The sequence below is a fragment of the Streptomyces sp. NPDC024555 genome (assembly GCF_055559335.1).
On record NZ_JBVHKV010000010.1, the window covers coordinates 55,459 to 113,129 of the forward strand.

Genomic DNA, 57,671 nt, shown 5'->3' on the forward strand with positions numbered 1-57,671 from the left:
GGCGCCTCCCGCGCCTGCGTCCGCTACCGGCCGCTGGGCACCGTCCTGGCGGTGATGCCCTGGAACTTCCCGCTCTGGCAGGTCGTCCGCTTCGCGGCCCCCGCGCTGATGGCCGGGAACACCGGACTCCTCAAGCACGCCTCCAACGTGCCGCAGACCGCGCTCTACCTGGGAGACCTCTTCCGCCGGGCCGGATTCCCCGCCGGCTGCTTCCAGACCCTCCTGATCGGCTCCGGCGCCGTCGAGGACGTCCTGCGCGACCCGCGGATCGCCGCCGCCACCCTCACCGGCAGCGAACCGGCCGGCCGCGCCGTGGCCGCCGTCGCGGGCGACGAGGTCAAGCACACCGTCCTGGAACTCGGCGGCAGCGACCCCTTCCTGGTCCTGCCCTCGGCCGACGTCGCCAGGGCGGCCCGGACCGCCGTCACCGCCCGGGTCCAGAACAACGGCCAGTCCTGCATCGCCGCCAAGCGCTTCGTCGTCCACTCCGAGGTGTACGAGGAGTTCGCCGAACGGTTCACCGTGGGCATGCGCGACCTCGTCGTCGGAGACCCCATGGAGGAGTCCACCGACATCGGCCCGCTGGCCAGCCGCCAGGGCCGCGACGACCTCGCGGAACTCGTCGACGACGCGGTGCGCCTGGGCGCCCGCGCCCTCTGCGGCGGGGGCGTGCCCGAGGGGCTGAGCGGAGGACTGGAGCACGGCTGGTTCTACGCCCCCACCGTCCTGGCCGGCATCACCCCCGCCATGCGCGTCCACCGCGAGGAGACCTTCGGACCCGTCGCCACGCTCTACCGCGCCGAGAGCCTGGACGAGGCACTGGAGATCGCCAACGACACGCCGTTCGGCCTCAGTTCCAACGTCTGGACCAGGGACGCCGAGGAGCAGCGGCGCTGCGTCCGCGACCTGGAGGCCGGCGGGGTGTTCTTCAACGGCATGACCGCGTCCCACCCCGCGCTGCCCTTCGGCGGGGTGAAGCGCTCCGGCTACGGACGCGAGCTGGCCGGCCACGGCATCCGGGAGTTCTGCAACGCCACCACCGTCTGGTACGGCCCCGAACCGCACTGAGCGCCCCGCCCCGACCGCCCCGAGAGGTGACCATGAGCGACGCCCCGCCGCCCACCCCCCTGACCGACGAGGAGGCGGCCGCGCTCGACGCCCACTGGCGGGCGGCCAACTACCTCGCCGTCGGACAGATCTACCTGATGGACAATCCGCTGCTCACCCGGCCGCTGGTCCCCACGGACATCAAACCGCGGCTGCTGGGCCACTGGGGCACCTCACCCGGCCTCAACCTGGTGTACACCCACCTCAACCGCCTCGTACGCGCGCGCTCCGCCGACGCCCTGTGCGTCTGGGGCCCCGGCCACGGCGGCCCCGCCGTCCTCGCCAACTCCTGGCTGGAGGGCAGCTACTCGGAGACGTACCCCGACGTCGGCAGGGACGCGGCCGGGATGGGCCGGCTCTTCACCCAGTTCTCCTTCCCCGGCGGCGTCCCGAGCCATGTCGCCCCGGAGACCCCGGGCTCCATCCACGAGGGCGGCGAACTCGGCTACGCCCTCGCCCACGCCTACGGTGCCGCGCTCGACCACCCCGATCTGCTGGTCACCTGCGTCATCGGCGACGGCGAGGCGGAGACCGGCCCGCTGGCCACCTCCTGGCACGCCAACAAGTTCCTCGACCCCGTCCACGACGGGGCGGTCCTGCCGGTCCTCCACCTCAACGGCTACAAGATCGCCAACCCGACGGTGCTCGCCCGCATCCCCGAACCCGAACTGGACGCGCTGCTGCGCGGCTACGGCCACGACCCGCTGTACGTCGAGGGCGACGACCCGCTCACCGTCCACCGGGCCATGGCCGGGGCCATGGACACCGCGTACGACCGCATCCGGGAGATCCAGCGGGCCGCCCGCGACGGCGGGGCGGCCGGCCGGCCGCGGTGGCCCGTGATCGTCCTGCGCACCCCCAAGGGTTGGACCGGCCCCGCCGAGGTCGACGGCGTCCCGGTCGAGGGCACCTGGCGGGCCCACCAGGTCCCGCTGCCCGGGGTCCGGGACAACCCGGAGCACCTGCGGCAGCTGGAGGAGTGGATGCGCTCCTACCGGCCGGAGGAGCTCTTCGACGCCGCCGGACGCCCCACCGCCCAGGTGCTCGCCTGTGTTCCCGAGGGCGCGGCCCGGCTGGGCTCGACCCCGTACGCCAACGGCGGGCTGCTCCTGCGTGATCTGCCGGTGCCCCCGCTGGAGGACCACGCCGTCGAGGTGACCGCGCCCGGCAAGGTCCTGCACGAACCGACCCGGGTCCTCGGCGGACTGCTGGAGGCCGTGATGGCGGCCACGGCGGACCGGCGCGACTTCCGGGTCGTCGGCCCCGACGAGACCGCGTCCAACCGGCTGGACGCGCTGTACGGGGCGACCGGAAAGGCCTGGGAGGCCGCCGTCCTGCCGACCGACGAGCATCTGGCCCCCGGCGGCCGGGTCATGGAGGTCCTCTCCGAGCACCTGTGCCAGGGCTGGCTGGAGGGCTATCTCCTGACCGGCCGGCACGGCCTCTTCTCCTGCTACGAGGCCTTCGCGCACATCGTCGACTCCATGGTCAACCAGCACATCAAGTGGCTGCGGACCTCCCGCCGGCTGCCGTGGCGCCGCCCGATCGCCTCCCTCAACTACCTGCTGACCTCGCACGTCTGGCGCCAGGACCACAACGGCTTCTCGCACCAGGACCCCGGATTCGTCGACCACATCCTCAACAAGAGCCCCGAGGTCGTGCGCGTCTATCTGCCCCCGGACACGAACACCCTGCTCTCCGCGGCCGACCACGCGCTGCGCAGCCGGGACTACGTCAACGTCATCGTGGCGGGCAAGCAGCCGAGCTTCGACTGGCTCACCCTGGACCAGGCCCGTGCCCACTGCGCCCGAGGCGCCGGGGTCTGGGAATGGGCGGGGACCGAGGACGGCGCCCGCGAACCCGATGTCGTGCTCGCCTGCGCCGGCGACGTCCCCACGCTGGAGACGCTGGCCGCGGCCGATCTGCTCCGCCGCCATCTGCCCGAACTGGCGGTACGGGTGGTCAACGTCGTCGACATGGCCCGGCTGATGCCGCACGGGGAGCATCCGCACGGGATGCCGGACTCCGAGTACGACGCCCTGTTCACCCGGGACAAGCCGGTCATCTTCGCGTACCACGGCTATCCGTGGCTGATCCACCGGCTGGCCTACCGCCGGGCCGGCCACCCCCATCTCCACGTCCGCGGCTACAAGGAGGAGGGCACCACCACCACGCCCTTCGACATGGTGGTCCGCAACGACCTCGACCGCTACCGGCTCGTCATGGACGTGATCGACCGCGTTCCCGGGCTCGGCGTCCGGGCCGTGGCGGTGCGTCAGGCGATGGCGGACACCCGCACCCGCCACCACGACTGGATCCGCGTCCACGGCACCGATCTGCCCGAGGTGGCGGACTGGACCTGGCGGGGCTGAGGGCGAACGGCGAGGGCCCGGACGGAGGAATCCGTCCGGGCCCTCGCCGTCGGCGCGCGGTCAGTAGCGCAGCGCCGCCGCGATGCGCCCGTGCTCCTTGAGCGCGTCGTCGGCGACGAAGACCACGTCGGCACCGCTGTCCAGCGCCGCCTCCACGAGTTCGTCGACGATGTCCTCGCGGTAGCGGTGGTCGGCGGGGTCGGCCGCGGCGTCGTCGACCGGCACCAGGTGCTCCTCGTCGACCCGGACGGTCTGCTGGTAGTTCTCCTCCACCGCGACCAGACCGGCGCGGCCCTCGCGGACGGCCGCCCACACCTCGTCCAGACCGCCGGCGAAGGCGCGCCGGCCGCGCGCCTCGTCCAGCTTGCCGTCGATCTCCGCGGCGAACCGCTTCCGCCGGGCCTCCAGCGCGGGGCGCAGCTCCGTGAGCAGACCGCTGGGCGTGGTCTCGGCCGGGGCGCCCTTGGTGACGCGGCCCGCCGCGTCCCCGCCCGTCTCGCCCACCTCGTCGAAGAGCGCGAGGGCCGGGGCGAGACCCACCAGGTAGAGGGGGCGCGGATCGCCGGCCAGCACACCGCGCAGCGCCTCGTCCACGGTGCGCAGGAACTGCCGGGTCTCCTCGTCGCTGAAGGTGCTCGGGGTGTCCCCGATGCGCTCCTCGCGCTGCGGGTTGGGCTCCTCGCGCGGGGCCGTCATCGGGAAGCCGCCCAGGTGCTCCTCGTGCGCGGTGTCGGCGGTTCCGCTGTAGAGGGCGGCGTGGTCGGCGGCGACGGTGAGCGCCCAGAAGGGCCGGGCCTGGGCCTTCGCGGCGACCAGGTTGCGGGTCAGATAGGTGTCGCTGAGCACCACCCGTTCGGGTGCGGTGCGCGGCAACTGCCAGATCTGGTACTCGTCGGCCGTGACGAGCAGGACGAGCGCGTCCAGCGCCCGCCGGGGGTCGATCTCGGCGACGGCCCGGTCCAGCTGGGCGCGGACCGCGGCGCCCGCCTCGCGGCTGACGGCGGGGTCGGCCTCCAGCCGGGCGGCGGCCTCGGAGACCAGGTTGCGCAGCCGTACGGCGTCCTGGGCGTTGTCCGGGGCCTTGCGGTGGGTCGGCATGGTCAGGGACAGCGCCGGATAGGTCTTGGCCGCGCGGAGTTCTCGCAGCAGACCGGCGGTCAGGGCGTCCGTATCCATCAGTTCCCTCCCGGGACTTGCGCGCACTGCCGTGCGGGACGGGTGATTCGACGGGTCAATTCATACCTTTTGATCCTAATATGGGCGAGTTGGTCTTCCGCCCTCATGAGCAGACGGAGCGTCCGTGTACCAGACCAGTCCCGTCCGACGCGCCCCCGGCCGCCGCGCGGCCCGCACCCTGACCACCGCCGTGCTCGCGGCCGCGCTCGGCGCCACCGCCGCCGCCTGCGGCGACTCCGACACCTCCTCGCAGGGCACGGCCCGCAGCATCCGCACGGTCTCGGCGGCGCCCGCCGAATCGCCCTCGGCCAGTGAGAGCCAGCGCACCCAGCAGGACTTCGCCGCCTCCGTCTCCGCCGACGTGGAGCGCAACCGCCAGCGGGCGGTGGCCCTGCTCAAGGGGGTCGGGGGCAAGGGCGACGCCGTCGACGACGTATCGGTCAACGGGCTGCCCGTCGCCGCGTCGGAGCAGTTCCGCAGCGCGCTCGTCCGGGTCACCAACTCCAGTGACGAGGCCGCCTTCTACGCCGTGCGGGTGGAGTTCGTGGACGCCTCCGGCACGGTCCTGGACTCCGTGGTCCTCGGCTTCGACGACGTCCGCCCGGCCACCACCGTGAGCCAGCACGCCAACAGCCGCAAGGCCGCCGGAGTGAAGTCGTTCCCCCGGATCGCCCAGGCCGAGCGCGGCTGACGGTGAGTCCCGCCACCGGCGCGGTCACGGACGCGCTCGGCGAACTGCACGCCCGGTACGCGGACGTCGGCGACGGCGAACTCGCGGACTACATCCCGCAACTGGCCCTCGCCGACCCGGACGACTTCGGCCTGGCCCTGGTCAGCATGGACGGCCACCGCTACAGCGCCGGCGACGCCGACGTGCCGTTCACGGCCCAGTCCGTGTCCAAGCCGTTCGTCTACGCCCTGGCGCTGTCCCTGCTCGGCCTCGACGAGGTCTCCCGGTGGGTCAACGCCGAACCGAGCGGCGAGGCGTTCAACGGGATCAGCCTCGAACGCGCCACCGGCCGCCCGGCCAACGCCATGGTCAACGCGGGCGCGATCGTCACCACCGCCCTGATCCCCCACACCCCCGGCACGCCCCGGTTCACCCGCATCCTGGACTGCCTGAGCCGTTTCGCCGGCCGGAGCCTCGACGTCGACGAGCAGGTGTACGCCTCCGAGTCCTTCACCGGCGACCGCAACCGCGCCCTCGCCTACCTCATCCGCAGCACCGGCCCGCTGCCCGTGGACCCGGTCGCGGCCGTGGAGACGTACTTCCGCCAGTGCGCGGTCCGGGTCACTGCCCTGGACCTCGCCGCGATGGCGGCCACCCTCGCGCACGGCGGGGTCAATCCGCTCACCGGCGAGCAGGTGGTGAGCGAGGCCGTCGCCGCCCAGGTCCTCGCCGTCATGGCGACCTGCGGGATGTACGACTCCTCGGGCGCCTGGCTGCTGCGTGTCGGCCTGCCGGCCAAGAGCGGCGTGTCGGGCGGGCTGATCGCCGCCGGACCCGCCCGGTTCGGTGTCGCGGCGTACAGTCCGCCCCTGGACACGACCGGAACCTCCGTGCGCGGCCGCCTCGCGATCGGGGAACTCTCCCGGCGGCTCGGTCTGCACCTGATGTACAACCCCGCGCTCGCCGGCTCCACCGTCACCCTGGTCACCACCGCCGACGACCTGCCGACGGCCCCGGCCGCCGGGCACGAGCGCGCCGCCCACGAGGACGTCGCCGTCGTGGCCGCCCAGGGGGCCCTCGACTTCACCGCCGCCGAGCACGTGCTCCACGCCCTGGACGAGGCGGGACCGGAGGGGACCGGCGCCGTGCTCGACCTGGTGCGGGTGACCGGCATCGGCGGGGTGGCGCGTGCCATGCTCCGCGACGGACTGGCCCGGCTGACCGCCGACGGGCTGCGGACCGCGGTGGCCGATCCGGACGGTCTGCTGCGCCGCCCCGGCCACGAGGACGGCGACCCGCGCACCTTCGCCACCCGCGAGGAGGCGGTGGACTGGTGCCTGGGGCGGGGCGCCGGCTGAACCCGGCGCCCCGCCCGGCCGGGCTCACCAGATGGCTTCCACCCACTCCGGGTGGTCGATGAACGGGTTGCGGTTGTGCTGGTAGCTCTCGAATATCACGTCGTTGCGGCGCTTCTCGAAGGAGTCCGGCGGGTCCTCCTGGCTCCAGGCCTTCAGCACGGAGAGCCGGCCGATGTGCGGCGAGGAGCCGTTGTTCACGAGCTCGTTCGGTTCGAGGTCGGCGAAGGCGTCGTCGCCGTCGTAGCGGACGGCCATGTAGAGGATCATCCGGGCCACGTCGCCCTTGACCGCGTCGCGCGGTTCGAAGGAGTCGCTGTCCGTGTAGTTGCCGGGTGCGTCGCTCAGCTCGGTGCCGCCGTTGTCGAAGTCCTTGTTGCCGCGCTTGGAATTGACGACCACGTCCGCCGGGCGCAGATGGTGCAGATCCGTGCCGGGGCCGGTGGCGGTGCCGAAGTCGCCGTGGGACTTGGCCCAGACGTGCTCGCGGTTCCACTGGCCGACGCTGCCGCCGTTGTCGTTCTTGGACTGGGAGCGCCCGGTGTACAGCAGGATCACGTTCGACGGGTTGGCCGGGTCCTCGTCGGTGTTCTTGAGCGCGTCCCAGACCTGGCTGTAGCTGACCGTGGACTGGTCGCGGACGATCGTGTGCAGGGCGCTCTTGAGGGCGCTGCCGGTCTTGCCGAGCGCGTCCTGGTAGTAGGTGTCGTCCAGGGCGGAGAGCGGGGTGGCCGCGGCCGGCGCGGACGGCGGTGTCGCGGCCGGGGCGGCGGCCGCGGTCCCGGCGAGCACCGCGAAGGCCGCGAGAGCGGTCAGCAGCGGGCGCCGGGGCGAAAGGTGACGACGGGACATGTGGGGTGTCCTCTCCGGAAAAACGACCACCGCGGCGCCGTCACAGGGTGGGGGACGGTTCCGCGGTGGTCGCGCAGCTGGGTGGTCAGCCGGAGCCTTCCACACGCACCGTGACGCAGGTGTGAACGCTCCGTATCTATCATGTGCAGGTCAAGTGAGGGTGTGGTCCCGGTCCTCCGGCCCTCGGATGCGAGCCCGTCGGGGCGGAGCGAGAATTGGCGCAAGGACGAGGAGGGCGGCATGAGTGACGATCCCGAATCCGTGACCCCGGACGGTCTGCTGCACACCGGTGCCAGCGACCACCCGACGGCGGAGGACGTGGTGCTCGCGTCCGGACGCGACCTGACACCCGGCAATCTGGCCTGGGCGGAACGCCGGCTCGCCGAGGAGGGCCGCGCGGCGATGGACAAGCTGCTGCCGTAGACCGCGTACGGCACCGGACCGCGTCCCGACGGCCGCAGCCGGCCGGGGGCGCGGTCCGCGCGGACCGCACGTGTACGGGCAGGGCTCCGCGCTCGGCTAGCCTGAACGCGCTATGAACCGTTTGACGACGTCAACGGGCGGATACGACCTCGCCCGATTCCCCGAGCACCCGCGCGACCCGTTCCGGGCCTGGGACGCCGCCGACGCCTATCTCCTGCGCCATCTGGAGGGGGAGGGCGAGGGCGGTCCCGTCGACCTGTCCGGCAGCGTGGTGATCGTCGGCGACCGCTGGGGCGCGCTCACCACGGCGCTGGCCGCGCACCGCCCCGTACAGATCGGCGACTCCTACCTGGCCCGGCGGGCCACCACGGCCAATCTGGAGCGCAACGGGACCGATCCCGCGACCGTGCGCCGGCTGTCCGTGCGGGACATCCCGCCGGCCCGCATCGACGTGCTGCTGGTGCGGGTGCCCAAGAGCCTCGCGCTCCTGGAGGACGAACTGCACCGGCTGGCCCCGGCCGTCCACGCCGGGACCGTCGTCGTCGGCACCGGCATGGTGAAGGAGATCCACACCTCCACCCTCGCCCTGTTCGAGCGGATCATCGGCCCCACCCGCACCTCGCTCGCCGTCTCCAAGGCCCGGCTGATCCACTGCACCCCGGACCCCGCGACCGACCCCGGGCCCAGCCCCTGGCCGCTCCGCTACACGCTGCCCGGGGACGCCGGGGCCGTCGCCGGACGCACCGTCGTCAACCATGCCGGGATCTTCTGCGCCGACCGGCTCGACATCGGCACCCGCTTCTTCCTCAAGCACCTCCCGGACCGCACCGGACCCGACCGGGTCGTCGACCTCGGCTGCGGCAACGGGGTCCTCGGCCTGGCCGCCGCGCTCTCCAACCCCGAGGCCACGGTGACCTTCGTGGACGAGTCCTACGGGGCCGTCGCCTCCGCCGAGGCGACCTTCGGGGCCAACACCGGTTCCGACGCGCGGGCCCGCTTCGTCGTCGGAGACGGGCTCACCGACGCCGAGCCCGGCAGCGCCGACCTGGTGCTGAACAATCCGCCCTTCCACTCCCACCAGGCCACCACCGACGCGACGGCCCGCGCGATGTTCGAGGGAGCGCGCACCGCGCTGCGCCCCGGCGGGGAGCTGTGGGTGGTGGGCAACCGCCACCTCGGCTACCACACCCGGCTGCGCCGGATCTTCGGCAACTGCACGACGGTGGCGGGCGATCCGAAGTTCGTCGTGCTGCGGGCCGTCAGACGCTGACCGGGCCGGGGCGCACCCCTCGGCCGTGCCCCTTCCGGATTCTTGCAACACGTTCTACTGTGTGCGCCGCCGCAGACGGTCGACGCGAAGCGAGACTCCTGGAGGGGCCGTGCACCTCGAATACACGCCGGAACAGCAGCGGCTGCGCGCCGAACTGCATACCTACTTCGCCGCCCTGGTCCCCGACAACGCCTACGCCCGCTACGCCGACCCGGCGGCGCAGAAGCGCTTCTACCGCGAGACGATCCGCCGGCTCGGCGCCGACGGCTGGCTCGGCGTCGGCTGGCCCACCGAGTACGGCGGGCGGGGCCTGTCCCCGATGGAACAGTTCATCTTCTTCGACGAGGCGGCCCAGGCGGGCGTCCCCCTGCCCCTGATGGCGCTCAACACCGTCGGCCCGACGATCATGCGGTTCGGCACCGACGAGCAGAAGGCCCGCTTCCTGCCGGGGATCCTCTCCGGCGAGATCGACTTCGCGATCGGCTACAGCGAGCCCGACGCCGGCACCGACCTCGCCGCCCTCAGGACGCGCGCGGTGCGCGAGGGGGACACGTACGTCGTCGACGGGCAGAAGATCTGGACGACCAACGGCGACACCGCGGACTGGGTCTGGCTCGCCGCCCGCACCGACCCGGACGCCCCGCCGCACAAGGGCATCACCATGCTCCTCGTCCCGACCTCCGACCCCGGCTACTCCTGCACCCTGATCAACACCCTCGCCTCGCACGACACCACGGCGAGCTACTACGAGAACATCCGCGTCCCCGTCTCCCACCGCGTCGGCGAGGAGAACCAGGGCTGGCGCCTGATCACCAACCAGCTCAACCACGAACGCGTCACCCTGGCCGCCCACGGCACCATGGCCATCCGCGCCCTGCACAACGTCCGCCGCTGGGCCGCCGAAACCCGCCTCGCCGACGGCCGCCGCGTCATCGACCTCGGCTGGGTCCGCGCCCGACTGGCGCGCACCCACACCCGGCTCGACGCCATGAAACTGCTCAACTGGCAGATGGTCGGCGCCGTCCAGAACCACACCCTCACCCCCCAGGACGCCTCCGCCGTCAAGGTCTACGGCTCCGAGGCCCGCCGCGACGCCTACGCCTGGCTCATGGAGGTCGTCGCCGCGGCCGGCCCCCTCAAGGAGGGCTCCGCCGGCGCCGTCCTGCACGGCGAACTCGAACGCGGCTACCGCTCCGCCGTCATCTTCACCTTCGGCGGCGGCAACAACGAGATCCAGCGGGAGATCATCTCCTGGATCGGACTGGGGATGCCGAGGGTGCGGCGCTGAGCGGACGCGCCGGTGGGACGGGGACCCGCCGGCGCGCCGCACCCCTTCTAGTCGATGCGGTCGACCCAGACGTTGGCCACGTAGGACGCGCCCCACGGGTTGGCGGCGGTGGAGGTCTGGCCGACCGCGGCCCAGTTACCGAGGACGATGCGCTGGGGGAGTCTGGGGTCGAGGGGGTTGAGCACGGCGTGGATGCGGTGCAGGCCGGTGCCGCTGGTGCAGAGGCTGGAGACGGAACCGCTCGTGGACGAGACGGTGCAGTCGCCGGGGGCCGCCTGGGCGGCGGGGGCCAGGGCGAGCGTCATGCCCGCGGCGGCGGCCGCGAAGGCGGCGAGGCCGGCGACGCGGCGCCGGTGGGTGGGGGGCTTCGTGAACATGGGAACTCCTTCGTCCGTTGACGATGCGTAAGAGCGGGAGGCGCATGTACGAGGAGTGCGCGGCCCCCGGGGTGCCGGGGGCGGTGCGCACACCGAAGTGCGACAAGACAGGAGAAGTCGAGTGATGTCCTGCTTGATCGCGAGTCGAATCCTGCCCAGGGGCGGCGCTTCCGGCAAGGGCTTCGGCAGATTTGGTACAGACCAATTGTCGGGGCGCGCGGATCGCACGGACGAGCGAACCTTTAGGGACGAGGCGGGTGCGCCGGTACGCTGCTCGGCGGGAGGGACGAGTACATGACCGACGCCGACCCCGGCCTCTTCGGCCCCTCATCGGTCACCTGGCAGATGCACGGTGACCCGATGATGTGGGTCGCGGGCGTGCGCGCCCTGTACCTCCAGGCGCTCCACCCCCGCGCCGTGCGCGGCGTCATGCAGAACTCCGACTTCCGCAAGGACGCCTGGGGGCGGCTGATGCGGACGGCCGGATTCGTCGGAACCGTCACCTACGGGACCACCGAAGCCGCCGAGAAGGCCGGTGCCCGGGTCCGCAGGATCCACCGCCTGCTGAAGGCCACCGACCCGGCGACCGGGGAGACCTACGGGGTCGACGAACCGGACCTGCTGCTGTGGGTGCACTGCGCCGAGGTCGACTCCTACCTCCGGGTCGAGCGCCGCTCCGGCTTCCTGCTCACCGACGCCCAGGCCGACCGGTACGTCGACGAGCACCGCCACAGCGCCCGCCTCGTCGGACTCGACCCGGCCGGCCTCCCGGCGAGCGTCGCGCAACTGGAGGCCTACTTCGCCCGCGTACGGCCGCGGCTGGCCGGATCGCCGGAGGCCGCGGAGGTCGACGCCTTCCTGAGCCGGCCGCCCGTACACCCGCTGCTCGTCCCCGCGCGCGCCGTGCTCTGGCGGTGGGTCGCCGCCCTCGCCTACCAGTCGCTGCCGCCGTTCGCGCACGAGCTGTACGGCCGCCCGGCGCCGCGCCCCGCGGTGGTCGACCGCAGGCTGCGCGCCACCGGGGCCGTGCTCCGCGCGATCCCCGCCCGGCTGCGCTGGAGACTGCCGCCCGGACATATCGTGAACGCCATGGCGCGGCTCGGACCCGGCAGCCGCCCCACCCCGTACACACGGAAAAGGCAGGCGGCCATACTGGACGGGCCGGGGAGGGCGCAGGGACAGCAGGCGGAGTGACGGGGGCGACAGCGGGGATGGCGGAAACCAGGCTGATCCAGAGCCGGTACCGACTGCTCGATCTGATCGGGCGCGGAGGCATGGGCGAGGTGTGGCGTGCCCGCGACGAGTCGCTCGGCCGCCAGGTCGCCGTCAAATGCCTGAAGCCCATGGGCCCGCAGCACGACCAGGACTTCACCCGGATCCTGCGCGAGCGCTTCCGCCGCGAGGCCCGCGTCGCCGCCGCCCTCCAGCACCGGGGCGTCACCGTCGTCCACGACTTCGGCGAGTACGAGGGCGTGCTCTACCTGGTGATGGAACTGCTCGAAGGCCGCAACCTCAGCCAGCTGCTGGAGGACAACGAACAGCACCCGCTGCCCGTGGACGACGTCGTCGACATCGCGGAGCAGGTCGCCGACGCCCTCGGCTACACCCACCAGCAGGGCATCGTCCACCGCGACCTCAAGCCCGCCAACATCATGCGGCTCACCGACGGCACCGTGAAGATCTGCGACTTCGGCATCGCCCGGCTCGGCCACGACATCTCCGTCACCTCCCGCCTCACCGGCGCCGGCATCGCCATGGGCACCCCGCACTACATGTCGCCGGAGCAGATCAGCGGCGGCCAGGTCGACCACCGCAGCGATCTGTACTCCCTGGGCTGCGTGCTCTACGAGATCGCCACCGGGGCGCCCCCCTTCGACCTCGACGACGCCTGGGGCGTGCTCGTCGGCCACCGCGACACCGCACCCGAGCCGCTGCGCTCCCACCGCTCCGAACTGCCCGGCTTCTTCGACCGGGTGGTCCTGGAACTGCTCGCCAAGACCCCCGAGCAGCGCCCCGCCGACGCCCGCGACCTGCGCCGCCGCATCGCGGTCGGCCGCACCGGCGGCCACCCCCGGCCGGACACCACCGGACGGGTGCTGCTCGCCCCGCCGGTCCCCGTCGCCGATCCCCGGCTGCCCGCCTGGACACAGGGCATGACCACCGGCCACAAGGCGACCGGCACCGCGGCCGTCCCGCCGGAGCGGATCGACCACTCCAACGGACTGACCGGTGCCTGGACCCTCGGCGCCGGAGCCGCCCGCCCGGCCGGCACCGAACGGCCCACCCCGGGGCCCGATCTGCTGTCCACCCTCGCCAACCGCCACAGCGCCGGCCTCAACCTCGGCCGGCTCGGGCACTGGGAGGAGGCCGGAGAGGTCCACCGCGCGGTCGCCGCCGAACGTGCCAGCGCCCTGGGCTCCGAGCACCCCGACACCCTCTCCAGCCGCTACGAGGTCGGGTTCACCCTCAGCCGCACCGGCCGCGCCGCCGAGGCGCTGCGCGAGTTCGGCCAGGTCGCCCAGGGCCGCGAACGCCGGTTCGGCCCCGACCATCCCGAGACCCTGGCGGCCCGTCAGGAGATGGCGTACGTCCTGGGCCAGCTCGGCCGGCACTTCGAGGCCCATCAGCTGTACGCCGCCGTGCTGGCCTCCCGCGAGCGCTCCATGGGCCCGGACCACCCCGACACCCTGCGCTGCCGCCACAATCTGGCGTTCAACCTCAGCAGGCTCGGCCGGCTGGAGGAGTCGTACCGGATGGCCGCCGAGGTGGCCGCGGCGCGCGCCCGGCTGCTCGGCGCCACCCACCCCGACACCCTCGTCACCCGCTACGAGGTCGGCTACACCCTGGGCCGGCTGGAGCGCTGGACGGAGGCGCTGCAGATCTACCGCGAGGTGGTCAGGGACCGGACCCAGGCCCTGGGCGCCGATCACCCCGACACCCTCGCCGCCCGCTACGAGGTCGGCATCAGCCTCGGCCGGCTCGGCCGCAGCGCCGAGGCGCTGGAGCTCTACCGGGGACTCGTCGAGGACCGCACCCGGCTCGGCGGGCCCGACGATCCGGAGACGCTGCGCGCCCGCCACGGACTGGGCGTCAACCTCGGCCGGCTGGCCCGCTGGGAGGAGGCCCTGGCGGAGGCGCGCGAGGTCTGCGCGGTCCGCGAACGCGTCCTGGGCGCCGACCACCCCGACACCCTGGTCAGCCGCCGCGAGGTCGCCGTCGGCCTCGGCTGGCTGGGCCGCTGGGCGGACGCCCTCCTCGCCTACCGCCAGGTCGCCGAGGCCCGCACCCGGATCCTGGGCGCCGACCACCCCGACACCCTCGCCGGCCGCAACGACGAGGCCCACTGCCTGGAACGGCTGGGCCGGGGCCCCGAGGCCGTCGAGCTCTACCGTCAGGTCGCGGCCCTCCGACAGCGCCGCGGCATCCCCTCCGGCTGACCGCGACACCCCGCCGGCGCCCCCTGGTCCGGGCCGCCCGTCCGTGTTACCAAGGGGCATGACCGTACGCGACAGCTATGACGCGGTGATCGTCGGCGGCGGCCACAACGGCCTGGTCGCCGCGGCCTATCTGGCCCGCGCCGGACAGTCCGTCCTCGTCCTCGAACGGCTCGCCACCACCGGTGGCGCGGCCGTCTCCACCCGGCCCTTCGCCGGGCTCGACGCCCGGCTCTCGCGCTACTCCTACCTGGTCTCGCTGCTGCCCGCGACGATCGTCCGCGACCTCGGCCTGGACTTCGCCGTCCGCCGGCGCACCGTCTCCTCGTACACCCCCGCCGTCCGCGGCGGACGGGCCACCGGGCTGCTCGTCGGCGCCGGACGCACCCGGGACTCCTTCGCCGCCCTCACCGGCTCCGACCGGGAGTACGAGGCATGGCGGCGGTTCTACGCGCGCACCGGCCGCGTGGCCGCACGCGTCTTCCCGACGCTCACCGAACCGCTGCCCACCCGCGAGGCGCTGCGCGAACGGATCGGTGACGAGGAGGCCTGGCGCATGCTGTTCGAGGACCCCGTCGGCGCCGCCGTCGAGGAGCACTTCTCCGACGACCTGGTGCGCGGGGTCGTCCTCACCGACGCGCTGATCGGCACCTTCGCCGACGCCCACGACCCCTCGCTCGTCCAGAACCGCTGCTTCCTCTACCACGTGATCGGCGGCGGGACCGGGGACTGGGACGTGCCCGTCGGCGGCATGGGCGCGCTCACCGACGCGCTCGCCGCCACCGCGCTGGCGGCCGGGGCGCACCTGCGCACCGGACACGAGGCCACCCGCCTGGCCACCGACGGGACGCACGCCGAGGTGACCGTGCGCACCGACGACAGGGAGTTCACCGTCGGCGCGCGCCGCGTCCTGGTCAACGCCTCGCCGCAGGCGCTGGCCGCCCTCCTCGGCGAGCAGCCGTCGGCCCCGCCTCCCGAGGGCGCCCAGCTGAAGGTGAACATGCTGCTCACCCGGCTGCCCCGGCTGAAGGACCGCAACGTCGACCCGCACGAGGCGTTCGCCGGGACCTTCCACATCGCGGAGGGCTACGGACAACTGGCCACCGCCCACCGCGAGGCGACGGAGGGCCGGCTGCTCGCCTCCCCGCCCTCCGAGATCTACTGCCACTCGCTGACGGACCCCTCGATCCTCGGCCCGGACCTCGCCGCACGCGGCCACCACACACTGACCCTCTTCGGCCTGCACACCCCGGCCCGGCTCTTCGCCGCCGACAACGAGGGGACCCGCGCCACCCTGCTCGCCGCCACCCTCGCCGAACTCGACGCCCATCTCGACGAGCCGATCGCCGACTGTCTGGCGACGGACGCGGACGGCGCCCCCTGCATCGAGGCGAAGACCCCGCTGGACCTGGAGCGCGAACTCCGGCTGCCCGGCGGCCACATCTTCCACCGGGACCTGGCCTTCCCGTACGCCGCGCCCGGCACCGGCCGCTGGGGCGTGGAGACCGCGCACCCCAACGTCCTGCTCTGCGGCGCGGGCGCGGTGCGCGGCGGCGGGGTCAGCGGGATCCCCGGCCACAACGCCGCGATGGCGGCCCTGGGCCGGTGACCCCGCCGCTCCCGCTACCGGCCGAACACCCCGCGCAGGGCGGCGATCTTGCGCGGCAGGTCGTACTCCGCGCCGCCCTCGTGCCCGTTGTACGGGAAGACCTCGATCCCGGCCGGTCCGGCGTACCGGTGGTAGGCGGCGTAGACCGTGGACGAGGGGCAGATCCGGTCCATCAGCCCGACCGAGAACCAGGCAGGGGCGGTCGCCCGCGCCGCGAAGTTGACCCCGTCGAAGTACGACAGCGTCTCCATCGCCTCGTCGATCCGGAAGCGGTGGCCCGACAGCCAGCGGGCGATCTCCGCGTACGGCCCGGCGTCGGTGATCTGCGAGGCGCGCCGGTAGTGGCAGAGGAACGGCACGTCGGCCACGGCGGCGGCGACGTCGTCGCGCAGCCCCGCCACGGCCAGGGCCAGCCCGCCGCCCTGGCTGCCGCCGAGCACCGCGACCCGTGAGGCGTCCACCGCCGTGTGCGCCTTCGCGGCGTCCACGGCGCGGACCGCGTCCGTGATCAGCCGGCGGTAGTAGTGCCGGCCGGGGTCCTCGATGCCCCGGGTGAGGAATCCGGGGGAGGAGGAGCCGTTGCCCTCGGGGGCGAGGTCCGGGGTGTCGGCGGTGTTCTTGCCGCCGCCGCCCTGGCCCCGGTTGTCCATCACCAGATGGGCGTAGCCGAGCGCGCTCCAGGTGAGCCAGGAGTACGGGATGCCGCGCCCGCCGTTGTAGCCGATGTACTGCACGACCGCGGGGAGCGGTTCCACACGCTGCCGGGGGAGCATCAGCCATGCCTTGACGGGCTGGCCTCCCCAGCCGCGGAAGGTCACGTCGAGCACGTCGACGGTCGTGAGACCCGCCTCGTACGGCACGAACGAGGCGTCCAGCGCGTGCCGGTCCGTCTCGGTCAGCGTCTTGCTCCAGAACGCGTCGAAGTCGGCCGGCTCCTCGGGTTCCGGCCGGTACGCGGTCAGCCGGTCCAGGGGCATGTCGAACAGCAAGGCTCTAGCTCCACTTCAGGGTGAGGGTGAGGGTCGCTCCGCGGCGTCCGGCCGTGTCGGCGGTGATCCGGGTGCCGGTGGCGGTCGGGGCCACGGTGACGCCCGGATCGGCGCGGACCACGCGCAGCCCGCGCCGGGCCAGGTCCAGCACGACCGCCGGCCGCAGCTGGGTGGGGTCGGACAGCGCCACGTGCACCGTCCTCCCGGCCGGCCGGACGAGCACCGAGGCCGGTCCGTCCGAGGCCAGCTCCCGGACGGCGCCGGCCGTCCAGAAGTTCGCGGCGAGCAGGCCGTCCGCGCCGCGGCGCACCGCGTGCACCGCCGTGGAAGCGGCCTCCAGCACCACCGGCGGTGCGGCCGACCAGCGCCGGGTCAGCGCGGCGGACGCCGTCGGGGCCTGGAGCCAGAAGTAGCGGCCCGCGTCGGGCGCGGTGCCGTGGTCCTGCCACAGCGTCAGATACGGGCGGGTGACGGGGGTGTCCGTGCCGTACTTGAGGTTGATCTCGCGCCAGGTCGCGGTCCGCTCCTCGCGCAGCCCGTGCACGGTGGCGGTCTCCGGGAAGACGTAGCCGCCGGTCCCCTCCAGATGCAGCCAGCGGACCCCGTCCAGCCGCTGCGACCAGCCGGTGTCCGCCGGGACCGGGCGGCCGTCGACGGTCAGCGCCGCCGCCGGATCGCGGAGCTTGCGGTTCTCCACCACCGTCTCCGCCCGGCCCTCGCCGGAGGCGATCCCGGAGCCCACGCAGGCGATCACGTCGTCCAGGCAGAACCAGCTCTTGAACCCGTGCAGCGAGCTGCCGAACGCCCGCAGCTCCATTCCGTACGCCCCGAGCGTCGTGCCCGGCAGCGCGGTGCCGCCCGCCCAGTCCGCGGTGCTGGTGGTGCGCTGGCCGGCCGCGTCGGCGGGGCGGCCGGCCAGGACCGTGGTGCCGGGCAGCCGCGTGGGGTCGACGGTGGGCCAGTAGTCCTCGCTGTAGTGGCCGAGGTCGTCGGTGTACAGGAGCACCATGCCGTCGGACAGGTGCCAGCCGTGCAGGTTCTCGTTCTGGATGGACTCGTAGCCGTAGATCCGCGAGGAGTACGCCGAGATCCCCAGCGCGAACGAGGGCCGGTGGTGGGCCGCCTTGTCCATCCCCGGGTGCTGCTTGTGCGCGACCAGCGGGCCGCGCGCGGGCACCGGGGAGGCGAGGAGCCGCTGGGCCGCGACGAGCGAGGCGAGATCGGTGACGCCGAGGAAGTCGCGGTAGGTGTCCTCGGTGATCCACTGCTTGACCAGGGCGGTGAACCGTTCGGCGGTCTCCCCGGGGAATCCGGGGATCAGCCGGATCACCGCCTCGATCACGGTCTGCGCCGAGGCGTGCCCCTGTTTGCTGGGCCGGGCGATCTCGCGCCCGCAGACCGACGCCATCACGTCGCCGCGCACCAGCAGCGGGTCGAAGCCCTCGTCGACCCAGAGCCGGACGTTGTCCAGATCGGGATCGGTCACCGTCCACGCGGTACCGGCGAGCAGGTTCAGCAGCCGGGACAGGGTGTTCAGCAGCTCCTTGCCGTAGCCGCCGTTGTAGGGGTGCTTGTAGTGCTGGAGGAAGGACCCGTCGGAGGAGAAGCCCTCGCCCGTGCCCCCGGCCGCGGCGCTCGCGTCGTTGAAGGCGAGGACGCTGTTGGCGCCGGAACCCTCGACGTCCGAAAGAGCGTCACGGACCCGGGCGAGATCCTCGCCGCTGCCGCGCAGCACCGCGTTCACCGCGACGACGGTGGAGATCCACACCCGGTTGGCGCCGGTCGCGATCTGCCGGTCGGCGCGCCAGAGATTGGGGTCGGGGGTGTAGCTCCGCACGGCCGCGTTGATCCGGGCGAGCCGTTCCTCGCCCAGCGTGTCGTGGAGCAGTACGGCCGCGTCGTTGAGCGCGAGCGCGGAGCCGATCTCCCAGTCCCAGTCGTTGTCGAACCGGGTGTGGTCGGGCCCGTAGCGGTGGTCGAGCATCCAGTCGAGCCCCGCCAGCAGCAGATCGCGCAGCGCCTCGTCGCCGTACTGCGGGGTGCCGGGCACGGCCCAGGCGGTCGCCGTCGTCGCCAGGCGCTTGAACGAGGTGGTGACGTGGTTGGAGAGCACGGTGCTGGTCAGATCGGGGAAGAGCCCGTCGGCCGCGGACGGGTCGAGGCCCTTCGCGGCCGTCGTGGCCGCCCGGCCGATCCGGGCCACGGCCGAGGCGATCCGCGGGTCCGCGAGGTCGAGACCGGGGCCTCCGGTGAGCAGGGTGTGCCAGCGGGTGCGCAGCGCGGCGGCGTCGGCGGCCGGGTCCGCGGCGTGCGCGCTGCCGGCCGCCCCGGTGAGCGGCAGGGCCGCCGCCGCGCCGAGCGCCGCCGCTCCGGCGAGTACGGTGCGGCGGGTGGTGCCCCTGGTGGTGCCTGGGTTCATGGCGCTGCCCCTCACAGAAGGTGTCGTCGGTCGACGGCCGCGGCGAGCGCCGCGTGGCCGGATGGATCGGGGTGCAGCCCGTCCCCGCTGTCGTACGCGGGCAGCAGCCGCTCGGGGCGGTCCGGGTCGCGCAGCGCGGCGTCGAAGTCGGCGACCGCGTCGAAGACCCGGCCGGTCCGTAGGGCCGCGTTGATCCGCTGCCGTACGGTCTCCAGCTCGGGGGTCCAGCGGGTCCAGCCGCCGAACGGGGCGACGGTCGCGCCGACCGCGCGGAGTCCGGCGCCCCGGGCGCGCAGGACGAGCTGCCGGTAGCCGGCCAGGACGAGGGCCGGGTCGGTCTGGCTCGGCGGCTGCTGGAGGTCGTTGACCCCGAGGTGGACCAGGACGGTCCGCAGTCCGGGCCGGGAGAGGACGTCGCGGTCGAAGCGGGCCTGTCCGCCCGGCCCGAACCGGGCGTCGTCCAGCAGGACCCGGTTGCCGCTGATCCCGAGGTTGGCGACGGCCGCCCCGGGCAGCCGCCGGGCCAGCTGGTCGGGCCAGCGCAGATCGGCGTCGTCCGGGGTGCCGACGCCCTCCGCGATGGAGTCGCCGAGCACCGCGACCACGGGGCCGTGCGCACCGGTCACCTCGACGCCCGTCAGCAGGAACACCGAGGTGGTGCGGACCCCGTCGACCTCGTGCGAGGCATGGGTGTTGCGGTGGAACGACAAGGGGCCGGTGGGTCCGGGCAGTTCGGTGCGCACGGTGAGCAGGGAGCCCTCGGCCACCTGCAGGCCGGGGACGGCGTCGCTGGTCAGGGAGGCGCCCGCGGCGATCAGTGCCTGGCGCCGCCCGCCGAAGGTGACGGGCCGTCCGGCCGCGGTGACCGGGCCGATCAGCACGGGGACGGTCCCGAAGGCGTGCCCGTAGCGCAGCCGGACCCGGCCGCCGGCCGAGAGCCGGACCCGGGCGGTGAACACGCCGTCGGTCAGTCCCTCGCTCGCCACGGTGTCGGTGGGGGTCGGGGCGGTCTGCGCGGTCGCCCAGGACGTGGTCCAGCGCGAGCGCGCGGCCCCGCCGCCGGGCGCGTCGGCGGCGCGGGCGGCCGGGACCGAGGCCGCGGCCGCGGCGAGCGAGGCGGCCGCCGTCAGTACCCCGCGTCGCGCGGGTCCCCGTCCGCTCATCGGGGGCACGCACCCGTCGGGTCGTAGGAGCCGCCGTAGGTGCCCACCGCGTCGCCGCCGGTGTTGCCGCTCATCGTGTTGGTGCAGACCGGGCCCTGCGGGGTGCGCATGAACTTGATGCCGCCGCCGGCGTTCCCGGTGATGGTGTTGCCGTAGACGCTGGTGTCGATGCCGTCGGTCTCGGTGTCGCCGCCGAGCCGGACGCCCGCCCCGGTGTTGTCGTGGATCGTGTTGTACCGGAAGATGTTGCCGCTGCCGCGCGCGTCCAGCCCGCCGGAGCTGGGGTCCTTCTGGCCGCTGCAGTCGTTGTACTCGACGTAGTTGTGCGTCGCGTTCTCCTTGATGTCCACGCACTCGTTGCCGTGGGTGGCGATCGTGTTGTGGTGGATGCGGTTGTTCCTGCTGACGTCCGGCGCGGCGTCCGGGGCGCCGTTCGCGCCCTGCTGCTCGGGGGCGGTGCCGAGGTAGATGCCCTCGCCGTTCTTCCCGCCGCCGCCGAACCGGAAGTCGGCGACCCCGCAGTCGGTGATGGTGTTGTCCGAGATCTCGGCGCCGGTCACCAGATAGCGCACCCGCAGGCACTCGTCGGCGGCGTTCCGCAGCGTCATCCCGGTGATCCGCAGGGCGTTCACCCCGTTCCCGGGAGTCGTGCTCATGACATATATGAGTTTGAGGCGGTACCCGGACACGTCGGTGGACGCGCCGTGCAGCCCGTCCACGGTGAAGCCGCTCAGGGTCGTCGCGTCGTGCCGCACCTGGATGATCCGGGCGTCACCCGCCCCCTTCACCACGGCGTTCGCCGGACCGGTGATCGTGACCCCGGCCCGTACGGTCACGACGTCCTGCCTGTACGTGCCCGCCGCGAGGTTCACCACCGCGCCCGCCGGGGCCAGATCGACCGCCTTCTGGATCGTGGCGAACGGCGCGCCCGCCGACGTACCGGAGTTGGCGTCGCTGCCGCCCGGTGCCACGTAGTACGCGGTGGCCGATGCGGCGGCCGAGGCCGGCGGGGGGAAGGCGAGCGGGGCGCCGGCGGCGAGCGCGGCGACGAGGACGGTGCGCAGTGCGTGGCTCATGGGGTGTACCTCCTGGGATCGGCGAAGGACAGAGCGAGCAGTACGGGAACGCTCGGGCCCAGCAGCAGCGGCCCGAGCGGGACGACGAGGGAGAGGAGCACGGCGGAGACCACCGCGCCGAGCAGCGCGGTGCCCCGGGCGGCCGAGCCGAAGCCGAGGGCCAGCGCGCCCCGGGTCCAGCCGCCCACCGAGCCCTCCGGCGCCCGGCCGGCCTCGGCCGCCAGCGCCACGTGATGGATGACCAGCACGGCCGCGATGCCTGCCTGGGCGGCGAGCAGCGGAAAGGTCCACGGCTCCGGACGGCCCAGCAGATGGACGATGTTGGCGGCCAGGACGGCACCGGCCGCCGTCGAGGCGAGCCCGTGCCGCCACAGCGCGCGCCAGTAGCGGGGGAAGGCCGCGAAGGTGCGGACGAAACAACGGCTGTCCCCCTCGGCCCGCCACCGCTGGAGCCCGTACGCCATCGCGGCGAGCGCGGGCAGCCAGGTCACCACGCCCAGCGCCAGCACCGTGAACGCCGCCCCGGCCGCCGCGGGGTAGGCCACGAACTCCAGCCGCCGCAGCAGCAGCGCGGGCCGTCCGGAGGTGAGGGATGCCGCCATGGGTCAGCCGACCTTTCCTGTGTACGGTTCCGCCGTGTCGAGGAGTACCGCGCCGTCGCGCTCCAGCCGGGTCGCCGCCACCACGTACGGGGCGCCGCCGTCGAGCAGGACGGCGGCCGCGTCGGCGTTCACGCGGCCGGTCCGGATCCGCCGGGCGACGGGGGAGAGCAGCACGGTCTCCGCACCGGTGCTCACGCCCTCGCCCTCGGCGCACACCACCCGCACGGCGTCCGGATCCGTTCCCGGTACCAGCGCCGTGAGGAAGCTGCCGGTCCGTGCGCGTTCCGTGGTCGCGCGCAGGGTGTACAGGGTGCGGGTCAGCCGCAGTCCGGGGGTGCTGGACGTCGGGTTGGCCTCCACCTCGGTGGCTTCACCGGTGATCCGCGCACCGGCCGGCACGAACTGCCGCAGCCGGGCCGTGGCCGCGCCCGAGCGGATCAGCCGTGCGCCGTCCGCCTCCGCCTCGGCGGGCCGGTCGGTCTGGAGCAGGAACGTCCACTCCCGGGGGGCGTCCGCCTCCGCCAGATCCAGCAGCACCAGGCATCCCGACGGGGTGAACACCAGGGTCCGGTCCAGTCTGCGCACCCCCAGCGCCGGGTCGTACATCGCGGCGATCTCGGCCGTGGAGTGCGCCCAGCCGCAGTCGGCGGACAGGAGCACATCGCGCTGGCGGGCCTGCCGCTCGAAGGGGATGTCCCGGTACACGTGGTACCGGTCCTCGTCCGCGTACCCCTGGCCGTCCACCAGCAGCAGATTGTGGTGCGCGGCCCGCTTGCGGTTGCTGTACCCCTCGTCCACGGCCAGGAAGGCACCCTGCGACACATAGACGAAGGAACCCGAATCGGGGTGGTGGTGACCCTGGTTGAGGGTGTCCCAGCCCTTCTCCGCACGGTGCTTCCGTGACGTCTCCCACGCCCGGTGACCGCCGCCGGGGCTGGCCTTGAACGACACCAGCGTGGCGTCGTCGTCCCAGCCCGTGCGCGCGGCCAGCAGCCCCAGGTCCGGGAAGAACGCCCGGGTCTCGGTGGGCCGGGCGGCCGGAACCGACGGGTCGTACCAGAGGTATTCGAGGTACGCCTCCGGCAGGATGCCCGGCCGCACCCCGCTCTCGGCCGCCTCCCGCTCCAGCAGCGGGCCCGAGGCCAGATCGCCCATCCACTGGGCCTCCGGAAGGCCGTACTGGGCGGCGAGCCGGTAGTACAGCCCCGCGCTGTGGCCGCTGCGACGGTCGTGGCAGTCGCCGTGGTCGACGTTGAACGCGAAGCCCGGCGCGGTCTGGTGCAGCCGGTAGCGGAAGGTACGGGACATGAACCCGCCCCGGTCCCACCAGTCGACGCCCTCCGCCTCCTGGAGCAGGTCCAGATGGGCGGCGAGGAACGGCACCCCGTACCGCCAGTAGACGACGCCCTCGGCGTGCGAGCCGTCCTCGGGCATCAGGTCCAGAACGGTGCCCAGATTGTCCTTGGCCCGCTCGGTCCACTCCTCCTTGCCGAGGACGTAGCCGGCCGTCGCCAGACCCGCGTAACAGATCCAGTTGTGGTTCTGCCAGTACGACGACGACCACCAGCCGCCCTCGCTCGCCACCGCGAACTCGTACATCCGCCGCCCCTGGAGCAGCAGTTTGTACCGCAGCAGCGCGGCCACGTCCTCCGGCAGGTCCTCGCCCAGCCAGTGCAGCGCCAGGGAGAGGTGGTGCAGCAGCCAGCCGGCGTCCAGGTCGTGGTCCGGCATATGGGCCCGGCCCCAGTGCGGCAGCCGCGCCGCCGCCTCGATCCAGCGGACGCTCTCCGCCAGATGGGCCGGATCGCCGAAGACCCGGTGGGCCAGCGCCGGATTGGAGGCGGCCGGACCCAGCCAGGTGATGCTCGCCAGGGGGTGCGAGCCGGGCGGGGTCAGCCCGCGCAGCCGGCCGGCCTCCTCGTGGAGCCGTCGTTCCCGCGCGGGACGCGGGCCGGGCGGCGGGGTCGCCGAGAGCAGCAACAGTCAGTCCTCCGGGACGAAGTGTGCGGTCGAGCCGTCGGCCAGCCGGACCGTCAGCCCGGTGCCGTCGGCCGTCACCCCGGTCACGGCGGGCCCGGCCGACGCGGCCTGGTACACCGAGGCGAAGGTGACGCGGTCCGTGTCGGCGGTGAGGTCCACCCGGGTCCGGGTGCGCTGCGGATCGTCGGCCGTGCCCGGACCCGGACGGCTCACCGGACGCACCGCCGCACCGGCCAGGGCGGTGTGCCAGCCGTGCAGGGTCTCGTCGCCGTACCAGGTCGTCCGGGCCGCACCCCCCGACTGCGCCGCCACGTCCAGGGCCGTGCCCGGCCGCAGCTGCGCGGTGATCCGGCGCGGCGCGTCGGCCGTCACGGTCAGCAGGTCCACCAGATAGCCCTCGCCCGCCACGATCCGGCGGACCCCGCGCACCCCCGCGTACGCCTCCGTCACCTCGGCGGTGACGGACCGTTCGTCCGCGGCCAGCAGCCGGCCCGCGCACTCGGCCTGCTCCAGACCGTCCACCCGGAACGCGGGATGGGCGTCCGTCGAGGCGTACAGATCACGGAACTCGGCGTGCGCGTACGGCACCTGACCCGGGTCGGGCTGCCAGGGCGTCGTGTCGCCGTAGAGACAGAGCGACAATTTGTCCCGGTGGCCGTGCGATCCGCCGTGCGGGCCGAAGTCCAGCAGGGCGTGGATGCCCGCGACCCGCAGCACGGCGTAGCCCGCGACCGCGAACAGGGTGAGCGGACCCGGCGCCGGGCGCTTCGGCAGCGGAGGGCCGGCGAACCAGCCACCCAGCTTCCGGTCCAGACCGTCGTCCGCGCCGCCCAGCTCGGCCCGTGCCCGCCCGGCCACCGCGTCCAGCGCCCGGGACGGCACCAACTGCTGGGCCAGAGCCACGAGTTCCAGCCACTCCAGGGCGAGCGGCGCCCGCAGGTACGGGCCGTCGTGCAGGGCGGGCAGGATGCCGCCCGGCGTGGCGATCGCCGCCAGCGCGTCCGTCATCCCGGCCAGCACCCCCGCCACATCCGCGGGCAGCTCCGCCGGATCCGTGCCGCGCAGCGCCAGCAGCGCCGCCCGCAGGACGAACCCGTGGTAGTAGGTGCTGCCCTCCCACTCCCAGCCGTCCTCGGCGACCGCGACCCGCAGATGCGCGTACAGACCGCTGTCGCCCTCCAGCCACTCCTTGCGCCCGTCCCACTCCCGGCCCTGCACCGCGGCGGCGGCGCGCCCGGTGGCGGCGCCCGCGGCGTTCAGCCAGGCCGTGTAGTTGGAGGCGAGCTGCCCCTGGCCGGTCAGGACCGCACGGGCGTCGAGCGCGGCCCGCTCCAGCGAGTCGAGCAGCGGCAGCACCTGCTGCAGGTCCCCGGTGCCCTCCTCGGCGAGCGTCAGGACGGTGTGCCCGATGTTCACCGCCCAGATCGCGTCGGTCAGCGCCTGGTGGAAGAGCCGGCCGCGCAGCATCCAGCCCTGCGCCTCGCCGTGCCGCTCCACCGCCAGCTCCTCGTACAGCGCGGTGTACTCCACCAGCCGGGCCACCGCCTCGGCCCGCTCGCCCCGGTGGGCGAGCACCCGCAGATGCCGCGCCCACGCCTGGTGCGAGAGCACCAGCCAGGCGCCGCGCACCGCCTCGTCGTCGACCCGGCAGCCGTACGCGCACCGCGCACCGCCCGCGGGGAACTCCCCGGCGAGCAGATCTCCGTGGTCCAGCTCCACCCCGTGCGCGGGGCAGACGTACGCGTGCCACCAGCCGCCGCGCTCCCGCGCGATCCGCCTCAGCGCGGCCATACGCCACCGTCGATGTCGAGGGTGATCCCGGTGAGGAAGCCGGAGGCGGGCGAGGCCAGGTGCACGACGGCCGAGGCGACGTCCTCGGGCGTCCCGGCCCGGCCCACCGGGATGCCGGCCTCCATGGCGAGCTGTGCCTCGGGGGCGGTGAAGGTGTCGTGGAAGGCGGTGCCCTTGATGAAGCCGGGGGCCACGGTGTTGACCGTGATGCCGGTGCCGCCCAGCTCCTTGGCCAGGCCCTTGGTGAAACCGCGGACCCCGGCCTTGGCTGCGGCGTACGCGACCGAACCGGGCCCGCCGCCGTTGTGCGCGGCCAGCGACGACATGGTGACGACGCGCCCGGCGGCGGACTCCTTGAGGTGCGGCAGCGCCGCCCGCACGGTGCGGAACGTCGAGGTGAGGTTGGTGTCGACGACCCGGCCGAAGTGCTCGTCGGACATCTCGGCGATCGTCGTCCGGGCGATCAGATGGCCGGCGTTGCAGACGAGGACGTCCAGTCCGCCGAGGAAGCCGGCGGCCTCCTCGACCATGCGGTCGACCTCGGCGGTCACGGTCGCATCGGCCCGGAAGGCCTTGGCACGGCGGCCCAGGGCCTCGATCGCGGAGACCGTGTGCGCGGCCTCGTCGGCGGAGGAGTGGTAGTGGACGGCGACATCGGCGCCGGCCTCGGCGAGGGCGACGGCGACGGCGCGGCCGATGCCGTGTCCGGCGCCCGTCACCAGGGCGCGGGAGCCGTTCAGATCAGCGGACATGGGGGGTAACCCTTTCGGTATCCGGCCGCGTGCGGCGGCCGGCCCCGGTCACTTGAGACCGGCGGTGGCGAAGCCCTGCACGAAGTAGCGCTGGCCGATGAGGAAGAGCACGACCATGGGCAGGGTGGCGAGCGTGGTGCCCGCCATGAGGAAGTGCCACTGGGGGCCGTTCTCCGTCTTGAAGACGGAGAGCCCGACCTGGATGACCCGGAGATGGTCCGAGCGGGTCACCAGGAGCGGCCACAGGAAGTTGTTCCAGGACGATTCGAAGGTCAGCAGGGCCACGGTGGTGAGCGCGGGCTTGACCTGCGGCGTCATGATCCGGGCGTAGATCCGGAACTCGCCGAGCCCGTCGAGCCGGGCGGCCTCCTCCAGCTCCACCGGAAGGTCCAGGTAGAACTGCCGGAAGAGGAAGACGGCGAACGGGGTGACCGCCCCGGGCACGATCAGCGCCCACCAGGAGTCGAGCCAGCCGCTGCCGCCCTGGCCGAACAGGTCGTTCCCGCCGGCCAGCGGCATGAAGCGGACGATCAGGAACTCCGGCAGCACCTTGGTGTACGTCGGGATCATCAGCGCCGCGATGAACAGATAGAAGATGACCTCGCTGCCCCGGAACCTGATCCGGGCCAGCGCGTATCCGGCCATCGAGGCGATCACCACGTTCAGCACGGTGTGGCTGACCGCGATGACGAGGCTGTTGCGGGCGTACGTGGCGAAGGGCGCGGCCTTCAGCGCCTCGGCGTAGTTGCCGAACTCCCAGTGCTCCGGCAGCAGACCGGCGTCCTGCGAGGCGATCTCCACCGGCGTCTTCAGCGAGGTCAGCACCATCCAGACGAACGGCACCACCATCAGCAGCGAGACCACGCTCAGCGTCACGTAGAGCGCGATCCGGCCGGGCCGGACCGGCCTGCGCGGGGCCGCCGGACGCGGCGGGCGCACGGGCGCGGAACCGCGCAGCTCAGTTGTGGCCACGGGTGCCTCCCATCATCCGCCGGTTGACCAGGGTGAAGCCCATCAGCAGGACGAACAGCACCAGGGACTGGGCGCAGGCGTAGCCGACGCGGAACTCCCGGAAGGCGGACTTGTAGATCTCGTACGTCATCATCGTGGTGCTGTTGGCGGGTCCGCCGTCGGTGAGGATGTAGATCTGGTCGAAGGACTGGAACGCGCTGATCATCGAGGTGATGAGCACGAAGAACGTCGCGGGCTTCAGCAGCGGCAGCGTGATCGAGAAGAACTGCCGCACCCGGGACGCCCCGTCCACCGACGCCGCCTCGTACAGCTCCTTCGGCAGGGACTGGAGGGCGGCCAAGTAGATGAGCATCTTCATGCCGATGCCCTGCCAGATGCCGACGAGGATCACCGAGGGCATGGCCCAGGTCGTCGAGGAGAGCCAGGCCGGCCCGTTGACCCCGACCAGCGAGAGCAGCGTGTTGAACAGCCCGTTGCCCGGGTTGTAGATCCACAGCCAGACCAGGGCGATCGCCACCGTGGCGGTGACCTGCGGCAGGAAGACCGCGGTGCGGAAGATGCCCCGCGCCTTCAGCCCGGTGTGCAGCGCGAGCGCCGTCAGCAGTCCGAGCAGCATGCCGAACGGCACGGTGAAGAAGGTGTAGATCACGGTGTTCACGACGGACTTGCGGAACACCGCGTCGTGCATCAGCTCGGTGAAGTTGTCGAACCCCACGAACCGCGGCGGCGTCAGCACGTCGTACGTCGTGAACGCCAGGGCCACCGAGGCCACGACCGGCAGGCCGATCCAGAGGGCGGCGTGCAGCAGGGCCGGGGCCACCATCAGCATGCCGGCCCGCCGCCTGCGGCGGCCCGGTCCGGCCGGGGCGCGGCCGGTGCGCCGCCGGGCGGGCCCGACGGGCTCAGGAGGGGAGGGCGGCCGCGCGGGCCGCGCCTTCAGTACGGATGTCGCTCCCACGGCGGTGCCTCACATCCGCCCGATGGCGGCTTCGGCGAGACGGCCGAGCTCCGCGATGGCGTCCTTCGCGGACTGGCCGCCCACGACCGCCGGCTCCAGGGTCGGCTTGATCTTCTCGCGGATCTCCATCCAGGCCGGGGTGCCGCCCTCCGAGCAGGCGTGGGCCATGTTCTGGAGGGAGAAGTCGACGAACTTGTTCTCCTTGACGTAGCCGCTGTCGTTCAGGTCCTTGAGTCCGGGCACCGAGCCGCGCTGCTTCGCCGCGCCGAGGATCGAGTCCGGCGTCGCCAGGTACTCGACGAGCGCACGGGCCGCGGCCGGGTGCTTGGACCGGGCGGACTGGGTGACGAGCGTGCCGCCCTGGAGCATCGCCGGCCGGCGGTTGGCCAGCACGAACGCGCCGAGCTTGTCCTCCTTCAGCAGCTCCGGGTTCTGGGTGCGGACCTGCTCCCACAGGGCGCTGGTCGTCATCATCATCGACGCCCTGCCGGTCTGGACGTTCGAGGGCGCCCCGGCGTCCGTCTTCTTGGCGTAGCTCGCCGAGCCGTCCTTGATCAGGTCCTTGAAGAACTGGAGCGCCTCGACGCCCCGGTCGTCGGTGAACATGACCTTCTTGCCGTCCTCGCTGAACAGCTGACCGCCGTTGGCGAAGAGGAAGGTCTCCCAGCACTGGCGCAGATCGATGGAGAACGGGTCGAAACCGACCCGCCCGCCCGTGGTGAGCTGCTTGGCCACGGCCCGCAGTTCGGGCCAGTTCGCGGGCGTCTTCCTGATGCCGGCCTCGGCGAAGTGGTCCTTGCGGTAGACGACGATCCGGGTGTCCAGCACCACCGGCAGGGCGTACAGCTCGCCGCCGTAGCGCGAGGGCTCCAGCACCCGCTCCTCGTAGTCGTGCGCGGTGGCGAACTTCTCCGGCAGCGGGGCGATCGCCTTCTTGGCGGCGAACGGGGGGATCCAGCCCACGCCCATCATCAGCACGTCGGGCAGCAGCCCGCCGGCCAGACCGGTGGTCATCTTCTCGTTGAGCTGCGCGTACGTGGTGTAGTCCACGTTGACCTTGACGTCCGGGTACTTCTTCCGGAAGCCGCCGAGGACCTGCTTCTCCAGCAGCGTCTTGCCGTTCGCCCCCTCGTAGATCGGGGTGAGGAGCGTGATCTCGCCCTCGGCGGGACCGTCGGCGGAACCGGCCGCCGTGGAGGAGCCGGTCCCGCAGCCGGCCAGCGCGGCCGCGGCGGTACCGGCACCGAGGGCAGCGAGCAGCGACCGTCGTGTGAGTTCCATGGGGCACCCCTTTTGAGGTGGAGGAAGTGGATCGATCCAGCGATGGCGACCCGGCCATGGCTGGGAAGTGCTGGTAAATCGATGCACTGAGACTAGGAACGCCTCAAGAGGCGCGTCAACAGCTGATGCACAAGAATTTTCGGGCACGTTAACGGGTGTACCGGTGAAGAGGATTCAGTAAATCGGTACACTAGACTGGCCGAACACGTTCCGAACCGGAGGTGGCATGAGCGGGGTAACGATCCATCAGGTCGCGGAGGCCGCGGGGGTGTCCGCGAGCACCGTGTCCAACGTCCTCAACGGACGCACCGACCGCATGCAGGCGGCCACCCTGGCACGCGTGGAACAGGTGATAGAGCAGCTGAGCTACCGCCCCAACCGTGCCGCGCGGATGCTGCGCACCGGCCGGATCAAGGTGATCGGCCTCATCGTGCCGTCCGTCGCCAACCCCTTCTGGGGAGCGCTCGCCCGCGAGCTGGAGGCCATCGCACTGGCCGAGGGCTACCACGTGCTGCTCTGCAACAGCGAGCGCGATCCGGCCAGGGAGCTGAAGTACGGCGAGGAGCTGCTGGCGGACGGGGTGAGCGGGGTGGTCCTCTGCTCCTCGCTGCCCTCGCTCGACCATGTCGCCCCGCTGCTCGGCCGGGGCCTGAAGATGGTCGCCTTCGACCGCACCGCGCAGGCGGGCGATCCCGCCTCGCTGGCCTCCATCAGCGTGGACAACGCGATGGGTGCCGAGCTGGCCACCCGCCATCTGCTGGAACTGGGCCACCGCCGGCTGGCCTTCGTCTCCGGTTCGGTCAACAGCGTCAACCGCCGCGAGCGGCTGCGCGGATTCCGCGCCGCCCTGGAGTCGGCGGGGCTGGACCCGGCCGATGCGATCGTCTGGCCCGGCGCGGACACCGCGGAGTTCGGCGACAAGGACGCGGCCGAGCTGGGACGCAGAGCGGCCGTCGAACTGCTGGGCGGCCCCCGCCCGCCCACCGCGTTCGTCGCGATCAACGACATGTGCGCCATCGGGATCTGCCGGGGCGCGCGGGACGCGGGCCGCAGCGCCGGACAGGACGTGTCGGTGGTCGGCTTCGACGACATCCTGCTCGCCGACCTCTTCGAACCGCCGCTCACCACGGTCCGCCAGCCGCTGCCGGAGATGGCCGCCGAGACCTTCCAGCAGTTGCGCGCCCGGATCGACTCCGCCCCGGCCGCCGGGCGTTCACTGCTGATCAGGCCGCGTCTGGTGGTCCGGGAATCGACGGCCCCCGCCCCCGCCGCCGCCTCCGGGTGACCCCGCCGAGCGGCGCGCACACGACGCGAGGACACCGCCACAGGACGGTGCCCTCGCGCTGACGGGCCCGGTGCGGGGCCCGCCGGGGTCAGGACGCGGTGCAGGCGCCGATCGCGGGCGCCGAGGTGTTGCCGTTCGTCATGACGGTGAACCCGAAGGAGGTCGAGGCCCCGGCCGCCAGACTGCCGTTGCCGTTGGGGCGCATCGTCATCACATTGCCGCTGCCGTCCCAGGACGGCGAGCCGTTCCAGGTGGTGGAGACCTTCTGCGGCGAGGAGACCGTCACCGTGACGGTCCAGGTGCTGATCGCCTTGCTGCCGGCCGTGATCGTCACCTGTCCGTTGAAGCGGTCGCCCCAGGTGTTCGTCCTGGTGTACGTGGCGGTGCAGGAGCCGGTCCCGCCGCCGCCGTCACCGCCGCCGCCACTGGTGCCGCCGAGGGCGGTGAGCACAGCGGTGTACGCCTGCTTCTTGCCGTAGTTGTCGTCGAAGAGCAGCGGGGTGCCGCTGCTGCGCCACGAGTACTTGTCGGGAATGCCCCAGACGGTGATGCCCGCGCACCGCGACACGGCGAGACAGGCGTTCACCACCCTGGTGTAGCTGGCCGCCTGCGCCGAACCCGAGCCCTCGATGTCCAGTTCGGTGATCTGCACGTCCACGCCGAGGTCGGCGAAGCGCTGCAGATTGGCCTGGTAGTCGGAGGGGACGGGGGAGTTGGCGTTGAAGTGCGACTGGAAGCCGACGCAGTCGATCGGGACCCCGCGCTGCTTGAAGTCCTTGACCATGGCGTAGACCGCGTTGCTCTTCGCGTTCTGGCCGTCGGTGTTGTAGTCGTTGTAACAGAGCTTGGCCGCGGGGTCGGCCGCGCGGGCGGTGCGGAAGGCCTCCTCGATGAAGCCGTCGCCCAGCTTGTCCTGGAACGGGGAGCTGCGCCGGGCGCCGCTCCCGCCGTCCTGGAAGGCCTCGTTGACGACGTCCCAGGCGTAGATCTTGCCCTTGTAGTGGCCCATCACCTGGTTGATGTGGTTGTTCATCGCCGAGCGCAGATCGGTGGCGTTCAGTCCGCCGACCCAGCCGGGCAGCTGGGAGTGCCAGACCAGGGTGTGGCCGCGGAGCTTCATGCCCTTGCCCTGAGCGTGGCTGACGATCTGGTCGGCGGAGCCGAAGTTGAAGCTGCCCCGGGAGGACTCGACGGCGTCCCACTTCATCTCGTTCTCCGGGGTCACCATGGTGAACTCGGTGTCCAGAGTGGAGGCGTACGCGGCTTCGCCGAGATGGTTCGCCGCGACGGCGGCTCCGAAGTAGCGGCCCTTGGCGGCCGCGGAGGCCCCGAGGGTCGTCGCGGCCTGGGCGGTGCCCGCGAGCGAGAGGACTCCTGCCGCGGTGAGCAGCCCGGCGGTGGCGAGCACACCGGCTCGCCGTAGCAGTGAACTTCTCCGGGGACGGGCGGCGGTGCCGCCGTGCGAGGGGGTGACGATCACTTTCCAACACCTTCTTCCGGTCGCCGGACGGCAGGGGAGGGCCGCCCGCAGGGATGGGGGCTGAACGGTGACGCAGGGAGCGAGGGAGAGTATGCGCGCGGCCGGACGGCTCGTCAACGCCGGATTTCCGAAATATTTCGAGAAGGTAAACGGGTTCCCTGTCACCTGAATGCCCTGTGACCTGCACAGATGTGGCCGACCGATCACATGGGCGGGATCTGTGGGGGGACGCATGGGTACATTCGGCTCTGTCGGCTACGAAAGCATTCCGAATGTGGGGGCGACACTTCGCGACGTCCCCGACGGCAATCTCGCGAAGCCTGGCCATGCGTATCTCATTGACCAGGAGGTTTCCGCGCAATCGCGCGTAATCGCGTGGCTGCTGAATCGAAAGTGGAGCCCATGGGGAGCGAAATGTTTCGACGGAAAAAAGAATCTTGAAATGACTGAGCGGGGGGACGCGCCGACGCGTCCCCCCGCTCGCGGTCCCTACCGTCCGAGTGCCTGCCGCACGCTGCGTCCGTGGTACCGGCCCAGGCGGTACAGCTCCCAGCAGGAGAGCGCCGTCACCGACACCGGCGCCCCGAGCAGGAAGACCACCCGGGCGACGACGGGAACCTCGACGTTCTCGTTGCCGACGATGTCGAGCACGGCCATCACCCACACCAGAAGGGTCGCGAGGACGGGCGGCAGGACCTCGTGGATGTCGGCCGTCCGGAACACGTGCATCAGGCTGAGGCCGATGCCGTACAGCGCGAACCCCAGCGACCAGGCGCACATGACGACCAGGACGACCATGCCGGGAACCCCGATGGCGTCACGGAACCCGCTCGTCGCCGCGTCCGGCGCGACGGCCAGCGGGAACGTCGCCATCGAGCCCATCAGCGCCGCCACCGCCCCGAACGACTTCAGCGACCGCCGCAGATAGAGCCCCCGCAGCGCACCGCGCGCGGCGCACGCGAACAGGGCGATCACGAACGGGAAGGCGCACACGAGGACGAGGGTGCTGATCCAGCTCTGGTCGAACTTGTCGCTCGCGACGCTCTCGGCGCCCCGCGCGGAGTCCACCGGCTTGTACGACATGACGAGCACCAGCCAGGCCGCGATGCCGAGGCCCGTCCGCCACATCTGGATCCTCCGGACCGTCGGATCCTCCACGACGTCCGGCCGCGAGGGCCGGAACGCCCGCTGGGCCGCGTAGAACGGGTTGTACACGCACTTGCGGATCCGCTGACCGCGCGTCAGCGGCGGCCGGGGCCGCGGCGGAGGCGGCTGGGGAGGGTACGGCTGCGGCGGGTACGGGCCCCAGCCCTGCGGGGGAACGGGGGCCGGCTGCGGGGGATACGGGCCGGGGCCGGGACCCGTGGGGTGGGGGACCGGGCCGGGGGCCGGATGACCTCCGGGTCCGGGGCCGTTCGGACCCCAGTGGCCGTTTCCGTACGTGCTCATGGCCTGTGCCCTCGATGTCGCGGTCGGTGCCGTGGTCGCGACGCGGCTCGGGCCGCCCGCTCGGCATGGGGCGCGATCCTATCCGTCACGGACACCCGGACGCGTGCGTTCCGGGCGTCGCCGCGCCCGTCCTCACCGCACCCGCCGCAGTCGTTCGCCCCCGCTTCACGTACGGCCGGCGGACGGCGGGACCTCCTCGCGACCGCCCGTGGTGACCAGCCCCGTCTCGTACGCGGCGATGACGGCCTGGACCCGGTCGCGGAGCCCCAGTTTGGCGAGGATTCGCGCCACGTGCGTCTTGACCGTCGCCTCGGCGAGCCGGAGCCGGGCGGCCAGTTCGGCGTTGCTCAGACCCCGGGCCAGCAGGCCGAGCACCTCCAGCTCGCGCGGGGTGAGCGCGGCGAGGTCGCGGTGCAGGCCGGCGGTCTCCCCGTCGTGCCGGGCGAACCGCTGCACCAGCCGGCGCGTGATGGCCGGGGCCAGCAGGGCGTCGCCGTCGCGCACCGTGCGCACGGCCACCGTCAGGTACTCCGGTGTGACGTCCTTGAGCAGGAAGCCGCTGGCCCCCGCGGACAGGGCCGCGTACACGTACCGGTCCAGGTCGAAGGTGGTGAGGATGAGGACGCGCGGTTCGCCGGGCGCGCCCGTGAGGATCCGCCGGGTCGCCTCCAGACCGTCCGTCCCCGGCATCCGGACGTCCATCAGGACGACGTCGGGGCGGGTGCGGCGGACCGCCTCCACGGCCGCCTCGCCGTCGGCCGCCTCGGCGACGACCTCGATGCCGGCGGCCCCGAGGATCAGCCGGAACCCGGTGCGTACGAGGGTCTGGTCGTCGGCGATCACGACGCGCAGGGGATCGGTCACGGCACATCCAGGGGGATCAGGGCCTCCACACGGAAGCCGGCGGTCGTTCTCGGTCCGGCGTGCAGGGTGCCGCCGTACACGGCCAGGCGTTCGCGCAGGCCGATCAGTCCGCGGCCGTTGCCGCCGGCCGCGCCCGCGCCCGGCGGGCCGCCGGTGTCGGTGACCTCCACCCGCAGCCGGTCCGGCGCGTGGGCGACGGTCACCGAGGCCGCCGCCCCCGAGGCGTGCTTCACCGCGTTGGTCAGGGCCTCCTGGACCACACGGTAGGCGGCGAGTTCGACGCCGGGCGGCAGGGGGCGGGGCGTCCCGGTCACGGTCAGGCCGACCGGCACCCCGGTGGACCTGATCCGCCCGACCAGCGCGTCCAGCTGGTCCAGGCCGGGCTGCGGGGCCAGGTCCGCCTCGGTGTCGTCCGGCTCCTCGCCACCGGGCAGGCCGTCCCCGTCGGGCATCGTGAGCAGCCCCATCACATGGCGCAGTTCCGTCATGGCCGCGCGCCCGCCCGCCTCGACCGCGAGCAGCGCCTCACCGGCGGCCTCGGGGGACGTCCTCATCACGGTGCGGGCGGCCCCCGCCTGAATGAGCATCACGCTGACGTTGTGGGTCACGACGTCGTGCAGCTCGCGCGCGATCCTGGCCCGCTCGTGCTCGACGGCCCGGCGCAGCGCCTCGTCCCGCTCGCGCTCCAGAGCGGTGAGCCGCGCCCGGCCCTCGTCGGTACGGAGTTTCCACGTGCGCAGTCCCACGGCGGCCAGGGCCATCGGCACCAGGATCAGCAGCACGATGTACTCGTTGGGCACCACCGGCGTCACCGAATTGCCCGCCGAGCCGACCAGCAGGATCGCGACCGGCAGCGCCGCCAGCGTCGCCACCCGGTTCCTGCCGTACACGGCTGCGCTGTACACCGCGACGACGAACTGATAGAGCGTCAGCCGCAGCACGCTCTGCGGTGTGGCGAGGATCGCCGCCGTGACCACGCAGAGCACCACCAGCGGATACCGGCGCCGCAGCACCAGCGCCCCCGAGGCCACGGCCGCGAGCCCGACCATGAAGGCCATGCCGCCCGGCCCCGAGGGCCGGGCGACCTCCAGCACCACACCGGGGGCGATCTCCCGCCACACCACCCGGCCGGAGTTGTCGATGCCGTAGAAGACCGTGACGGCCCCCAGCACCAGCGCCACCAGGGCGTCGAACAACTGGGCACGGCGGCTGGGCCGCGGCGGCGGGGCGCCCGTCCGCACGGCCTCCCGCACGGTCCGGCGGGCGGCCTTCCGCAGCCGTTCGAGCGTCGTGGTCAGATCCCTCACCGGTTCATTGTCGCCGCGGTCCCCGCCGCGCCGGCTCCGTCCAGGTGACCATCCGCCGCGCACGGCGTACTCCGTCCGCCTCCGCCGAAAGGATGACGCCCGGCGGACTCGTCCGCACGCGGTACCGAAAGGGGGCCGGGCGGCCGACGCGGCGGTCCGGGTCCCGCTCCTAGCGTTCCGGTGAACCCACCGCACGGAGCCGAGGAGCCCTTTCATGACCACACCGCTGATCGAACTGAGCGGGGTCGGCCGCAGATACGACGGCGGGCCGCCCGCGCTCGACGACGTCTCGCTGAGCGTGTGCGCGGGCGAGTCCGTCGCGATCCTCGGCCCCTCGGGCAGCGGCAAGTCGACCCTGCTCAACCTGATCGCCGGCCTCGACCGGCCCGACACCGGCACCGTCACCGTCGACGGGGTACGGGTGGACCGGCTGAACGAGACCGGGGCGGCGCTCCACCGCCGGACCGGGATCGGCATGGTCTTCCAGTTCTTCCACCTGCTCGACGACCTGACGGTGACGGACAACGTCGTCCTGCCCGCACGGCTCGCGGGCGCACCCCGCCGGGCGGCCGCGCGGCGGGCCGCCGAACTCCTGGAGACCCTGGGCGTCGAGCGCCACGCGGGGGCCCTCCCCGGACGGCTCTCCGGCGGCGAGCGCCAGCGCGTCGCCGTGGCCCGCGCCCTGATGAACCGCCCCGCGCTGCTCCTGGCCGACGAGCCGACCGGAGCCCTGGACACGGCGTCCGGACAGGAGGTCGGCGCGCTGCTCGCGGACCTGAACGCCGCCGGCCAGACCCTGGTCGTCGTCACCCACGACTTCTCCTGAGTGTTGTAGAGGCTCTCAGTTGAGAGCGTTGTGTTGCCGTCGCTTCGTCACGCGAAGTGCGGAAGGTCGTTACTCCTCATGGTTGTGATGTCTCTCAGCCGGAGGGGTAGTGGATCTGTTCTTCGTGAGCCGGGCTCAGGTACAGCAGCGGCCGTTTCTGTTCGACGGGGTAGGTGTGCAGGCGGTGGGTCTGCTCGATTACCGAGCCCTGCCTGATGGCCTGCCGGTGATCGTGGATGAGGGGCTGCGACCAGTAGAGCCGGCCTGTATGTGGTTTCGGCACCTGGCATACATGGGGCGTGATCCGGAGGGCACGCTGCGGCCGTACGCGTACATCGTGCTGCGGTTGATGGAGTTCCTGGTTGAGCGGGGACGGGATCTTGGTACGGCGACGGAGCCAGACCTGGTGGCCTACCGCCGCTCGCGCATCGAGCTTCAGGACTACCCGGTGGGCGGCGCGACCTGGGACCGCGAGGCATCGGTCATCAATTCGCTGTTCGGCTGGCTGGTCGAGCAGGGGTTTCGGCGGATCTCACCCTTGCGTATGGGCAACCACAATTCCGCTGGCAGGTCGCGGTTGCCCAGAGGAAATCGCAATCCGCTGGCGAGCGGGATGAGTCGGGATATGGAAATCCGGCACCTGGCGCTGGACCAGTATCGGTTCTTTCGCGATGTGGGGTTGGGCGGTCAGCGGCCCGATGGAAGTGTGGACCGGGCTTTTCGGGGGTGGGCCCCGCAGCGGAAACGGGCGGCAGCTGATCTGGCGCTGACAAGCGGGATGCGGCTTCAGGAATGATCGACGGTGCTGCTGCCGGAGCTGGCGGTCGGGATGCGCCGGGCTGGGGAGCCGGTCGAGTTCGTGTTGCAGGCATGCGCGAAATACAAGAAGCGCCGCACCGCCTACGTCCCGCCGGACGCACTGTCGTCGGTGGACACCTTTGTGCTGCTGGAGCGTCCGGAGATCGTGGCGCCGATGGCCCGCACGTTGGAGCGGCGTCACCGCGAGTTGCTGGTGGTGATTGAGATCGACTACGCGCGGGGCCAGTTGCGCGGGCGGTGGCAGGGTCGGGAGCGGGAGTTCGCATGGTCGGCCATGGCGCCGAAGCTGCGGTGGCTGACGGTGCATGAGGGGCCGCACGGGCTGGAGCCGCTGGCGGTGTTCGTCGGGCACGGCAGCACGCTGCTGTCGGCCTCGTCATGGGACCGCATCCGGCATCTGGCTTGGGACCGGATGGCGGCCGTCCGCGACGATCTGCGGGCGCCGATGCTCCCTGTGAAGCGATGGCGCTTCCATGATCTGAGGCACACCTTCGCGCTGCGGCTGCTGGCCTTCCTGATGCGGCGGGCTCTGGAGCGGGAGGCAGCGGTCCGGGGCGGGATGTCGGTGGCCGACCACATCGCGTTCAACCCGCTGCTGATCGTCAGCCGCAGGTTGGGGCACTCGTCGCCAGCTATCACCTATGAGTACCTGCGTTATCTGGGAAGAGCCGATGCACTACGTGGACGCCGCGTTCGCGGAGTGGAGTGCGGCGGACGGCGACACCTACGCGGACATCGCCCTGCGGGCGCTGGGGATGGAGGCGAAGCATGCCGAGACGCGGTGAACGGCCCCGGGACTTTCACCATCAGGCGCCGAAGGATCCGGTGGCGAGGGTCGGTATTCGGCAGGCGATGACAGCCGACGTCCGGGGAGTCGTGCGTCCCTCGCCGTTCGACCCGACGGGCTATGCCTGCCGCAGCCTGGCGGAGGAACTGGCCGATGAATGGGTTGAGTTCGTCGAGGTCTCGCGGGTGCGGGTCGGTACAACCCGCAACTACAGGCAGGCGATCGAGACTTTCTGCCGGTTCGCCGACGGGCTGCTGGGTGAGCGAGCGCCGCAGGCGTCCATGGCCCAGCCGGACCCGGACCTGGCGGTAGTGCCGCTGGCCTGGGAGAGGCAGCTGCCCGCGCGGTCACCGCTCGGCTCGACTCGGCCGGCGGTGATGGCATCCGCGATCCGCACACTGATCAACCGGCGGGGCCAGCATCCCGACCGGCTGGTTGATCCGGGCCTCGGGGGCCTGGCCGCGGGGCAGCACACGCTGCACTGGGGCAGCTCGCGCGAGCTCGATGAGTTCTCCCGCAAGGACAAGGCCGCGCTGGTGCATGCGGTTTGGAAGGACAGCGGAGACCTAGCCAAGCGCCTGGCCGCCGGGCGGGCGCTGGCCGCCACCGGCGGCCACCCGGCTGAGCACGGGTGGCTGAGCCTGCCTAACCTGCTCTGGGGACTGGCCAATGAGGCTGTCACCCCGAGGGAGATCGCGCGGCAGTTGCGCGGGTTGTGGCCGGCGGAGCTGTCCGCTCTGGTGGTACGTGAGGACGTCCGCCCGAGCATGCGGGTCTACTTCCTGATCCTCGCGTTGCTGGAGATGCTCTATCCCACGCAGCGAGACCTGCACGCCTTCCGGGTGCTGCTGGTGGCCGCGACCGGGCATGCTCCGGAGGAGCTGACAAGCCTGGACGAGGACGACGTGGAGGTCGTCGAGAACGGGGTCCGCCTCACGCTGACCAAGCATCGGGCCCGGCGGATTCGCCGCCGGGCCTTCACCCGGATCGCTCCGGCCGGGACCGAGGAAGAGGTGCAGATCCATTCCGACCGGCCCCGTCTGGAGGTGTCGGAGATCCTGCGGCGACTGCTGGAGGTGACCGCACCGCTGCGGGAGAGGGCCCAGGAGCGTCCGGCGCCGTTGTTCATGCAGGCGTCCATGTCGATGAAGGTTTGGGAGGTCAACGTCTGCCAGTTCAACCCCTGCGGCGGCCCGCGCCAGTCGTTTCGGGGTTGGCTGGACAAGGTCGGCCTGGAAGTGGAGGGCTTGGCCGATGTCCGGCGGCTACGGAAGTCGACGAAGGTGGAGAAGGCCATCGCGTTCGGCGGCCGCATCGCCGACATCGCCGATGACCATCATGAGGAGACCTTCCGCGGCCACTACGGGCAGGGCACCACGCTGCGGGTGGTCTCGGGGAAAGTGATCACCTCCGCCCAGCAGGCGTGGTTCGACAAGGCGACGGCGGGGCCGGTGGTCCTGGACGACGCCGCGGCGTCCTCCCCGAGCTCGGCCCTGGCCGGGCTCGGGCTCACCCCTGAGCAGGCCGAGGACCTGCGGGCCGGGGCCCTGGACATGGGCGTCACCAGCTGCCGTGACCCCTTCGACTCGCCGTTCTCCGCACGCGGTCAGCTCTGCGCGGTCGCACCGCTTCGGTGCCTGGAATGCCGCAACGCTTGGATTCTGCCGTCGAACTTGCCCCAGCTGCTGCTGTTCGCCGACCACTTGGAGGCGATGCGACGGCGGCTGAGCCCGGTGCACTTCCACACCCTCTGGGGGCAGACCGCCACCAACCTGGAGGCAGTCCTGGCTGACCGCACCGATCAAGAGATCGCCACCGCCCGCCAGCACATCGCCGACGGCGGCGTGAGCCTTCAGCTTCCCCTAGAGCCTGTCTCTTGGATCCGTCCGTGAGATCGTCGTGCTCGTGATCGAGTCTTGGGTGATCAATGACGACAGACCTGTCCCTGTGTCGTCGGCGGGGGTGGTGGAGGCTCTTCGGTCGAGGATGGACCACGGGCAGCTTAAGACATGGCTGACCAGTTCGTCTGGACGGTTGCTGGCCTTCGTGACGAATGCCGAGCGGGCGATGGTTGTGCTGCTCAAAGGCGAGGGTGATCCCGGCGAGCACGCCGTGGCCCCCGGAACTGCGGGGTCGAGTGACGGGTTCGTCCTCTCCAGCGGGCAGGGCGACGAGTATCCAGATGAGGACACCGTCCCCATCCGTGAGGCATTCAGGCTCGTGGAGCACATCGTTGGCACGGGTTCTTGGCCTGCGGACGCACGTTGGGTGGTCGATCGCTGAGCGGGCTATTGCCGTGCCCAGATAAGGATCGCGGCGAGTTGGAGCGCGGCCTGGTAGGCGATGGCGAGCTTGTCGGTCCGCATGGCCAGGCCGCGCCACTGCTTGAGCCGGTTGATGCATCGCTCGACCGCGTTGCGCTGCTTGTACGACTCCGCGTCGAAAGTCGGCGGGCGACCGCCCGCACTGCCTCGCCGCAGCCGGTGACCGATCTGGTCGGAGGGCTGGGGGATGACAGCGCGGATTCTGCGTTGGCGGAGGTGACTTCGGATCGCGCGGGATGAGTACGCGCGATCCGCGAGGACGGCATCGGGGCGGGTCCTTGGTCTTCCAGGGCCGCTTCGCGGAACGCGGATGGCGGCCATGACGGTCTCGAAGGCCGGGGCGTCACCCGCCTGGCCTGCGGTGACGCGGAGGGCCAGAGGTCGTGCATGGGCGTCACTGGCGAGATGGACCTTCGTGCTCAGGCCGCCGCGGGAACGCCCGAGCGCGTGGTCGTCGGGTTCGGCCCGGCCGAGAGCCCCTTTTTCCGGGCTCCGGCGGAATGCTGGTGAGCGCGGCAGACGGTGGAGTCCACCGACACGGTCCAGCCGATGTCGTCAGCGTCGTCGGCCGCTGCCAGGAACGCGGCGAGTATGCGTTCCCAGGTGCCGTCCACGGCCCACCTGATCAGTCGTTTGTGAGCGGTCTGGAACGAGCCGAGCTCGACCGGCAGGTCCCGCGAGGGCGAGCAGGTGCGGTACTTCCACGCGATGGCCTCCAGGGTTCGGCGATGATCGGCCCACCGCCGACCACGAACCGGATCGGCCGGCGTCAAGGGCTCGATCCGGTCACATCGCATCAGTGATCACCAATCGGACGGACATATCCGATCAACTGACCAACCGATCAAAGAGACACGCTCTAGCCGCACGAGCGGAGTTCGACGCGTGAACCACCCCCTTTCCCTGGCCCGCACCCGCCCCGCATTCTCCGACGGCGAGCCGGTCCTGGCCTCCCACACCCTGTTGGCCGGCACACACAGCCCAAGGTTCGGTAACAGCGAGAACTGGGACTTCAACGACGTCCTGCGCCGTCCGGCGAACCTGACCCCAGGCGGCTGGAAGCTGATGTTCACCCGGTTCGAGGGCCCGTGGAAGCTGCGGGCCCGCGAGGTCGCGATGATCGAGCTCAACCCCCGCCACCCGCTGGTGCTGGCATCGGGCATCCCCGCACCCCGCCGGCCCAACGACCCGCGCTCGGTCGTACTCGTGCTCAGCGCGATGAGGACCCTGGCGGCCTGGGCGGCCGAGCGGGGGCTCTCGCCGGACCTGGCGACATGGCGGGACCATCACCTGCACGCCTACCTAGCCCAGTTGAAGGAGCGGATCACTGCAGACACCGCTCTCACCCATGTCAAGGCGATCCGCGAACTGCACCGCTGCGGGCCGCTACTGACTGGGGGAGGACTTCCCACCGATCCCTGGCAGGGCATGTCCTCGCGCGCGGCGGCCGGGGTGACCTGGACCAAGACCAGCCGGGAGATCTCCACCCCGGTCATCCCGCCGGACATTTGGTTCCCGCTGATCAACGCCTCCTGGACCTACATCGACCGGTTCGGCCCGGACATCCTGCTAGCGGACCGCACCTACGAGAGGCTGCGGGTGAACGCGAGCCAGGGCGGCAGCGGGACAGCCGCGTTCCGACTTCATCGGTGGCTGGACGATCCCCGCAACCGCGTTCCTCTGCATCATGCCCACGAGCCTGCGATCCGCGACGTCGGCGGCGTCCACTGGAACCTGCTGGCCTGGCAGATCGGCTACGACCCCGCCCGGTCCCATGCCCTGGTCGCCGGCAAGACCGTTCCCAGAAAGCTCGCCCTGGCCGCAGTCGAGCGGGGCCAGTGCCGGCCAGCGAGTCTGATCGACTCGTACGCGACGGTCACCCGGCCCGACGGCACCACCGGACCCTGGCATCCGGGCCTGGACCCGCGCTGCCTCCAGGCGGAGATCCGCACGTTGCGGGTCGCCTGCTTCGTCTTCGTCTCGGCGCTCAGCATGATGCGCGACGGGGAGGTCCACGAGATCACCAAGGGCTCGGTCGTCCAGCACTACGGGGCCCCGGCAATCACCTCCGCGCTGATCAAGGGGCAGGAAGACTTCCCCGTCAAACACTGGTGGATCATCGAGCCGGTCGCCCGCGCCATTGCCACGGCCGAGGAGCTGACCCCGCACCCCGAACGGATCTTCACCGGCGTCCGCAGCCGCACCGGCTTTGGCGAGACCTTCTCGGCCACCGAGCGCATGGCCGCCTTCATCAAACACATCAACGCGATGACCGCGCTGACCGGCCTGGAGTCGATCCCCGAAGGCCGGGTCGCCCCACACATGTTCCGCCGCACCATGAGCATGCTCACCGACCAGTTCCCCGGCTCCGAGATCGCGTTGGGCATCCAGCTCAAGCACGCCGCCGCCAGGGCCCTGGCTAACCGCACCACCCAGGGCTACGCGGCGAGTAACGCATCGTGGGCGCAACATCTTGACTACGCCGTCGAGGCGGCCCGGTTCCGCAACCTGCAGGAACTCTTCGACACTCACAAGACCGGTCGGCCTATCGGCTCCGGCCCCGGCGCCGAACAGCTGACCCGCACCTTCAGCAAGATCCGCGACACCGTCGCTGCCCACGGCGGCGACGCCGTCGTCGAGGAGGCGATGCTCAAGAAGGCCCGCATCTCCATCCGCTTCGGGACGTTGAACAACTGCCTCTTCGACGCCGCCAACCCCGTCGGCGCCCTCTGCCTGGAGAACGCTGTGATCCCGCCCGGACACACCGGTCCGCTGCCCGACCGCTGCCGCCCCGAACGCTGCGACTACAGCATGCTCGACATCCAGCACGTCGCGATCTGGGACAGCGAAGACCGCACCCTGCTCAAGCTCTTGGACACCCCCGGCCTGCCCGCCGGGCGACGGGCCGCGCTCGAACAGCAGCTGGCCGACGTCCAGACACTCCTGCGGAAGGTTCCCCGATGACCACCAGCACGGGTGTCTCCGCCCGCACCGAAACAGCCCTGCGCGAGGCCATGGCCCGACTCTTCGCTGGGAAGCCGGCTCGCACCGATGGACGGCTGACCAAGGACAGCCTCGCCCAGGAGGCCGGGGTCAGCCCAGCCACGATGTTCCGGGCCAAAGACGTGCTGGCTGATTGGGATGCCCATACCGCCGCCCACGGCACCCTGACTCCCGGCGAAGCCCGCCGCGACACTGGCATCCGCGGCCTGCGGCACAGACTCGCCCAAGCCAAACGCGAGATCACTGACCTGCACCAGCAGCTGGCCGCGGCTGCCACCGTCATCGCCGCCCTACATCACGACAACCAACTCCTGCGAGCCGAACACACCGCGGCTGGCGCCCTCACTGTCCAGCCGCTCAGGTCCAGGGCCCACAGCCCCTTGGGCTGACAGAGGCAGTTCACATTGATCACAACTGCGCCCGCTTTTCACGCTCGGTACCGTCTTGAGTGGTGGTTCCGAGCACGGCCCGAGTGCGACACCGACCGCGGGAGTCCAGGTGCCTCACGTGCGGTCCAACCAGCAGACGCACAACCCTAGAGTTATCCAGCAGAGCACCGGATTCCTCGGCTTTGTTGCTGAAGCGCCAGCCCTACTGATCCTGGGATTGACGGGGTTCACAGGAGGAAGCCAGGGCGGCCGTCGGCGGCGGTGAAATTGTAGGTGGTGGCTTCGGAGAGGACTCCGATGGGCGGATCGCCATTCTCGATGATCACAGCCTGTCCGGGAAAGGCAAGCATGTCCCCGTAGAAGCGCTCTACGACGGTGGATGTGATGCGCACGTCAGGTAGGTCGGGGTCCTGTGGGGTGTACTTCACCGGCTGGCGGTAGGTGACCACAGGGGAGTCCAGGACGACGAAGCCGAGATGGGGAAGGTCTCGTTCCATGCAGAAGCGGGCCAGGGACGTAGTGAAGGCCGAATGCAATACGGATCGCACCCCCTTGCCACGGCCAGCACGTGGGCGACCCCCGGCCCGGATCTCGGCGTTGTACTGGTCGTACCCGGAGTTGTCGACTGCCGGGACTTCCCAGCTGCCCAGCGTGTGTTGGAGGACTGAGTCGAAGTCGTTGACGACCCCGGCGGCGATGTACTCCGCAGGCCGGGCAGCGGGCACCGCTCCCTCCCCGTCGAGGCGAGAGCGCTTGTCCTCAAGTTCTGCGATCCGCGCATGTAGTTCTAGCCCTCGCTCGACTGCCGATCGCGCGTCCAGCAGTTCCTGAAGGCCTTCTCTGAGCGGTACGAGCTGACCCTCGACTTCGGCGATGAGTTCGTCCAGCGCCTCTAGGTCGTCCTTGACGGCCTGCCACGTCCGGGCGATTTCCTCCTGTTCGCTGGCGAGGTCGGCGATGGTCGGCAGGAGGTCGGTGAGCAGGGAAGTTGTCTTCTCGGCCTCCGCCCGCACCGCAATGTGGAGCTGAGTGGCCTCCTGCTGGCTGTGGCCGGGGTGCTGGTGCTCGGGATCCGCTCCGCAAAAGACGCAGGTTCCGACGCGGAAGTAGCCGAGGATGCTGCCAGCCTCGTTGACCATGACCAAACGATCCAGATCGGAGCGGTACTGGTCCTCCAGCAGGCTAAACCGTCCAAGCAGATCGTTGACCTCGGCCAGCCGTTCGTCCAGCCCCGCCAGTCGGCGGGCGTGTGTCATTCGCTCGCGCACAGCCTCGCGGTGACCTTCGTCGGCCTCGCGAAGGGCAGTGCTCTGCGCGTTGATCGCGGTTTTGACACGTGCCAGGCGGTCCTTGAGGTCGCGCTCATTCTCGTCCGACTCAAGTTTCGCGTACAAGTCGATCACGAGCTGGTCCAAAAGATTTATCTGTCCCCTGTTCACACGCCGCTGTCCCGCGTTGGGCCCGGTATCGATGGAGGGGTCTCCCTCCCCTGTGAGGAGGAACCGCATGACCGATGTCTCCGCGGTGCGGGTGGTGGCGGTGCCGGTGCGTAGGACCGGGGAGGGCATGGCGATCATGCGGTCCTCTGTCACCACGGACAGGTGCACCAAATCGGTCAGTGTCAGGGGGCGAGTGCCGCCGGCCTCGTTCTTGCGGATGAGGACATCGTCTAGCCCCATTGCACGCATCAGATGGACGGAGAGGCTGTTCTTGCTGCGGGCGTTGTGAACCGAGTTCACGATGGCGTCCGCTGGGCGGTGGACCAGGTCGCGGAGGTCTTCGTGATGCAGGTGCGTGGAGTTGGTGCCGGGGCGACGGACGAGGGTCAGCGGGCTGCCGTCGGGCAGTAGCAGCCCGAGGAGGATCTGGGTGTATCCCTCGGCCTCCGGGACCATAGTCAGTTGGGTGCCGCCGAGCATGTACTCGACAGACCTGACGATGAAGGTCTTCCCGGTGTCGGAGGCGCCGTAGATCGCGGTGAGCTCGGGGCCGAAGACGATTTGCGCTGATGGCTTGCCCGAGCCAGCGTAGGTGAGGTGGACCAGCTGGAGACTACCCACGATGGCCCCCGAAAGGACGGGTGGTCGCGGAGGCGGCGGGAGTCGTTAGCAGGGACCGGGTGGTGGCACGTACGTCGGTGTCCGGGGCCCAGTGGTGGACGGCCCATTCCGCGCGCTCGCGAAGCCGCAGGACGTATGGGGCTTCGAGAACGTCTACGAAGGCCGGGCCGCGTTCAGTGGCTCGGTAGACCAGGCCGGTCCCTTCAGCTTCGAGTTCCGCCAGGCCGGCGCGGATGAGCACCAGAAGTGCCTGTTCGAGGAGCGTGCGCTTCAGGCCGAGTTCTCCCGAGCGAGCGGGCAGGTCTGGGTGCAGGCTGGGCGGACCGTCGAACTCTCCGCTGTGCAGTACGGCATGGTCCAAGAGAGCGAGCTGGGCAAGATCCAGAGCATCGGGATGGCTCTCTGAGAGCAGCACCAGGGCCCGCACGCCAATCTCAAGCGGGCTATTCAGCGGCTTCATGTCCCTTCTCCCTCACACCACGTGAGCTCGTCCTCGTTCGCCAGGTGATGACATACCCCGGTACGGTCCAGAGTTCTCACATGCTGAGCGAAGATCGTCTGCGTCAGCCCGGCACTGATCGCCTGCGAGGTGACGGCCTGTAGGCGCTTCCACCCCGTGGCGTGGTCATCTCTCGCCACATCGACCACGGCGTCGTATATGTCCTTGACAATGGCCTCGAAATGGCCCGCGGGGTAGGCTTCCTCCCCGAAGCGGCGTAGAGACTCTGCGCTGAAGAATGCTTCACGTTGGTGGCGCAAGTGAGGGCCAGCCGTTGGATGCTGCGCAATCTGGGTGACGGTGCTGGCGCCATCGGGCCAGCGCTCCGTGTAGACCTGAACGAGTTGCTGCACGTAGCGGGCCTCGCGGGGCTCCGGCTTCTCGGGCGGTTCCATGACGGCTGGGCGGGGCGGGGACTCTGGCGGGAATCTCCTCACCCAGAAGTCAGTGGTCTTGTGCTGTTCAAGCATCTGCTTCATGTTGACGGTCTGAAAGATCTCGAACGGCGTCTCAGCCGCCAACTCCTCGGCCTCGCGCCTCAACCGCGGGCCCAGATCCGTGATGACCTTGTCCGTCGTCTCGCGCAGCGCCTCCACGAAGCCCTTGCGGGTACTGGCCGGGCGTTGCAGGGCCTGGTGCAGACTGGGGCCGATGGACGGGGCAACGAAAGTGTACTGTTCCGGCAGGATGAACTCACCGGTGACCACGCCCGCGAACATCTTTCGAATCTCGCCTGCCGCAGTGCTCCAAGCCAACGTTGTCTTGTAGCGCTTGCACTGGAAGTTGTGCCAGGGGCCCTCAAGGCCCTGGGGGGTGAGGAACGCGGCCACGTCAATGCCGTGGTCGCCTGCGCCTCCCTGGCGCACCACCCGCACGTACAGGCTGTCCAGCGCGGGCACCCACTCTTCGACGAACTTCTCGAACTCGTCGGGATCGTAGCCAAAGACGATCTTCTCGGGCGACGGCATGGCCGGAAACTGCATGGCCGATGGATAGTTGAGGATGAGTGATGGGGTACCTGCCTGGCCCTCTGCCCCCCGCGGGCCCTGACTCGGATCCAACGTCTCCCCCTGAACGCCGCCACTTTCCACGATCGACCCACTAGAGGTATCACTGGCAGGTCGTTCACGAAAAGGCCACAACCGAGCGAATGGGAGGTCGTTTTCACCGCAAGTTTCCCGTTATCTGACGTTCTTCGGAGTGCGGGGAGATGGGATGTGGCTGTGTCAGCATCGGCCCCGGGACCGGTGGGCTTGCATGCGGAGAGGGCGCGTATTCACGATCCGCTTGACGCGTCGGACACAGTGAGTGATCGCTTGGGTCACAGCGGCCGCGAGCAACAACCAGAGTCGGCTGTTGAGGAGCTCGACCCGGATGAACCTGATGTAGCAGTCGAAGGGTTGGACACCGCAGGCCGGAGGTCGCGCTGCTTCGGCGGCGGCACACCGCATATTGGTGGAGGTCGCAGCACTGCCCCCGTACTGTCGACGGCGAGTCACGAGCGAGGGGACGATCAGTGGACCGGGACACCTTCATACGCACGGCGAAAGCCCAGATGCACAGGGCCCTGGCGTCGTTTTCGCGCGGGGACAACGGCATGGCGGTGCTGCATGCAGGCATCGCCGATGAGCATCTCCTGAAGGCCGTTCTTGTCCATCGCAGCCCCGCCCTGATCGTGGAACCAAGGGACCTGAGCGGGCTCTTGCATGCGGCCGGGCTTGGGGCGTCCGCGCCGAGCCCCGTGACTTCGGCGAAGACTATCGGGGCGGCCGAGGCATTCAAGAGAGCGCGGCATGTGATGGAACTGCCCGTCACCGAGAAGGAACACGACACGCTGCTGCGTGCCCGCAACGGGATAGCCCACATGGGCATGCATGCAACCGAGGAGACGATCGCCGCCGTTGCTACAGCTGTCGCGGTAGCCGATGCCGTCCTAAGTGACCTGGGTCTGAGGGTAAGTGACTTCTGGGGAGAGTACGCATGGTCGCGTATGGATCTGGTTGAGCTGCGCGCCGGCGAGGTTCGAAGGCGGCAGCGAGAGGAGGAGTCTGAGGAGTCCGACCGCAGGAACCAGCAGATGACCGATGAGTGGAACGTGGCGAGAGGAGCCGTAAACGCCAAGATCCGCTACTCGGCACTGCTCTTCGAGGCTCGACACGGGATCGCCGCAATGACAAACGCGATGGTCGTCGCCGCATGGGGAGCGGAAGATAGTGTCTCCCGCGCCTTGGAGCAGGTCAGACCTTGGACAGATGACGCACCACCGGAAATCGGCGTACTGCCTTGCCTGGTGTGTAAGCACCCACACGCAATCCTTCGGGGTCACGCCCATACCGAAGGACGCCATCCAAGCTGGGATGCCCCGGATGCGACCGTCCAGATCCCCGAGATGTACGACTGTCCAGCATGCTCAATGGAATTGGACGGCTACATGGAGCTGCTCTTCATCGGTCTCGATGGCCCATTCCATCAAGAGGAACATCCCTTTCCCTCGTAAGCCTCCCTGCGTCGGCAGTCCGCGCTGAAGGACACGGCCCCGATGTGTGGCCTCGAACGTTGAGGCATCGCAGATTCCTAGGCGGGGTCGGTTCCGATGTCACCGAGTGTGGCCGCCGGGGCACATTGGTTCCAGGTTCCGCCCGCTTCGGCGGACAGCTGAATGGCGGTCTTGTCGTGGGCAACCGAGAGCCTGCGCGATGGCGAGGGCTGGGGTCTGAAGAACGAGTTGGCGGATAGCGGGGGCGCCGGTTATCGGGGACAGCTTGTTCCCGCAGCTCAGAGCCTTGGAGAACAGCGCGTCACATAGGGCGCACCACCAGATCCGGTGTGGACGTTCTGGCTGGAGTGGTGACTTACGACGTCAGCCCCGCAAAGTGTCTGTGGAGCACGACGTGATGAGCCGTCAACCACCGGGCTGGCGGACCCGAGAGGAGAGCAAGCCCACGATGACGGACGACAAGGAGGGCGCGGCGCCGGCCGAGCAGGCCGTGCTCGCGACGGGCAGCGAGGACCTGGCCGCCGAGGTGCACTACCCGCCGGTGGACAACGGCCTGGACTACTTGGTCAGCGTGGTCGATCACCTGCGCGGCGAGGAGGTTGGCCGCCGGGAGCTGAAGTACGCCGTGGTGCACCTGCAGGCCGCCGTGGAGTGCCTGCTGAAGTACCGGCTGGAGCTGGAGCACTGGAGCCTGGTGTTCGCGAACCCCGGCGAGGCCAAGCGCAGCAAGTTGGACGACGGCAGCCTGGCCTCCTGCACGGCGGAGCAGACCAGGACCCGCCTCGCTAACATCGCCGGCGTTGCCATCAGCCCGAAGGAGGACAAGAACCTCACGAACTTGGCCAAGCTCCGCAACAAGCTCCAGCACTACGGCCGCCCCCATGACGCCACGGTGAACCGGCGCGTCATCGAGGCTAACGCTGCAGAGGTGCTGGAGTTTCTGACCCATTTCGTGGACACCGAGCTGCTGCCCAAACTCCCCCCACTGGACGGGGAGGCGGCCGAGGATCTGGGCCGCATCCGCAAGGGGCTCGACGAGATCCGCGGCTACGTCGCGGCGCGAATGCGGCGGCTCCGACCCCACATCGACCCCGTAAAGTCACGTACCGTCCAGTGCCCGGACTGCGACCAGTTGGCCCTGGTCGTCGGGGATAAAGAGGGCGGCTACTGCTGGTACTGCCGCTACCGGCGCGGGCCCGACGATATCGCGCTGGCCTACGCGTACGAGGTCCTCGACCGCACCACGTGGTCAGCGGTCCCTGGCGAGCTGAAGCCGGTGTTCTGGTGCCCGACCTGCGGCGCCGAGGCCCTGGTGCGCAGGGTGCTTACCGCGGCCGAACTCAAGAAGCCGGTCGACCTGTGTTTCCACTGCGGCGAGACCTTCTCCGGTATGGAAGAGTGCATCCGCTGCGGGGAGCCGTTCGCGCCGACGGACGACGAACCCGCCTGTGATGGATGCCGTTGAGCAGCTGGCATCTGCGAAATTCCCGCCCCCTTCGCCGTCCGCTACGACAGCACAGAGCATGCGAGCGGAAGATCCTTCTACACCGCGCCGGATGGTCAGTCATGACTCGCACCATCGGACGCTCCACGGCCGCACTTGAAAAATGGGGGCGCGACGTGCCCATGGGGATGGGATCCTGCGGGGATGGGACATTACCCCTATCTGGTCGCTGGCGACTGCCAGTTCCTCTACACCCGCAATCACTACGACGAGGAACTGGCGGCGCTCTTCATCGAGTCGGACCGCAAACTCATCGACGCTGACGGCGGAGAGGTCACCCCCGGTGACGAGTGGCCCGAGAGCGAGTACGCGCTCGGGTACTACACCACCGCCCGCGCACTTCGGCAGCGCCTCAACCTGCAGGGATTCACCTCGCGTCGTGCCGTCGCCAACCTGGAAGAGGCCATAGACCAGTGGCGCAAGCTCTATGAAAGCCAGGAACAGCGCCAGCGGCGAGAAAGGCAAGCGCAGGGCAAGCCGATATTTGAAGACCTCGTCCGACCCCCGCGCGAGCCCGACGAACTACTCGCTGCCATCGCCCAGGCGATCCGGCCGAAACCATCGTTTGTCACGACCCAGGAGCACTTCCAGCACGAGATGCAGTCGGCCGAGACCGCCAGTGACGTCGAGGTGATCCATTACCTCGTTGAGAAACGCAGCCTGATACGGCTGATTGTCGACCAGGCCCCTGACGACATGCGGGTCGGACTGAATCTCGGTGAGCTGACCGGCTGCTGCGTGCACCTGGACACGAACCAGCCCATCGCAAGACACACGCGCGAGAGCCAGCTGGCAGCCCTGCCAGATAATGCCCCGCTGATCGTGCTCACTGAGGGAAGCACCGACTCCCGCCTCCTCGCCGATGCCATGCACATTGCCCATCCGCACCTCGTGGGCTTCGTCCGCTTCATCGACTACGCAGGAAGGAAGGCCCAGGGCAGTGTGGGCATGCTCGCGAACCTTGTGAACGCGTTTATCGCGGCCGGCGTCGCCAACCGTTTCGTGGCTATCGCCGACAACGACGCCGGCGGGCATGAGGCGTTCGCCAAACTGAAGAGGCAGGGGCTCCCTGAGGGCTGCAAGGTCTTGCACTACCCGGACTTGCCCCTGCTGGCCAGTTACCCCACCACTGCCGATTCGACGTCCTCAACCGTTTCGATGACAGACGTGAACGGTGTTGCCGGTTCCCTGGAGATGTATCTCGGCAAGGACGTCCTGACCACCGACGGGACCCTGATGCCAGTCCGGCAAGGGGCCTTCATCCCCGCTGTGCAGAGACACCAGGGTGCACTGTCGAAGACGCACAAGGGTCTGGTGCACAAGGCGTTCGAGGAGAAGATCAGGGCAGCCCGACGCGAGCCGCACAGCGGCACCGGCGATTGGAGCGGCGTACACGCCATCATCGAGAGCATCGTCCACGCCTTCGACTGAACGACCGCATTCGTTGGCATTCAACCTAGCCGTCCCAGATCGGCATGCTGCACACGACTGACTTTGGCTGTCTAAAGACAGCAATTCTGTCGCGCCGCGGCAGGACGCCGATCCCGCGTAGGTGGGCCTGGAGGCTGATCGAGTTCATCGGCTGCCCGGGCTGACGGCCAGGAAAGAGCCATGGGCAGCCGGGTGAACGTGGAGCGCACTGGACTGGAGATGTTTCTGGCCGAGGCGCTGTCGCGCGTCACGGCTCGGCACGAGGAGCTCACCGTCCTGCGACGGGGACTGGATCCTCCCCGGACGTCTCAAGGCACACGTGCTCCCGACTCGACAGATTGTCGGCTTGGTCTGGACCGTTCTGTCGTTACAAATCCGGATGCCGTCGCGAGCCGGCCGGGTGCAAGATGGTGTGCTGTGAGCGAGATGTTGATCTGGGATGAGTGGGCACAACGGGTCTACCTGACATGGCTGGCGAGAGACATCCGGTATGCGCAGATTGCGCTCGCTGAGGTCTACGACTGCGCAAGCCGGACACCGCTGGACGCGCGGGCGTGGATCCCACTGGAGACGTTCCTGATGTTCACGGGCAAGGTGTCGAAGATGCTCTCTCCCCTGCTCACCGACAAACCGAGAAAGAACAAGGGGCAGACCCAGGAAGGCTGGGAGTGGCGCCAAGCCCGCGGCCAGTATCTGTGCGAGCTGCTGGGCGTCACGGACACGTCGCCTGTGCTCGGTCGGCAAGTAAGGGACTCAAGCGAGCACTTCGACGAGCGTCTCGATGAATGGGTGGCTCATCATCCTCGTCCAAGCGCTGAGCAAGTCGAGATGGGGGAGCTGCCGTCCTTCCCGCCACCGCCGATGAGGAGCGTCGACAGCGGCTCCTGGGAGGTCGAGGTCGCTGGCGAGACGCTCAATCTGAGTGCCATCGAGGCCGAGCTGCGGCGAATTCTTGGCCGGGCGACAGAACTGGAGTCGCTCGCCACCATGGAGGATCCAGGGCTGGCCACTCTGCTGGCTGGCCTGCCACCGTTCCCGGCGGAGTTGCGACTGAACGCGCCGACGCGCAGACCTGACGAGGATGTAATCACCGGGATCGACCTGCACGCGGCTGCCGCACGTCAGGCCGAGCTTGACGAGGCGATCGCGCGGGCCATTGACGCCTTTGCGACTCAGGATGAGCAGAACGACGCCGAACCGACGACGGGCTCGCCTGAGTCGGCGTGATACGCATCCCTCCAACGTTGCTCATCCGAGGTGTGGCCCTCGATTACAGGCGAGACGGGCTCGTATGTGCCGGCTCATGCCGAGCTATCGCGCGCGCCGGGTGGAGGCGGTGAAGCTGTAACGGCTCAGCAGGGTGAGGTTCTTGTGCTTGAGCGGGGAGAGCCGAGGTGATGTCCTCGTCTCTGAAGTGGTGGCCCTTGGCACGGAGCTGGACGACGGCGCCGTCGATATGCCGGTGGTCCACAACACGACGGCATTGAGGACAGGCCCGGGCGTGGGAGCTGGTTCTGCATCCCGTGCCAGGGCCGCCTGCTGACGCTCTGGTGACACCCCTGCGAGTGAACGACCAGAAGCCGCTCGACTCTCAAGAGCGTTGACCGCTAGTGGGCAGGGAACGCCCCGTCGCCCCTTGGTGCCACAGGGCAGGCCGCTCTCATGAGAGTCCCGAACGCTGGTGAATGCAACCTGGCCCTCGCCCGGTCCTGCATGCGGCGCACGGTGCGGATCGCCGACGGCCGGATCGCCGAGGACGTCCGTCGGGCCGGCCCCGACCCGCTCCCGCGGGACAGCGCGCCGGAGACCGCCCGATGAGCGCCCTGGGCACGGTGGTGCGCTCCGGCGTGGCCCGCCGCCGGGTGCAGACCCTGGTGATCGGCCTCGCCACGATGATGGCGGTGGCCGCCTCCGTTCTCGGCGGATCGCTGCTCGCCGTCTCCGACACCCCGTTCGACGACGCCTTCGCCCGGCAGCACGGCGCCCATCTCTCCCTGCGGTTCGACGCCGGCCGGGTCGCAGCCGGCCGACTCGCGGGAACGGCACGGGCCGACGGGGTGAGCGCGGCCGCCGGCCCCTACCGCACGGCCACGGTCGTGCCCGAGGCGGACGGGACGGGACCCGGCTGGCCGATCACCGTGGCGGGGCGGTCCGGCCCCGGCCGGGACGTGGACGCGGTCGCCCTGCTCGACGGGCGGTGGCCGCGTGGGCCCGGCGAGATCGTGGTGTCCGAGGACGCCTCGCTCTTCGTGGCCACGGGACGGCGGGTCACGTTCCCCGGACTGTCCGGCGCCCCCGCGCTGACCGTGGTCGGCAAGGCCCGGTCGGTCACCCGCACCGCCGACGCCTGGGTGGTGCCCGCCCAGATGGACGCGCTCACCGCCCCGGGCAGCGGCGGCTACCAGATGCTCTACCGCCTCACCGACCCCGACACCGAATCGGACGTCGGCGCCGCGACGGCCGCCGTGACCCGGGCCCTGCCGCGCGGGGCGCACGTCGGGGAGCAGTCCTGGCTCACCGTCGGGCACTCGGCCGCCCGCGCGACCTCCCTGTACATCCCCTTCATCGGCACGGACACCGCGCGTTACGTCGACGGGCTGAACGAGGTGCTCAAGCCGCTGGGCGCGGAGGCCCGCACCGGTTCGCTCGGCGCGGGCGGCGACATGGTGGCCACGCTCGACGCGCTCTCGGCCGTCCTGACCCTGATGCTCGTCGCCGTCGCCGCGCTCGGGGTGCTCAACGGGGTCCTGCTCGACACCCGCGAACGGGCCCGGGAGATCGGCGTCCACAAGGCCCTCGGCATGACGCCCCGCCAGACCGTGGCCATGGTCCTCACCTCGGTCGCCGTCACCGGCCTCGTCGCGGGCGGGCTCGGCGTACCGCTCGGGACGCTGCTCCACTCCCGGGTGCTGCCCGCCATGGGCGACAGCGCGGGACTGCGCCTCCCCGACTCCGTCCTCGCCGTCTACCACGGGGCCCAGCTCGTCCCGCTGGCCTTCGGCGGGCTGGTCATCGCCCTGCTGGGCGCGCTCCTGCCCGCCGGGTGGGCGGCGAGGGCCCGGACCGCGACGGCCCTGCGCACGGAGTAGCCGGCGCACCGGGCGGGGGCACGGGCACAGGGCCCGGCCCCCGGCCCGGGGCGGCGGCGTCAGTCCGCCGAGACCGTCCAGCCGTTCGCCTCGATGCGGCGGGCATCGGCCGGGCGCGCCTCGTCGAAGACCGGACGCCCGCCCGTCTCGACCCGCAGGGCGTCCACGTACACGCCCCGGCCGACGTACAGCGGGTCCGTGGCGTAGCGCCAGCGCAGCCGCACCTCGGTGTCCCGCCACGCGGAGAGGTCGGCGTCCAGCCGGTGCCAGACGCGGCCCGACCAGCCCGAGACGGCGCCCGAGGGATGGGCCACCGGCTCCTGCGGGGGTGCGGTCGCGGCGGTGGTGAAGGCGACGGGACGCCAGGTGGTGCCGCCGTCCGACGAGCCCTCCAGATACAGGAAGTCGGAATCCGGCTCGGTGTCCCACCACACCCGGCAGCTCAGCCGGGAACGGGCTCCGGCCCGCACCGGCGGCAGTGTCAGGGTCGCCGACGTGGAACCGGCCATCCCGGCGAACCACGCCGTCCCTCCCCGGGCCGGGCGGACCGCGACCGCACGGGCCATCTGGTTGGCGGTGGCGACCCGCGGCGCGCTGCCGGAGCGCCAGCTGCGCACCGGGTGCACCGAGTTGCCCAGCACGATGAGGAACGAGTCGGTGCTCGGGTCGAGCACCAGACTGGTGCCGGTGAAGCCGGTGTGCCCGGCGGTGCGCGGGGTGGCCATGGCGCCCATGTACCAGTGCTGGTAGAGCTCGAAGCCCAGGCCGTGCGCGTCGCCGGGGAACGCGGTGTTGAAGTCGGTGAACAGCAGCTCCACCGACTGCTCCGACAGGATCCTCGCCCGGCCGTACACCCCGCCGTTGAGCAGGGTGCGGGCCAGGATCGCCAGGTCCCAGGCGCAGGAGAAGACCCCGGCGTGGCCCGCGACCCCGTCCAGGCTGTACGCGTTCTCGTCGTGCACTTCGCCCCAGACCAGCCCGCGGTCCAGGCCCGACCAGGGAAGCCGGGCGTCCTCGGTCGCGGCGATCCTCGGCTTCCAGGAGGCCGGCGGGTTGTACCGGGTGCGGCGCATCCCGAGCGGAGCGGTGATCTCCTCGCGGAGCAGGACGTCCTCGGTGCGGCCGGTGATCTTCTCCAGGACCAGCTGGAGCGAGATCAGGTTGAGGTCCGAGTAGAGATAGACGGTGCCCGGGGGACTGGCCGGTGCCTCGTTCCAGATCAGCTCCAGCTTCCCCTCCCGCGTCGGTGCGGCGTACAGGGGGATCCAGGCCTTGAACCCGCTGGTGTGGGTGAGCAGCTGACGGATGGTGACGTCCTGCTTGCCGGCCCGCGCGAAGTCCGGCAGATAGCTGGCGACCGTCGCCTCCAGCTCCAGCGTGCCCCGTTCGATCTGCTGGACGGCGAGGATCGAGGTGAACAGCTTGGACACGGAGGCCAGGTCGAAGACGGTGTCCTCGGCCATGGGGATCTGCTGGTCCGCCGGGAACTCGACACCGGTGTCCGTCGTCTCGTCGTACGCCGCGTAGCGCACGGCCTTGCCGATCGGCCGGTGCAGCGCCACCGTTCCGCCGCGCCCGGCGAGCAGGACCGCGCCCGCGTACCAGGGGTGCTTGGGGGAGTCGGCGAGATAGCGCTCCGCCTCCGTGACCAACTGGTCGAGCGGTCCCTGCAACAGCCCCGCGCGGGCCGCGGATCCGCGGCGCAGCGTCGGACGGGCGGGCGAGGCGGCCCCTGTGCTCATGTCCGACGACCCCGTCCCCGGCTCGGTGGCGGCCGCCGCCGTCGCGAACGGAACGGGCGCCAGGGCGAGTGCCCCGCCCAGGGCCAGCATCCCACCGCCCAGCCCGCGCCGGGTGATGCCCCCGCCCCTCGTGTCCTCGGCCATCCGGAACCCCTTCCCACTGCCTGAAAGTAATTTTCGAAATCTCTTGCGAGTGTGAAACTTCCTTCCGGGCAGAGGGTACTGTCACCCCCCTCGGTCCCGTAGGTCCCGTGCGCCACAAAGAATCTGACACTGCATCAGAAAATGTCTTCCCTCGGTTGTCGGACTGCGGCATCCTGCCGCCCATGGAGACGGAGCTGAGCCAAGAACTGGGGATCGAGCACGCCATTTTCGGCTTCACGCCGTTCCCGGCGGTGGC

Annotated in this window: 46 protein-coding genes and 2 pseudogenes (2 of these 48 only partly in view); 24 read left to right on the forward strand and 24 right to left on the reverse strand. The window is 71.0% G+C overall.

Going from position 1 to position 57,671, the window contains the following annotated elements:
- Positions 1–1,068: the 3' portion of an NADP-dependent succinic semialdehyde dehydrogenase gene (locus ACZ4FH_RS18630; RefSeq protein WP_467305891.1), read on the forward strand. 345 nt of this gene lie to the left of the window's left edge; 1,068 of the gene's 1,413 nt are visible here — the last part of the coding sequence; its start codon lies beyond the left edge, outside the window; it ends in the stop codon at positions 1,066–1,068.
- 32 nt (positions 1,069–1,100) lie between these two features.
- Positions 1,101–3,479: a phosphoketolase family protein gene (locus tag ACZ4FH_RS18635; RefSeq protein ID WP_467305892.1), complete on the forward strand. Its 2,379-nt coding sequence runs from the start codon at positions 1,101–1,103 to the stop codon at positions 3,477–3,479.
- A gap of 60 nt (positions 3,480–3,539) precedes the next feature.
- Here ACZ4FH_RS18635 and ACZ4FH_RS18640 read toward each other — a convergent pair whose 3' ends face one another.
- A complete protein-coding gene (locus ACZ4FH_RS18640) occupies positions 3,540–4,655 on the reverse strand; it encodes a baeRF3 domain-containing protein (protein WP_467305894.1) in 1,116 nt (371 codons plus the stop codon).
- A gap of 124 nt (positions 4,656–4,779) precedes the next feature.
- On the opposite strand from ACZ4FH_RS18640, the gene ACZ4FH_RS18645 reads away from it, so the two are divergent.
- A complete protein-coding gene (locus ACZ4FH_RS18645; protein ID WP_467305895.1) occupies positions 4,780–5,346 on the forward strand; it encodes a hypothetical protein in 567 nt (188 codons plus the stop codon).
- A gap of 2 nt (positions 5,347–5,348) precedes the next feature.
- Positions 5,349–6,683 carry a glutaminase A gene (gene glsA / locus ACZ4FH_RS18650; protein WP_467305896.1) on the forward strand — a complete coding sequence of 445 codons (1,335 nt, stop codon included), beginning with the start codon at positions 5,349–5,351 and terminating at the stop codon, positions 6,681–6,683.
- A gap of 24 nt (positions 6,684–6,707) precedes the next feature.
- Here glsA and ACZ4FH_RS18655 read toward each other — a convergent pair whose 3' ends face one another.
- Positions 6,708–7,532, reverse strand: coding sequence for an endonuclease I family protein (locus ACZ4FH_RS18655; protein ID WP_467305897.1), 825 nt, complete (start codon positions 7,530–7,532; stop codon positions 6,708–6,710).
- A gap of 240 nt (positions 7,533–7,772) precedes the next feature.
- Between ACZ4FH_RS18655 and ACZ4FH_RS18660 the strand changes: the two genes are divergently transcribed.
- The 3 genes from ACZ4FH_RS18660 to ACZ4FH_RS18670 all read left to right on the forward strand — a co-directional run bounded on the left by ACZ4FH_RS18660 (position 7,773) and on the right by ACZ4FH_RS18670 (position 10,513).
- Positions 7,773–7,955, forward strand: a complete 183-nt coding sequence (locus ACZ4FH_RS18660) for a hypothetical protein (RefSeq protein ID WP_383634028.1) — start codon at positions 7,773–7,775, stop codon at positions 7,953–7,955.
- 112 nt (positions 7,956–8,067) lie between these two features.
- Positions 8,068–9,225, forward strand: a complete 1,158-nt coding sequence (locus ACZ4FH_RS18665; protein WP_467305899.1) for a methyltransferase — start codon at positions 8,068–8,070, stop codon at positions 9,223–9,225.
- Positions 9,226–9,334: 109 nt separating this feature from the next.
- Positions 9,335–10,513 carry an acyl-CoA dehydrogenase family protein gene (locus ACZ4FH_RS18670; protein ID WP_467305900.1) on the forward strand — a complete coding sequence of 393 codons (1,179 nt, stop codon included), beginning with the start codon at positions 9,335–9,337 and terminating at the stop codon, positions 10,511–10,513.
- Positions 10,514–10,560: 47 nt separating this feature from the next.
- Here ACZ4FH_RS18670 and ACZ4FH_RS18675 read toward each other — a convergent pair whose 3' ends face one another.
- The gene (locus ACZ4FH_RS18675) at positions 10,561–10,890 is read right to left on the reverse strand and encodes a hypothetical protein (RefSeq protein WP_467305901.1); all 330 of its coding nucleotides are present in this window, start codon (positions 10,888–10,890) and stop codon (positions 10,561–10,563) included.
- 294 nt (positions 10,891–11,184) lie between these two features.
- Between ACZ4FH_RS18675 and ACZ4FH_RS18680 the strand changes: the two genes are divergently transcribed.
- Genes ACZ4FH_RS18680 through ACZ4FH_RS18690 form a run of 3 tightly spaced genes read left to right on the forward strand, consistent with a single transcriptional unit; the run spans position 11,185 to position 15,933 of the window.
- Positions 11,185–12,084, forward strand: coding sequence for an oxygenase MpaB family protein (locus ACZ4FH_RS18680; RefSeq protein ID WP_467305902.1), 900 nt, complete (start codon positions 11,185–11,187; stop codon positions 12,082–12,084).
- Positions 12,085–12,101: 17 nt separating this feature from the next.
- Positions 12,102–14,327 (forward strand): serine/threonine-protein kinase, encoded by a 2,226-nt coding sequence (locus ACZ4FH_RS18685; protein ID WP_467305904.1) that lies wholly within the window; start codon positions 12,102–12,104, stop codon positions 14,325–14,327.
- Positions 14,328–14,385: 58 nt separating this feature from the next.
- On the forward strand, positions 14,386–15,933 hold the full coding sequence (locus ACZ4FH_RS18690; RefSeq protein WP_467305905.1) for a phytoene desaturase family protein: 1,548 nt from the start codon (positions 14,386–14,388) through the stop codon (positions 15,931–15,933).
- A gap of 14 nt (positions 15,934–15,947) precedes the next feature.
- Here the strand turns inward: ACZ4FH_RS18690 and ACZ4FH_RS18695 are convergent, their stop codons facing one another.
- From ACZ4FH_RS18695 to ACZ4FH_RS18745, 11 genes are all read right to left on the reverse strand, one after another.
- Positions 15,948–16,922: an acetylxylan esterase gene (locus ACZ4FH_RS18695; protein WP_467305906.1), complete on the reverse strand. Its 975-nt coding sequence runs from the start codon at positions 16,920–16,922 to the stop codon at positions 15,948–15,950.
- Positions 16,923–16,926: 4 nt separating this feature from the next.
- Entirely contained in the window at positions 16,927–19,341 is a 2,415-nt protein-coding gene (locus ACZ4FH_RS18700) for a polysaccharide lyase 8 family protein (RefSeq protein ID WP_467305907.1), read from the reverse strand.
- 11 nt (positions 19,342–19,352) lie between these two features.
- Positions 19,353–20,504: an SGNH/GDSL hydrolase family protein gene (locus ACZ4FH_RS18705; protein ID WP_467305908.1), complete on the reverse strand. Its 1,152-nt coding sequence runs from the start codon at positions 20,502–20,504 to the stop codon at positions 19,353–19,355.
- Positions 20,501–21,580 (reverse strand): DUF1565 domain-containing protein, encoded by a 1,080-nt coding sequence (locus ACZ4FH_RS18710; protein WP_467305909.1) that lies wholly within the window; start codon positions 21,578–21,580, stop codon positions 20,501–20,503. Before ACZ4FH_RS18710 ends, ACZ4FH_RS18705 begins: the two co-directional genes overlap by 4 nt.
- Positions 21,577–22,182 (reverse strand): DUF624 domain-containing protein, encoded by a 606-nt coding sequence (locus ACZ4FH_RS18715; protein ID WP_467305911.1) that lies wholly within the window; start codon positions 22,180–22,182, stop codon positions 21,577–21,579. Before ACZ4FH_RS18715 ends, ACZ4FH_RS18710 begins: the two co-directional genes overlap by 4 nt.
- 3 nt (positions 22,183–22,185) lie before the next feature.
- Positions 22,186–24,162, reverse strand: a complete 1,977-nt coding sequence (locus ACZ4FH_RS18720; RefSeq protein WP_467305912.1) for a hypothetical protein — start codon at positions 24,160–24,162, stop codon at positions 22,186–22,188.
- A 3-nt stretch (positions 24,163–24,165) separates the two neighbouring features.
- A complete protein-coding gene (locus tag ACZ4FH_RS18725; protein WP_467305913.1) occupies positions 24,166–25,953 on the reverse strand; it encodes a heparinase II/III domain-containing protein in 1,788 nt (595 codons plus the stop codon).
- Positions 25,941–26,705, reverse strand: a complete 765-nt coding sequence (locus tag ACZ4FH_RS18730; RefSeq protein ID WP_467305914.1) for an SDR family NAD(P)-dependent oxidoreductase — start codon at positions 26,703–26,705, stop codon at positions 25,941–25,943. Before ACZ4FH_RS18730 ends, ACZ4FH_RS18725 begins: the two co-directional genes overlap by 13 nt.
- Before the next feature lie 48 nt (positions 26,706–26,753).
- Positions 26,754–27,677 carry a carbohydrate ABC transporter permease gene (locus tag ACZ4FH_RS18735; RefSeq protein WP_467305915.1) on the reverse strand — a complete coding sequence of 308 codons (924 nt, stop codon included), beginning with the start codon at positions 27,675–27,677 and terminating at the stop codon, positions 26,754–26,756.
- Complete coding sequence (locus ACZ4FH_RS18740; RefSeq protein ID WP_467305916.1) at positions 27,664–28,506, reverse strand: carbohydrate ABC transporter permease; 843 nt, start codon at positions 28,504–28,506, stop codon at positions 27,664–27,666. Before ACZ4FH_RS18740 ends, ACZ4FH_RS18735 begins: the two co-directional genes overlap by 14 nt.
- A 138-nt stretch (positions 28,507–28,644) precedes the next feature.
- On the reverse strand, positions 28,645–29,916 hold the full coding sequence (locus ACZ4FH_RS18745) for an ABC transporter substrate-binding protein (protein ID WP_467305918.1): 1,272 nt from the start codon (positions 29,914–29,916) through the stop codon (positions 28,645–28,647).
- 226 nt (positions 29,917–30,142) lie between these two features.
- Here ACZ4FH_RS18745 and ACZ4FH_RS18750 point away from each other — a divergent pair, with 226 nt between their 5' ends.
- Complete coding sequence (locus ACZ4FH_RS18750) at positions 30,143–31,201, forward strand: LacI family DNA-binding transcriptional regulator (protein ID WP_467305919.1); 1,059 nt, start codon at positions 30,143–30,145, stop codon at positions 31,199–31,201.
- 88 nt (positions 31,202–31,289) lie between these two features.
- Here ACZ4FH_RS18750 and ACZ4FH_RS18755 read toward each other — a convergent pair whose 3' ends face one another.
- The 4 genes from ACZ4FH_RS18755 to ACZ4FH_RS18770 all read right to left on the reverse strand — a co-directional run bounded on the left by ACZ4FH_RS18755 (position 31,290) and on the right by ACZ4FH_RS18770 (position 36,292).
- A complete protein-coding gene (locus tag ACZ4FH_RS18755) occupies positions 31,290–32,681 on the reverse strand; it encodes a glycoside hydrolase family 10 protein (protein ID WP_467305921.1) in 1,392 nt (463 codons plus the stop codon).
- Positions 32,682–33,170: 489 nt separating this feature from the next.
- Complete coding sequence (locus tag ACZ4FH_RS18760; RefSeq protein ID WP_467305922.1) at positions 33,171–33,896, reverse strand: hypothetical protein; 726 nt, start codon at positions 33,894–33,896, stop codon at positions 33,171–33,173.
- A 399-nt stretch (positions 33,897–34,295) separates the two neighbouring features.
- Complete coding sequence (locus ACZ4FH_RS18765) at positions 34,296–34,994, reverse strand: response regulator (RefSeq protein WP_467305925.1); 699 nt, start codon at positions 34,992–34,994, stop codon at positions 34,296–34,298.
- Entirely contained in the window at positions 34,991–36,292 is a 1,302-nt protein-coding gene (locus tag ACZ4FH_RS18770) for a sensor histidine kinase (protein WP_467306217.1), read from the reverse strand. Before ACZ4FH_RS18770 ends, ACZ4FH_RS18765 begins: the two co-directional genes overlap by 4 nt.
- Before the next feature lie 223 nt (positions 36,293–36,515).
- Here ACZ4FH_RS18770 and ACZ4FH_RS18775 point away from each other — a divergent pair.
- The 5 genes and pseudogenes from ACZ4FH_RS18775 to ACZ4FH_RS18795 all read left to right on the forward strand — a co-directional run.
- A pseudogene (locus ACZ4FH_RS18775) lies at positions 36,516–37,124 on the forward strand (ABC transporter ATP-binding protein); the annotation flags it as partial.
- Positions 37,125–37,236: 112 nt separating this feature from the next.
- On the forward strand, positions 37,237–37,923 hold the full coding sequence (locus tag ACZ4FH_RS18780; RefSeq protein WP_467305926.1) for a site-specific integrase: 687 nt from the start codon (positions 37,237–37,239) through the stop codon (positions 37,921–37,923).
- 6 nt (positions 37,924–37,929) lie between these two features.
- The gene (locus tag ACZ4FH_RS18785) at positions 37,930–38,802 is read left to right on the forward strand and encodes a hypothetical protein (protein ID WP_467305928.1); all 873 of its coding nucleotides are present in this window, start codon (positions 37,930–37,932) and stop codon (positions 38,800–38,802) included.
- Positions 38,799–40,625 carry a hypothetical protein gene (locus tag ACZ4FH_RS18790; protein WP_467305929.1) on the forward strand — a complete coding sequence of 609 codons (1,827 nt, stop codon included), beginning with the start codon at positions 38,799–38,801 and terminating at the stop codon, positions 40,623–40,625. Before ACZ4FH_RS18785 ends, ACZ4FH_RS18790 begins: the two co-directional genes overlap by 4 nt.
- 7 nt (positions 40,626–40,632) lie before the next feature.
- The gene (locus ACZ4FH_RS18795; RefSeq protein ID WP_467305931.1) at positions 40,633–41,016 is read left to right on the forward strand and encodes a hypothetical protein; all 384 of its coding nucleotides are present in this window, start codon (positions 40,633–40,635) and stop codon (positions 41,014–41,016) included.
- Between the two features lie 5 nt (positions 41,017–41,021).
- On the opposite strand, the gene ACZ4FH_RS18800 is transcribed toward ACZ4FH_RS18795, so the two are convergent.
- A protein-coding gene (locus ACZ4FH_RS18800) for an IS5 family transposase (protein ID WP_467305933.1) occupies positions 41,022–41,854 on the reverse strand; the annotation gives its coding sequence in 2 pieces (ribosomal slippage) (positions 41,022–41,527 and positions 41,527–41,854; 834 coding nt in all).
- 88 nt (positions 41,855–41,942) lie between these two features.
- Between ACZ4FH_RS18800 and ACZ4FH_RS18805 the strand changes: the two genes are divergently transcribed.
- Together ACZ4FH_RS18805 and ACZ4FH_RS18810 are read left to right on the forward strand one after the other, a co-directional pair.
- On the forward strand, positions 41,943–44,021 hold the full coding sequence (locus tag ACZ4FH_RS18805) for an integrase (protein ID WP_467305934.1): 2,079 nt from the start codon (positions 41,943–41,945) through the stop codon (positions 44,019–44,021).
- Entirely contained in the window at positions 44,018–44,449 is a 432-nt protein-coding gene (locus tag ACZ4FH_RS18810) for a hypothetical protein (RefSeq protein ID WP_467305936.1), read from the forward strand. Before ACZ4FH_RS18805 ends, ACZ4FH_RS18810 begins: the two co-directional genes overlap by 4 nt.
- Positions 44,450–44,676: 227 nt before the next feature.
- Here the strand turns inward: ACZ4FH_RS18810 and ACZ4FH_RS18815 are convergent, their stop codons facing one another.
- The 3 genes from ACZ4FH_RS18815 to ACZ4FH_RS18825 are packed head-to-tail and all read right to left on the reverse strand — an operon-like array spanning position 44,677 to position 47,991.
- The gene (locus ACZ4FH_RS18815) at positions 44,677–46,509 is read right to left on the reverse strand and encodes a hypothetical protein (RefSeq protein ID WP_467305938.1); all 1,833 of its coding nucleotides are present in this window, start codon (positions 46,507–46,509) and stop codon (positions 44,677–44,679) included.
- Entirely contained in the window at positions 46,502–46,969 is a 468-nt protein-coding gene (locus ACZ4FH_RS18820; RefSeq protein ID WP_467305940.1) for an ABC-three component system middle component 2, read from the reverse strand. The genes ACZ4FH_RS18815 and ACZ4FH_RS18820 overlap by 8 nt, the downstream gene beginning before the upstream one ends.
- Positions 46,966–47,991 (reverse strand): ABC-three component system protein, encoded by a 1,026-nt coding sequence (locus ACZ4FH_RS18825; RefSeq protein WP_467305941.1) that lies wholly within the window; start codon positions 47,989–47,991, stop codon positions 46,966–46,968. The genes ACZ4FH_RS18820 and ACZ4FH_RS18825 overlap by 4 nt, the downstream gene beginning before the upstream one ends.
- Positions 47,992–48,524: 533 nt before the next feature.
- Between ACZ4FH_RS18825 and ACZ4FH_RS18830 the strand changes: the two genes are divergently transcribed.
- The 4 genes from ACZ4FH_RS18830 to ACZ4FH_RS18845 all read left to right on the forward strand — a co-directional run bounded on the left by ACZ4FH_RS18830 (position 48,525) and on the right by ACZ4FH_RS18845 (position 53,667).
- Complete coding sequence (locus ACZ4FH_RS18830) at positions 48,525–49,505, forward strand: hypothetical protein (RefSeq protein ID WP_467305942.1); 981 nt, start codon at positions 48,525–48,527, stop codon at positions 49,503–49,505.
- 448 nt (positions 49,506–49,953) lie between these two features.
- Positions 49,954–50,970, forward strand: a complete 1,017-nt coding sequence (locus ACZ4FH_RS18835) for a hypothetical protein (protein WP_467305944.1) — start codon at positions 49,954–49,956, stop codon at positions 50,968–50,970.
- A gap of 183 nt (positions 50,971–51,153) precedes the next feature.
- Entirely contained in the window at positions 51,154–52,440 is a 1,287-nt protein-coding gene (locus ACZ4FH_RS18840; protein ID WP_467305946.1) for a HEPN/Toprim-associated domain-containing protein, read from the forward strand.
- Positions 52,441–52,857: 417 nt separating this feature from the next.
- Positions 52,858–53,667: a hypothetical protein gene (locus ACZ4FH_RS18845; RefSeq protein ID WP_467305948.1), complete on the forward strand. Its 810-nt coding sequence runs from the start codon at positions 52,858–52,860 to the stop codon at positions 53,665–53,667.
- Positions 53,668–53,757: 90 nt separating this feature from the next.
- Here ACZ4FH_RS18845 and ACZ4FH_RS18850 read toward each other — a convergent pair.
- Positions 53,758–53,937: pseudogene (locus ACZ4FH_RS18850) on the reverse strand (Tn3 family transposase); the annotation flags it as partial.
- Between the two features lie 317 nt (positions 53,938–54,254).
- On the opposite strand from ACZ4FH_RS18850, the gene ACZ4FH_RS18855 reads away from it, so the two are divergent.
- Positions 54,255–55,529, forward strand: a complete 1,275-nt coding sequence (locus ACZ4FH_RS18855; protein WP_467305950.1) for an ABC transporter permease — start codon at positions 54,255–54,257, stop codon at positions 55,527–55,529.
- A 59-nt stretch (positions 55,530–55,588) separates the two neighbouring features.
- Here the strand turns inward: ACZ4FH_RS18855 and ACZ4FH_RS18860 are convergent, their stop codons facing one another.
- The gene (locus tag ACZ4FH_RS18860; protein WP_467305951.1) at positions 55,589–57,415 is read right to left on the reverse strand and encodes a serine hydrolase domain-containing protein; all 1,827 of its coding nucleotides are present in this window, start codon (positions 57,413–57,415) and stop codon (positions 55,589–55,591) included.
- Between the two features lie 182 nt (positions 57,416–57,597).
- On the opposite strand from ACZ4FH_RS18860, the gene ACZ4FH_RS18865 reads away from it, so the two are divergent.
- Positions 57,598–57,671, forward strand: the beginning of a protein-coding gene (locus tag ACZ4FH_RS18865) for an NAD(P)H-dependent flavin oxidoreductase (protein WP_467305952.1). Its footprint extends 1,036 nt past the window's final position; the window shows 74 of its 1,110 coding nt (coding positions 1–74); the start codon lies at positions 57,598–57,600; its stop codon lies off the right edge, out of view.

Excerpts from the sequence above, each read along its gene's own strand:
- ACZ4FH_RS18685 (WP_467305904.1), top strand. The coding sequence starts at position 12,102 with ATGGCGGAAACCAGGCTGATCCAGAGCCGGTACCGACTGCTCGATCTG.
- ACZ4FH_RS18740 (WP_467305916.1), bottom strand. The coding sequence starts at position 28,506 with ATGCTGATGGTGGCCCCGGCCCTGCTGCACGCCGCCCTCTGGATCGGC.
- ACZ4FH_RS18700 (WP_467305907.1), bottom strand. The coding sequence starts at position 19,341 with ATGAACCCAGGCACCACCAGGGGCACCACCCGCCGCACCGTACTCGCC.
- ACZ4FH_RS18715 (WP_467305911.1), bottom strand. The coding sequence starts at position 22,182 with ATGGCGGCATCCCTCACCTCCGGACGGCCCGCGCTGCTGCTGCGGCGG.
- ACZ4FH_RS18640 (WP_467305894.1), bottom strand. The coding sequence starts at position 4,655 with ATGGATACGGACGCCCTGACCGCCGGTCTGCTGCGAGAACTCCGCGCG.
- ACZ4FH_RS18635 (WP_467305892.1), top strand. The coding sequence starts at position 1,101 with ATGAGCGACGCCCCGCCGCCCACCCCCCTGACCGACGAGGAGGCGGCC.
- ACZ4FH_RS18820 (WP_467305940.1), bottom strand. The coding sequence starts at position 46,969 with ATGAAGCCGCTGAATAGCCCGCTTGAGATTGGCGTGCGGGCCCTGGTG.
- ACZ4FH_RS18725 (WP_467305913.1), bottom strand. The coding sequence starts at position 25,953 with ATGGCCGCGCTGAGGCGGATCGCGCGGGAGCGCGGCGGCTGGTGGCAC.
- ACZ4FH_RS18710 (WP_467305909.1), bottom strand. The coding sequence starts at position 21,580 with ATGAGCCACGCACTGCGCACCGTCCTCGTCGCCGCGCTCGCCGCCGGC.
- ACZ4FH_RS18855 (WP_467305950.1), top strand. The coding sequence starts at position 54,255 with ATGAGCGCCCTGGGCACGGTGGTGCGCTCCGGCGTGGCCCGCCGCCGG.
- ACZ4FH_RS18665 (WP_467305899.1), top strand. The coding sequence starts at position 8,068 with ATGAACCGTTTGACGACGTCAACGGGCGGATACGACCTCGCCCGATTC.
- ACZ4FH_RS18825 (WP_467305941.1), bottom strand. The coding sequence starts at position 47,991 with ATGCAGTTTCCGGCCATGCCGTCGCCCGAGAAGATCGTCTTTGGCTAC.
- ACZ4FH_RS18690 (WP_467305905.1), top strand. The coding sequence starts at position 14,386 with ATGACCGTACGCGACAGCTATGACGCGGTGATCGTCGGCGGCGGCCAC.
- ACZ4FH_RS18750 (WP_467305919.1), top strand. The coding sequence starts at position 30,143 with ATGAGCGGGGTAACGATCCATCAGGTCGCGGAGGCCGCGGGGGTGTCC.
- ACZ4FH_RS18675 (WP_467305901.1), bottom strand. The coding sequence starts at position 10,890 with ATGTTCACGAAGCCCCCCACCCACCGGCGCCGCGTCGCCGGCCTCGCC.
- ACZ4FH_RS18730 (WP_467305914.1), bottom strand. The coding sequence starts at position 26,705 with ATGTCCGCTGATCTGAACGGCTCCCGCGCCCTGGTGACGGGCGCCGGA.
- ACZ4FH_RS18810 (WP_467305936.1), top strand. The coding sequence starts at position 44,018 with ATGACCACCAGCACGGGTGTCTCCGCCCGCACCGAAACAGCCCTGCGC.
- ACZ4FH_RS18745 (WP_467305918.1), bottom strand. The coding sequence starts at position 29,916 with ATGGAACTCACACGACGGTCGCTGCTCGCTGCCCTCGGTGCCGGTACC.
- ACZ4FH_RS18680 (WP_467305902.1), top strand. The coding sequence starts at position 11,185 with ATGACCGACGCCGACCCCGGCCTCTTCGGCCCCTCATCGGTCACCTGG.
- ACZ4FH_RS18840 (WP_467305946.1), top strand. The coding sequence starts at position 51,154 with ATGGGACATTACCCCTATCTGGTCGCTGGCGACTGCCAGTTCCTCTAC.
- ACZ4FH_RS18660 (WP_383634028.1), top strand. The coding sequence starts at position 7,773 with ATGAGTGACGATCCCGAATCCGTGACCCCGGACGGTCTGCTGCACACC.
- ACZ4FH_RS18860 (WP_467305951.1), bottom strand. The coding sequence starts at position 57,415 with ATGGCCGAGGACACGAGGGGCGGGGGCATCACCCGGCGCGGGCTGGGC.
- ACZ4FH_RS18790 (WP_467305929.1), top strand. The coding sequence starts at position 38,799 with ATGACAGCCGACGTCCGGGGAGTCGTGCGTCCCTCGCCGTTCGACCCG.
- ACZ4FH_RS18705 (WP_467305908.1), bottom strand. The coding sequence starts at position 20,504 with ATGAGCGGACGGGGACCCGCGCGACGCGGGGTACTGACGGCGGCCGCC.
- ACZ4FH_RS18835 (WP_467305944.1), top strand. The coding sequence starts at position 49,954 with ATGACGGACGACAAGGAGGGCGCGGCGCCGGCCGAGCAGGCCGTGCTC.
- ACZ4FH_RS18655 (WP_467305897.1), bottom strand. The coding sequence starts at position 7,532 with ATGTCCCGTCGTCACCTTTCGCCCCGGCGCCCGCTGCTGACCGCTCTC.